58 protein-coding genes (2 of these 58 only partly in view) are annotated in these 57,671 nt (G+C 45.4%); 16 read left to right on the plus strand and 42 right to left on the minus strand.

The features are described 5' to 3' along the window. From GYO_RS42245 to GYO_RS42325, 17 genes are all read right to left on the minus strand, one after another. Positions 1-1,003 carry the 5' portion of a pyrimidine-nucleoside phosphorylase gene (locus GYO_RS42245; protein ID WP_014115742.1) on the minus strand. 299 nt of this gene lie to the left of the window's left edge, so 1,003 of the gene's 1,302 nt are visible here — the first part of the coding sequence; its start codon is at positions 1,001-1,003; its stop codon lies beyond the left edge, outside the window. Between the two features lie 29 nt (positions 1,004-1,032). Beyond that, entirely contained in the window at positions 1,033-2,214 is a 1,182-nt protein-coding gene (nupC, locus tag GYO_RS42250) for a nucleoside permease NupC (protein WP_014115743.1), read from the minus strand. Positions 2,215-2,308: 94 nt separating this feature from the next. Beyond that, on the minus strand, positions 2,309-2,980 hold the full coding sequence (gene deoC, locus GYO_RS42255) for a deoxyribose-phosphate aldolase (protein WP_014115744.1): 672 nt from the start codon (positions 2,978-2,980) through the stop codon (positions 2,309-2,311). A gap of 105 nt (positions 2,981-3,085) precedes the next feature. Continuing rightward, a complete protein-coding gene (gene deoR, locus GYO_RS42260) occupies positions 3,086-4,027 on the minus strand; it encodes a DNA-binding transcriptional repressor DeoR (protein WP_014115746.1) in 942 nt (313 codons plus the stop codon). Between the two features lie 134 nt (positions 4,028-4,161). After that, a complete protein-coding gene (locus GYO_RS42265; protein WP_014115747.1) occupies positions 4,162-4,989 on the minus strand; it encodes a DUF1206 domain-containing protein in 828 nt (275 codons plus the stop codon). 71 nt (positions 4,990-5,060) lie between these two features. Further along, a complete protein-coding gene (gene eutH / locus GYO_RS42270; RefSeq protein ID WP_014115748.1) occupies positions 5,061-6,173 on the minus strand; it encodes an ethanolamine utilization protein EutH in 1,113 nt (370 codons plus the stop codon). A gap of 69 nt (positions 6,174-6,242) precedes the next feature. Continuing rightward, complete coding sequence (locus GYO_RS42275) at positions 6,243-7,580, minus strand: MmgE/PrpD family protein (RefSeq protein WP_014115749.1); 1,338 nt, start codon at positions 7,578-7,580, stop codon at positions 6,243-6,245. After that, the gene (gene sndB / locus GYO_RS42280) at positions 7,577-8,719 is read right to left on the minus strand and encodes an N-acetyl-sulfur-metabolite deacetylase SndB (RefSeq protein WP_014115750.1); all 1,143 of its coding nucleotides are present in this window, start codon (positions 8,717-8,719) and stop codon (positions 7,577-7,579) included. Before sndB ends, GYO_RS42275 begins: the two co-directional genes overlap by 4 nt. A gap of 16 nt (positions 8,720-8,735) precedes the next feature. Next, the gene (locus tag GYO_RS42285) at positions 8,736-9,485 is read right to left on the minus strand and encodes an amino acid ABC transporter ATP-binding protein (protein ID WP_014115751.1); all 750 of its coding nucleotides are present in this window, start codon (positions 9,483-9,485) and stop codon (positions 8,736-8,738) included. A 12-nt stretch (positions 9,486-9,497) separates the two neighbouring features. Next, positions 9,498-10,172: an amino acid ABC transporter permease gene (locus tag GYO_RS42290; protein ID WP_014115752.1), complete on the minus strand. Its 675-nt coding sequence runs from the start codon at positions 10,170-10,172 to the stop codon at positions 9,498-9,500. 22 nt (positions 10,173-10,194) lie between these two features. Then, entirely contained in the window at positions 10,195-10,989 is a 795-nt protein-coding gene (locus GYO_RS42295) for an amino acid ABC transporter substrate-binding protein (RefSeq protein ID WP_041521108.1), read from the minus strand. Positions 10,990-11,011: 22 nt separating this feature from the next. Then, positions 11,012-11,509 (minus strand): GNAT family N-acetyltransferase, encoded by a 498-nt coding sequence (locus tag GYO_RS42300; protein WP_014115754.1) that lies wholly within the window; start codon positions 11,507-11,509, stop codon positions 11,012-11,014. Between the two features lie 13 nt (positions 11,510-11,522). Beyond that, positions 11,523-12,848, minus strand: a complete 1,326-nt coding sequence (locus GYO_RS42305; RefSeq protein WP_014115755.1) for an LLM class flavin-dependent oxidoreductase — start codon at positions 12,846-12,848, stop codon at positions 11,523-11,525. Positions 12,849-13,210: 362 nt separating this feature from the next. Further along, on the minus strand, positions 13,211-14,197 hold the full coding sequence (yxeI, locus tag GYO_RS42310; protein ID WP_014115756.1) for a penicillin V amidase: 987 nt from the start codon (positions 14,195-14,197) through the stop codon (positions 13,211-13,213). Between the two features lie 385 nt (positions 14,198-14,582). Then, a complete protein-coding gene (gene yidA, locus GYO_RS42315) occupies positions 14,583-15,395 on the minus strand; it encodes a sugar-phosphatase (RefSeq protein ID WP_014115757.1) in 813 nt (270 codons plus the stop codon). Between the two features lie 39 nt (positions 15,396-15,434). Further along, entirely contained in the window at positions 15,435-15,995 is a 561-nt protein-coding gene (locus GYO_RS42320; RefSeq protein WP_014115758.1) for a hypothetical protein, read from the minus strand. Beyond that, positions 15,985-16,407: a DUF3255 family protein gene (locus GYO_RS42325; protein WP_041521214.1), complete on the minus strand. Its 423-nt coding sequence runs from the start codon at positions 16,405-16,407 to the stop codon at positions 15,985-15,987. Before GYO_RS42325 ends, GYO_RS42320 begins: the two co-directional genes overlap by 11 nt. 105 nt (positions 16,408-16,512) lie before the next feature. Here GYO_RS42325 and cotNE point away from each other — a divergent pair, with 105 nt between their 5' ends. Both cotNE and GYO_RS42335 read left to right on the plus strand, forming a co-directional pair. Continuing rightward, entirely contained in the window at positions 16,513-16,881 is a 369-nt protein-coding gene (gene cotNE, locus GYO_RS42330) for an inner spore coat protein CotNE (protein WP_014115760.1), read from the plus strand. A gap of 249 nt (positions 16,882-17,130) precedes the next feature. Next, positions 17,131-17,484, plus strand: coding sequence for a hypothetical protein (locus GYO_RS42335; protein ID WP_014115761.1), 354 nt, complete (start codon positions 17,131-17,133; stop codon positions 17,482-17,484). Positions 17,485-17,526: 42 nt separating this feature from the next. Here the strand turns inward: GYO_RS42335 and GYO_RS42340 are convergent, their stop codons facing one another. Next, positions 17,527-17,925: a hypothetical protein gene (locus tag GYO_RS42340; protein WP_003243293.1), complete on the minus strand. Its 399-nt coding sequence runs from the start codon at positions 17,923-17,925 to the stop codon at positions 17,527-17,529. Between the two features lie 176 nt (positions 17,926-18,101). On the opposite strand from GYO_RS42340, the gene GYO_RS42345 reads away from it, so the two are divergent. After that, complete coding sequence (locus GYO_RS42345) at positions 18,102-19,067, plus strand: iron-hydroxamate ABC transporter substrate-binding protein (RefSeq protein WP_014115762.1); 966 nt, start codon at positions 18,102-18,104, stop codon at positions 19,065-19,067. A 41-nt stretch (positions 19,068-19,108) separates the two neighbouring features. Here the strand turns inward: GYO_RS42345 and GYO_RS42350 are convergent, their stop codons facing one another. The 15 genes from GYO_RS42350 to iolA form a co-directional block, all read right to left on the minus strand. Then, entirely contained in the window at positions 19,109-19,456 is a 348-nt protein-coding gene (locus GYO_RS42350) for a YxeA family protein (protein WP_014115763.1), read from the minus strand. Positions 19,457-19,469: 13 nt separating this feature from the next. Further along, positions 19,470-21,338: an ABC transporter permease YxdM gene (gene yxdM / locus GYO_RS42355; protein ID WP_014115764.1), complete on the minus strand. Its 1,869-nt coding sequence runs from the start codon at positions 21,336-21,338 to the stop codon at positions 19,470-19,472. After that, on the minus strand, positions 21,313-22,086 hold the full coding sequence (yxdL, locus tag GYO_RS42360; protein ID WP_014115765.1) for an ABC transporter ATP-binding protein YxdL: 774 nt from the start codon (positions 22,084-22,086) through the stop codon (positions 21,313-21,315). The genes yxdM and yxdL overlap by 26 nt, the downstream gene beginning before the upstream one ends. A gap of 143 nt (positions 22,087-22,229) precedes the next feature. Then, a complete protein-coding gene (gene yxdK / locus GYO_RS42365; protein WP_014115766.1) occupies positions 22,230-23,207 on the minus strand; it encodes a two-component system sensor histidine kinase YxdK in 978 nt (325 codons plus the stop codon). Then, positions 23,204-23,893, minus strand: a complete 690-nt coding sequence (gene yxdJ, locus GYO_RS42370; RefSeq protein ID WP_014115767.1) for a two-component system response regulator YxdJ — start codon at positions 23,891-23,893, stop codon at positions 23,204-23,206. The genes yxdK and yxdJ overlap by 4 nt, the downstream gene beginning before the upstream one ends. 107 nt (positions 23,894-24,000) lie before the next feature. Beyond that, on the minus strand, positions 24,001-24,873 hold the full coding sequence (gene iolJ / locus GYO_RS42375; protein WP_014115768.1) for a 6-phospho-5-dehydro-2-deoxy-D-gluconate aldolase: 873 nt from the start codon (positions 24,871-24,873) through the stop codon (positions 24,001-24,003). Positions 24,874-24,893: 20 nt separating this feature from the next. Continuing rightward, entirely contained in the window at positions 24,894-25,730 is an 837-nt protein-coding gene (gene iolI / locus GYO_RS42380; RefSeq protein ID WP_014115769.1) for a 2-keto-myo-inositol isomerase, read from the minus strand. Between the two features lie 86 nt (positions 25,731-25,816). Further along, positions 25,817-26,686 carry a sugar phosphate isomerase/epimerase family protein gene (locus GYO_RS42385; protein WP_014115770.1) on the minus strand — a complete coding sequence of 290 codons (870 nt, stop codon included), beginning with the start codon at positions 26,684-26,686 and terminating at the stop codon, positions 25,817-25,819. Between the two features lie 20 nt (positions 26,687-26,706). Further along, entirely contained in the window at positions 26,707-27,741 is a 1,035-nt protein-coding gene (gene iolG, locus GYO_RS42390) for a bifunctional inositol 2-dehydrogenase/D-chiro-inositol 1-dehydrogenase (protein WP_014115771.1), read from the minus strand. Between the two features lie 22 nt (positions 27,742-27,763). Then, positions 27,764-29,080, minus strand: a complete 1,317-nt coding sequence (gene iolF / locus GYO_RS42395) for a myo-inositol transporter IolF (protein WP_014115772.1) — start codon at positions 29,078-29,080, stop codon at positions 27,764-27,766. Positions 29,081-29,094: 14 nt separating this feature from the next. Further along, positions 29,095-29,988 (minus strand): myo-inosose-2 dehydratase, encoded by an 894-nt coding sequence (iolE, locus tag GYO_RS42400; RefSeq protein WP_014115773.1) that lies wholly within the window; start codon positions 29,986-29,988, stop codon positions 29,095-29,097. 16 nt (positions 29,989-30,004) lie between these two features. After that, entirely contained in the window at positions 30,005-31,918 is a 1,914-nt protein-coding gene (gene iolD, locus GYO_RS42405) for a 3D-(3,5/4)-trihydroxycyclohexane-1,2-dione acylhydrolase (decyclizing) (protein WP_014115774.1), read from the minus strand. Between the two features lie 32 nt (positions 31,919-31,950). Beyond that, positions 31,951-32,928, minus strand: coding sequence for a 5-dehydro-2-deoxygluconokinase (gene iolC, locus GYO_RS42410; protein WP_014115775.1), 978 nt, complete (start codon positions 32,926-32,928; stop codon positions 31,951-31,953). 23 nt (positions 32,929-32,951) lie between these two features. Continuing rightward, complete coding sequence (gene iolB / locus GYO_RS42415) at positions 32,952-33,767, minus strand: 5-deoxy-glucuronate isomerase (RefSeq protein WP_014115776.1); 816 nt, start codon at positions 33,765-33,767, stop codon at positions 32,952-32,954. A gap of 74 nt (positions 33,768-33,841) precedes the next feature. Next, complete coding sequence (gene iolA / locus GYO_RS42420) at positions 33,842-35,305, minus strand: methylmalonate-semialdehyde dehydrogenase (RefSeq protein WP_014115777.1); 1,464 nt, start codon at positions 35,303-35,305, stop codon at positions 33,842-33,844. 417 nt (positions 35,306-35,722) lie between these two features. On the opposite strand from iolA, the gene iolR reads away from it, so the two are divergent. The 5 genes from iolR (at position 35,723) to GYO_RS42445 (ending at position 40,355) form a co-directional block, all read left to right on the plus strand. Continuing rightward, a complete protein-coding gene (iolR, locus tag GYO_RS42425; protein ID WP_014115778.1) occupies positions 35,723-36,478 on the plus strand; it encodes a myo-inositol utilization transcriptional regulator IolR in 756 nt (251 codons plus the stop codon). Between the two features lie 53 nt (positions 36,479-36,531). Next, positions 36,532-37,464, plus strand: coding sequence for an aldo/keto reductase (locus GYO_RS42430; RefSeq protein WP_014115779.1), 933 nt, complete (start codon positions 36,532-36,534; stop codon positions 37,462-37,464). Between the two features lie 317 nt (positions 37,465-37,781). Beyond that, positions 37,782-38,432: a hypothetical protein gene (locus GYO_RS42435; protein WP_014115780.1), complete on the plus strand. Its 651-nt coding sequence runs from the start codon at positions 37,782-37,784 to the stop codon at positions 38,430-38,432. A gap of 3 nt (positions 38,433-38,435) precedes the next feature. Continuing rightward, positions 38,436-38,741 (plus strand): DUF2653 family protein, encoded by a 306-nt coding sequence (locus GYO_RS42440; RefSeq protein WP_014115781.1) that lies wholly within the window; start codon positions 38,436-38,438, stop codon positions 38,739-38,741. Positions 38,742-38,969: 228 nt separating this feature from the next. Next, entirely contained in the window at positions 38,970-40,355 is a 1,386-nt protein-coding gene (locus GYO_RS42445) for a sugar porter family MFS transporter (RefSeq protein ID WP_014115782.1), read from the plus strand. Between the two features lie 36 nt (positions 40,356-40,391). Here the strand turns inward: GYO_RS42445 and htpG are convergent, their stop codons facing one another. Both htpG and GYO_RS42455 read right to left on the minus strand, forming a co-directional pair. Then, positions 40,392-42,272, minus strand: coding sequence for a molecular chaperone HtpG (gene htpG, locus GYO_RS42450; RefSeq protein ID WP_014115783.1), 1,881 nt, complete (start codon positions 42,270-42,272; stop codon positions 40,392-40,394). Positions 42,273-42,452: 180 nt separating this feature from the next. Beyond that, positions 42,453-42,704, minus strand: coding sequence for a hypothetical protein (locus GYO_RS42455; RefSeq protein WP_014115784.1), 252 nt, complete (start codon positions 42,702-42,704; stop codon positions 42,453-42,455). A gap of 117 nt (positions 42,705-42,821) precedes the next feature. Here GYO_RS42455 and GYO_RS42460 point away from each other — a divergent pair, with 117 nt between their 5' ends. Further along, positions 42,822-43,643, plus strand: a complete 822-nt coding sequence (locus GYO_RS42460; protein ID WP_014115785.1) for an SDR family oxidoreductase — start codon at positions 42,822-42,824, stop codon at positions 43,641-43,643. 845 nt (positions 43,644-44,488) lie between these two features. Here the strand turns inward: GYO_RS42460 and GYO_RS42465 are convergent. Further along, positions 44,489-45,631, minus strand: coding sequence for a TetR/AcrR family transcriptional regulator (locus tag GYO_RS42465; RefSeq protein ID WP_014115786.1), 1,143 nt, complete (start codon positions 45,629-45,631; stop codon positions 44,489-44,491). A gap of 142 nt (positions 45,632-45,773) precedes the next feature. On the opposite strand from GYO_RS42465, the gene GYO_RS42470 reads away from it, so the two are divergent. Continuing rightward, the gene (locus GYO_RS42470) at positions 45,774-47,111 is read left to right on the plus strand and encodes an aldehyde dehydrogenase family protein (RefSeq protein WP_014115787.1); all 1,338 of its coding nucleotides are present in this window, start codon (positions 45,774-45,776) and stop codon (positions 47,109-47,111) included. A gap of 306 nt (positions 47,112-47,417) precedes the next feature. Beyond that, the gene (locus GYO_RS42475) at positions 47,418-47,783 is read left to right on the plus strand and encodes an RDD family protein (RefSeq protein ID WP_238528887.1); all 366 of its coding nucleotides are present in this window, start codon (positions 47,418-47,420) and stop codon (positions 47,781-47,783) included. Between the two features lie 161 nt (positions 47,784-47,944). Here the strand turns inward: GYO_RS42475 and GYO_RS42480 are convergent, their stop codons facing one another. Beyond that, positions 47,945-48,370 carry a DUF5391 family protein gene (locus GYO_RS42480; protein WP_014115789.1) on the minus strand — a complete coding sequence of 142 codons (426 nt, stop codon included), beginning with the start codon at positions 48,368-48,370 and terminating at the stop codon, positions 47,945-47,947. A 255-nt stretch (positions 48,371-48,625) separates the two neighbouring features. Here GYO_RS42480 and GYO_RS42485 point away from each other — a divergent pair, with 255 nt between their 5' ends. Further along, entirely contained in the window at positions 48,626-49,081 is a 456-nt protein-coding gene (locus GYO_RS42485; RefSeq protein WP_014115790.1) for an RDD family protein, read from the plus strand. Positions 49,082-49,110: 29 nt separating this feature from the next. Here GYO_RS42485 and GYO_RS42490 read toward each other — a convergent pair whose 3' ends face one another. From GYO_RS42490 to yxaF, 3 genes are all read right to left on the minus strand, one after another. Next, the gene (locus GYO_RS42490; RefSeq protein WP_014115791.1) at positions 49,111-50,319 is read right to left on the minus strand and encodes a DUF418 domain-containing protein; all 1,209 of its coding nucleotides are present in this window, start codon (positions 50,317-50,319) and stop codon (positions 49,111-49,113) included. Between the two features lie 107 nt (positions 50,320-50,426). Further along, positions 50,427-51,440 carry a quercetin 2,3-dioxygenase gene (gene qdoI / locus GYO_RS42495; protein WP_014115792.1) on the minus strand — a complete coding sequence of 338 codons (1,014 nt, stop codon included), beginning with the start codon at positions 51,438-51,440 and terminating at the stop codon, positions 50,427-50,429. Positions 51,441-51,531: 91 nt separating this feature from the next. Then, positions 51,532-52,107 (minus strand): transcriptional regulator YxaF, encoded by a 576-nt coding sequence (gene yxaF / locus GYO_RS42500; protein ID WP_014115793.1) that lies wholly within the window; start codon positions 52,105-52,107, stop codon positions 51,532-51,534. A 129-nt stretch (positions 52,108-52,236) separates the two neighbouring features. On the opposite strand from yxaF, the gene GYO_RS42505 reads away from it, so the two are divergent. Continuing rightward, the gene (locus GYO_RS42505) at positions 52,237-53,307 is read left to right on the plus strand and encodes an SDR family oxidoreductase (RefSeq protein ID WP_014115794.1); all 1,071 of its coding nucleotides are present in this window, start codon (positions 52,237-52,239) and stop codon (positions 53,305-53,307) included. A 56-nt stretch (positions 53,308-53,363) separates the two neighbouring features. Here the strand turns inward: GYO_RS42505 and GYO_RS42510 are convergent, their stop codons facing one another. Beyond that, complete coding sequence (locus tag GYO_RS42510; protein WP_014115795.1) at positions 53,364-53,795, minus strand: MarR family winged helix-turn-helix transcriptional regulator; 432 nt, start codon at positions 53,793-53,795, stop codon at positions 53,364-53,366. A gap of 227 nt (positions 53,796-54,022) precedes the next feature. Between GYO_RS42510 and GYO_RS42515 the strand changes: the two genes are divergently transcribed. From GYO_RS42515 to GYO_RS42525, 3 genes are all read left to right on the plus strand, one after another. Then, entirely contained in the window at positions 54,023-54,427 is a 405-nt protein-coding gene (locus GYO_RS42515; protein WP_041521109.1) for a CidA/LrgA family holin-like protein, read from the plus strand. Next, complete coding sequence (locus GYO_RS42520) at positions 54,397-55,089, plus strand: LrgB family protein (protein WP_014115797.1); 693 nt, start codon at positions 54,397-54,399, stop codon at positions 55,087-55,089. Before GYO_RS42515 ends, GYO_RS42520 begins: the two co-directional genes overlap by 31 nt. A 201-nt stretch (positions 55,090-55,290) precedes the next feature. Further along, entirely contained in the window at positions 55,291-56,868 is a 1,578-nt protein-coding gene (locus tag GYO_RS42525) for a Na+/H+ antiporter (RefSeq protein WP_014115798.1), read from the plus strand. 37 nt (positions 56,869-56,905) lie between these two features. Here GYO_RS42525 and GYO_RS42530 read toward each other — a convergent pair whose 3' ends face one another. After that, positions 56,906-57,671, minus strand: partial view of a polysaccharide pyruvyl transferase family protein gene (locus GYO_RS42530; protein WP_014115799.1) — the 3' portion only. It continues 266 nt past the right edge of the window; 766 of the gene's 1,032 nt are visible here — the last part of the coding sequence; its start codon lies beyond the right edge, outside the window; its stop codon occupies positions 56,906-56,908.

Below are 57,671 nucleotides of genomic sequence, written 5' to 3' on the forward strand. Positions count from 1 at the left end.
GGTATGCAGCTTGCGGAAGCTTAGATGGATCGTCAACAATCGAGCTGTCGCCGCCTTGGTTTTTGAGGAAGTCCTTGAATTTTTCAAGCGCTTTGCCGTTTTTCATGACTTCTTCCAGCTTCGTTCTCGCTTCGTCCAATGTATCAGCTTTTTTCGCAAGCACAACCATTTGGCTTCCGAGCGTTAAGACAAGCTCATGAAGATCCTCAGGGCCCTCGCCTTTGAGCGTGTCGATTGCTTCTTTGACTTCAAGCGCATTTCCGATCGCAAAGCCGAGCGGCTGGGACATGTCAGAAATGACAGCCATTGTTTGGCGGCCGACGTTATTGCCGATACGAACCATCGCTTTGGCAAGTTCAGCTGCGTCTTCTTCTGTTTTCATGAAGGCGCCCGCTCCCGTTTTTACGTCAAGCACGATAGCGTCCGCCCCGGCAGCGATTTTTTTGCTCATAATCGAGCTTGCGATCAGCGGAATGGAATTGACCGTTCCCGTTACATCACGAAGCGCGTACAGTTTTTTATCAGCCGGCGTTAAATTGCCGCTTTGGCCGATGACGGCGACCTTGTCGCGGTTCACAAGCTTAATAAATTCGTCCTTCGACAGTTCCACATGAAAGCCGTCGATTGCCTCTAATTTATCAATCGTACCGCCCGTATGGCCGAGGCCGCGGCCGGACATTTTAGCAACCGGCACATCAAGAGCCGCAACTAGCGGGGCGAGAACGAGTGTTGTCGTGTCGCCGACGCCGCCGGTGGAGTGTTTATCCACTTTAATTCCTTCAATGGCAGAAAGATCAATCGTTTCACCGGAGTTCACCATAGCCATCGTCAAGTCCGCACGTTCACGGTCACTCATATCCTGGAAGAAAATCGCCATAGCAAGCGCGCTTGCTTGATAATCAGGAATGCTTCCATCTGTATAACCTTTCACGAAAAATTGAATTTCTTCAGTGGTGAGTTCTTTTCCGTTTTGTTTTTTGATGATGATATCTACCATTCTCATGTTTGGTCACCGATCCTTTTCGATTAAGTTCAGTAAATTAAGCCCACAATTGCTGCTGATAAAAAGCTGACAAGCGTAGCGCCGTATAATAATTTCAGGCCAAAACGAGCGACAACATTTCCTTGCTTTTCATTCAGTCCTTTTACGGCACCGGCAATGATACCGATCGAGGAGAAGTTCGCAAATGACACAAGGAATACCGATACGATCGCTGTTGTACGGCCGCTGAAATGGAAGCCGTTTTGCGTTAGCGACGTCATGGCAACAAATTCATTCGATACCATTTTTGTTGCCATAATGCTTCCCGCATTAACTGCTTCGTTCCATGGGATACCCACAAGAAAAGCGAATGGAGCAAACACATATCCAAGAATGCCTTGGAAGGAAATACCGAATACTGCATTAAAAATGCCGTTAATTAAGGCAATAATCGCAACAAATCCGATCAGCATCGCAGCGACGACCACCGCTACTTTGAAGCCGTCAAGGATGTATTCTCCGAGTACCTCGAAGAAGGATTGTTTTTCTTCTTCTTCGACACGAAGCATATCCTCTTCTTTTTTTACATCATAAGGATTAATAATTGAAGCGATGATGAAACCGCCAAATAAGTTCAAGACCAGTGCCGTTACGACATATTCCGGTTTCAGCATCGTCATATACGCGCCGACGATTGACATTGATACGGTTGACATCGCAGAAGCGCAAAGCGTGTACAAGCGCTGCTGGTTTAAAAGACCGAGTTCTTTCTTCAAGGAGATAAATACTTCTGACTGCCCTAAAATGGCTGAAGCAACTGCGTTATACGATTCCAGTCTTCCCATACCGTTTACCTTGCTGAGGGCAAGGCCGATATATTTAATAATAAACGGGAGGATCTTCCATTTTTGCAGAATCCCAATCAAGGCGGAAATAAACACGATTGGCAAGAGAACGTTCATAAAGAATGTCGTTTGATCCGCATTCACCAAGCCGCCAAACACAAAGTTGATTCCTTCTGCCGCGTATTCAAGCAGGTAACCGAATCCTTTTGCAAATCCTCCTACGAGGAAATTCCCTACCCCGGTATTGAGGAGAATGTAGCCGAGAATAAATTGCAGAATGAGCATAACAACAATTGGGCGGATCTTAATTCTTTTTTTCCCGCTGCTTGCGATCCACGCAAGGCCTAAAAACACGATCAAACCGATTATCCCAATCAAATACTTCATATGTGTTTCTCCTTTGTTTGTATTCGCTTACAATAACTACTTCCCCAGAAAAGATAGAAGAGTAACGGAAAGCAATGTGCCTTCCGTCTACTTCTTAATAGTTGTCTCCGCCTGATGCGTTTTCGCCTTTTACAATGGAAACGCCTGCACTTGCGCCGATTCGGCTCGCTCCCGCCTCGACCATTGTGTCTACATCTTCTTTCGTTCTGACGCCGCCGGATGCTTTCACGCCGATATCAGGGCCTACTGTTTTGCGCATTAAGGCGATATCTTCCTTCGTTGCGCCGCCTGTAGAGAATCCCGTTGATGTTTTCACGAAATCCGCTCCCGCAGAAACCGCTAAACGGCACGCGCGTTCTTTTTCTTCATCAGTCAGAAGGCACGTTTCGATAATGACTTTGACAAGCGCTTTTCCGGCTGCAGCTTCCACCACACCGCGGATATCCGCTTCAACTATATCGTCTTCTTTGTCTTTCAACGCCGCAATGTTAATAACCATGTCCACTTCAGTGGCGCCTTTTGAAATCGCGTCTTTTGTTTCGAACGCTTTTGTTTCAGTTGTGTTGGCACCGAGCGGGAAGCCGATGACCGTACAGACGTCAACTCCAGTTCCCTCAAGCTCTTTTGCAGCAAGCTCCACCCATGTCGGATTGACACATACTGAAGCAAATTTGTATGTTTTTGCTTCTTGAATTAATGTTAGAATCTCCGCTTTTTGTGTATGCGGTTTCAAAGCTGTATGATCAATTATGTTAGCTAATGACATCCTTCGCACACTTCCTTTTTTGTTAAGATATTTTTTAGCATAACCGACTTTTGAACATATGTAAATTGGTAATTGAAATTTTGTTCAACGATCGGTTTGCAGGTGTCACAAATCATTAACAAGCGCCCTTGCAGTATGCTGGTCAATGATCAAAACGTTGGCATATTTTCCGGTTAATGCACCGTGTATGGAGGACACTTTTCTGCTCCCGCCGGCCACTAAAATCGAGCGTTCCTTCAGCCTAAGGTCTTCAAGCTCAACGCCGATGGTCCGGTCATTGATGGCTCTGCTGCAAATATTTCCTTTCGCATCAAAAAAGCGTGAACAGATATCCCCGACGGCCTGTTTTTTCAGCAGGGCTTTCTCTTCTTCGTTAAAGTATCCGAGCCGGAACAACAGCGCTTCGTCACGGACAGTTCCCACCGTGAAGAGAGCAATATTCGCCTGCTTGCCCATCTCGATGATCCGCTCAATATGACGGTCTTTCTCCACCATTTTCTTCACATCAGCATTATCAAACACGACGGGAAGCGGGAGATAGCGCGGCATCGTTTGAAATGCCTCTGCAAACAGCTGAATTGTTTCAGCGGAATACGTGTTTACCCGGGAATGGCTGATGCCGCCTTTCAGCTGGACGACCTCGACGCCTTTTACCTGCTTCGGCTGCATGTTTTGCGCAATTTGATACATCGTGGTTCCCCAGCTGACACCGACAATGTCGCCGTCTTTCACCGTTTCATGCATATATTCTGCACCATAGCGGCTTAGGTCATGTGTAATTCCTGCATAATCAGGTGTCGGAGAAAATACAACATGCGCCTCGAGAAGCCCGTATTTCTCTTCAAGCATGGAACCGAGCGCATCCAAATCCTCAAAAGGGTCCAAGACGCGAATCTGGACAAACCCTTTTGCTTTTGCATATTGCAGCAGCCGTGAAACGGTCGGCCTTGAAATGTTGAGCTGCTCAGCAATTTGCTGCTGACTGTAGTCTGACTGATAATAAAGCCTAGCCGCTTCTATGCTTAATTGCTGTTTTTCCCGATCCATTCTGCACCTCCCTTTGGATCAGTTCATGATGAAACTGCTTTCGATTTGCTTTTATTATACAGGCTGGCCCCAGCTTTCATCCACCTGATTTCTGAGAAACTGAAAAACGCTCTAAACACGGACCTGTCCAGAGCTTACTTCTCCCATGTCATATGCTGATAAATCCCTTTCATAATGGCGTAAAGTCCATATAGGATCAGCCCGCACGCTAATATAGACAGAATCATTTTGCCATGCGGCTGCTGCGCGAGTTCGGCGAGCGCACCGTCAAAGCCTCTTGTATCCTCTGGTTCAGCGGTCATGGCTGTCTTGATGAGAAAATAGCCGATAGCTGAGAAAATAATGGCCCGGGCGATATTGCCTGCGCGCCCGGTGTTTTTCGCGATGCATATCATGTGTTTGTTCATTTTCGACGTATCGAATTCTTTCATAAAAGCAGCCCGGACACCCTTCACAAATTGAACGATCGCAAATAGGATAAAACCCGCACCCGTAAGCCCTGTGAGCCATTGGCCGAACGGCTGGGCCAATACATAAGCGGACCACGTCTGTTCTGAAGTGCCGCCGTCTCCTTGGCCAAACACAAAGCGCAAGGCATTCCAAGCAATGGATGCATAAACGGCGGCGCTGAAAAAGTTTCCTGTTCTCCGCGTCAGGCCGCGCCTGCTTGTTCCGTGGCCTTCCGTGTCCTTGAGCGCGCTCAGCACCATCCAGATCACATAACCGACGAGACCGACGCCAATGAAAAAAAGCAAGAATGACCCGTACGGCATGCGTGATAACGTTTGGAGCGCTCCGCTCGAATCTTTTGCGCCACCCGCCCCAGCTGCCGTCATACATGCTAAAATCCCGAGCAGGATAAACACGCCGCCGAATGCAAAATAACCAAGCCTCCCGAATCGCTTGACCCAAGGCTTGGTTTCCTGTTTGATTTTTGACATGTACTGGTCTTTCACGGCCATGTGTCCAACCCTCTTTCACAGAATCCTTACTGTAACATTCCCGATTGGACAAAATTGAAACAGCTGCTGCCTTAGCTATGGCTGGCTGAGACATGTTTTTGCTGGTCAGCTGACTGTGCAGGCGTCATCCAAGCAGCCGCTGCGGCTGCTGTGATTCCGCCCGCTAATTTTCCAATGATCATAGCAGCCGCCATTTCTTTTTTCATTCCGGCTACAAAACCGAGATGGCTGCCAAGCACAAAGGCTGCGCTAACCGCAAACGCGACATTGATGACCTTTCCTCTCGGCGTCATATCTTTTAATGAAGCCAGCATGGGAATATGATGAGCCAAAGAAGTCACCAAGCCTGCTGTTGCTGTCTCATCTAAATGAAAGCATCTCCCCAGTGCCTGAAGAGGCTTTTTAAAGACTTTTGTGATAAAGGCGGTCATCGGAAACGCCCCTGCCAACGCAATGGCGATGGTCCCTGTCGTTTGTATCCCTGTTTCGACGTTTTCCATCCCTGGAATCAGCACAATGCCAGTCATCGTTTCAACGGAGACAGCTGCAAGCCCGATAATTGCAACCATACTGACAGCCTTCCCGAAGAGATGAAATAACCGAATGATGATATCGGTGTACCGCCATAATCCAAAAGCGATCACAGCAGATAAAAGACTCGGAATCAGGAGGTTTTGACCTATCATGATGATGTTAAGGCCTGCGCATAATCCGCCGGTTAAGCACCCGATCGGCACTGTACACAGCCCGATTAAAATGCCTTTTGCAAAGTACGGGTGATCCTCTTTTTCGATGATGCCTAGAGCGACGGGAATTGTGAAGACAATAGCCGGTCCCATCATCGTTCCTAAAAACACCCATGAAAACAATCCGGCCTGTGGATCTTTCGCCATTTCTCCAGCGAGCGCATATCCTCCCATATCAATGGCCAAGATAGTGTTCGCAAAGGATGAAGGATCGGCGCCAATCGCTGTATAAACCGGAGAGACGATGGGAATCAGGATAGCTGCTAGCACGGGTGCCAGCGACACAATTCCGATCATGGACAGCGCCAGCGGCCCCATGGCCTTGAAGCCGTCAGCAAACCGCTCGCCAAGCCCCCACCTGTTTCCCAAACAATAATCCGCCGCTCCCAATAGTAAAAAGGCAGCCAAAATGAATACAACCGCGTCATTCACCGTCATGGTTTCTCCTTTTTCAAACGTATGATTGGTTTTATCATATCATCTGAAATCGGTTAGTAGAGCTGAATCTTATCCAATATGCGCTAAAAATTCTTTTATATCGGCTTTCTCAACGGCTGTTATGATGTGCCGTGCTTTTTCATGTGGAACCGTTAATGTCAATTTTTCTTTTATGTCTTCTTCAGACAGCTCGTTTCCTGGGGCTCCTTTTGGACAGTCCACACGTGCTTCGCAAATCCGGCCGTCTGATAAATAGGCCCGGACAATCGTGAAACGGCCTTTTGGAACGGCATGAGGAGCCGCCTGAATGGCATTGTCATATACTCGCTGAATATGCCCTATTGTCGTTTGAATGACGCTTGGGATCGGCTGGCTGTTGAAATGCTCAGCGTTCAGCTCATGTCCGTGCAAAGCAAGAGCAATCACATATTCAACGCTGAAACGGCCTTCCTCTCCAGTCTTCGGCGATCTTTCCGTCAATGCAGCATCTCCGCCTGGCGGAAAAATCACTTCAATCCGCTCGGTATTGGCAGCAGAAATAGCTTCTTCAGAGACAAGCTTTCGTACCGCATCTGCAGCATGGTGTGCCGCAGAGCAAAATGGGTAAATCTTAAACCATAGGCCAGGCTTCACGATTCTCCATGGTGCGCCCCAACGGTTTAGCAACGTGTTTTGTGCTTTTTCTAAATCGCCGTACAGGCCGAAGAAACCTGTATCTCCATCAAGTGCCGTACGGGACCCGCCGAATTCTGAATGGGCCAGCTTAACGGCAAGCAAGCCAGCCTGAGCCGCCAGCCCGGCGTGCAGCGGTTTCATTTCTGTCCCAAATTGCACCCTCATCCCGGCAGATTGCGTTGCTGCAAAACCAATGGCTTTTTCCAGCTCTTCCTGAGTCAGTTCCTCTGCGTAACCTGCGGCGCAGGCAGCAGCGATCGCGCCAAGCGTTCCTGTATTATGCCAGCCCTTTTCATAGTGGCGGCCGCCAATCGATTCTCCCAGCCTTGCCATCACTTCAACACCAACAATATAAGCGCCAAGAAGCCGCTCGTCATATCCGCGAGCGGCAGAAGCCATAAGAGCCGGCACGATGACAGCACTGGGGTGTCCTCTTACATCGGAGTGGACATCATCAAAATCCAATGCATGGGCGATAAATCCATTGAGCATCGCGGATTGTAATGGCGCGGCCTTTTTTCCTTGCCCGATAATAGGAACAAGGGACGCGCCTCCTTCATCCTCTATCAGGCGGAGGAGCTTTTGAATTCCTTTATCTTCTCTTCCTGCGAATGAAGCGGCTGTAAAATCGAGTAACCCTTTTTTTGCTTCACGCATCGCGGCAATTGCACGCTCAGGCTGTGACGTTCTCACAGCCTCCGCGAGACCTGCTGTCAGCCCTTGTCTGCTCATTTGATGGTCTCCAGTACGATAACAGCCAGCTCAGCGAAATATTGAGATGCAACCGTCAAGGCTTCTTCATCCAATGTAAAGGCCGGGTGATGCCACTCCTCCGTACCGTTCGTTCCCATCCACACAAAAAATCCCGGGATCTTCTCTTGATACAGAGCGAAGTCTTCTCCGCCCGGAGACTGCTCAGCGTGAACAGTTTGATAGCCAAGCCGTTCCGCAGCTTCGGATGCCGCATTCAAAAATGTGCCGTCATTCTGAACGGAAGGCAAATAAGGAAACCACTTGAATTCTGCTTGTGCCCCATAGCCCGCGGCAATTCCTTCAGCCACTCGTTTCATATGTTCCGGAACAGCCTGTCTCGCTTCTTTTTGAAAGGTTCGAACCGTCCCCTCCATTTCAGCCTGGTCCGGAATCACGTTCCACGAAGTGCCCGCCTGTACTCTTGTAATACTGACGACCGCGTTTTGCAATGAGCTGATGTTGCGGCTGACCACAGATTGCAGGCCGCTGACGATTTGTCCGGCTGCAGCGATTGGATCAATACTGTTATTCGGGATGCCGGCGTGTCCGCCTTTCCCTTTGACGACGATCTCAAATCGGTCAACACTTGCCATGAGCGGACCTTCTCTTACACCTATGGTCCCGACAGGCAGATCCGGCTTATTGTGCATGCCGAAAATCGCGGAAACGTCATCAAGTACGCCAGCTTCTATAACCTTTCTTGCTCCTGCGGCAATTTCTTCAGCTGGCTGAAAAATAAAGCGGACAGTACCTTTCAGCTCGGCTCTTCTTTGATTCAGCAAAATGGCCGTGCCGATAATGGAAGCTGTATGAAAATCGTGTCCGCACGCATGCATCGTGCCGTCAACCTTAGATGCAAACGGCAGATTCGTCTGTTCTTGGATCGGGAGTGCATCAATGTCCGCACGTATCGCGATGACGGGTCCATCTTCCTGCCCTTTGATTTCTGCAATTACGCCTGTTTCCAATAGAGGAACGTCAAGAATCTCAATATGCTCTGCCTCAAGCCAGCGGCGGATTTTTTTTGTCGTTTCAACCTCTTGAAATGACAGTTCAGGATGTTCATGAAGATCACGCCGCATATTGATTAAACGGGTATGAAACGTTTTGTCGGCCATTGTTCTTCTCCCTTTCTTATATAAGCTCTGCAGGCTCTCCCACCTGCTTGATAAATCTTTTCGTCCGTTCGTTTTTCGGATGATCAAACAGTTCTTCTGGCGTTCCCTGCTCGATAATATGGCCGTCTGCCATAAAAATCACTTTATCAGCGACCTCTTTCGCAAACGCCATTTCGTGTGTAACAATGATCATCGTTGTTTGTTTTTCCGCAATGGACTTGATGACCTGAAGCACCCCTGCGACGAGCTCAGGGTCAAGCGCCGAAGTTGGTTCATCCAGCAAGATCGCATGCGGATTGACCGCAAGTGCCCGCGCGATGCCGATTCGCTGCTGCTGGCCGCCGGACATTGTGATCGGATAGCTGTCAGCCTTATGCTCTAAACCAACTTGTTTCAGAATATCCATTCCAATGCGCTTCGCTTCGTCGCGTGATTTGTGTTGAGCCACGATTAAAGCTTCTGTAATGTTTTGCAGAGCCGTTTTATTTTTAAACAGATTGTAGTTTTGAAAGACCATGGCCGTTTGCTGGCGAAGCCGGTGTGCTTCCTTGCGTGTGAACTTTTCCGCGTTCAGTTTGGCTTCTCCGATTTCAATGTGGCCTTGATCCGGACGTTCTAATAGATTTAAGCACCGGAGAAGCGTTGATTTTCCAGAACCGGACGGACCGATGATCGCCACTACTTCTCCGCGTTTCACTTCTAGATCGATTCCGTCGAGCACGACGAGATCTTTAAACGCTTTGCGAATATTTTTTACTGTTATCAACTGATTTCACCTCTAAGTCCGGTATGGCTTGCTCATGGCGCGTTCAAACATGTCCTGCAAAATGCTGTAGATAATGGTAAGAACCCAATAGACAATCGCAACCGCTAAGTACGTCTCAAAATATTTGAGGTTTCCTGAAGCGTACATCTTCCCTTGGGCGAACATCTCCATGACCCCTAATGTAAAGGCCAGTGAGGTTTCTTTGAGTAGTCCGATAAATGTATTTCCCGTTGCCGGGATCGCATTTCGGACGGCTTGCGGCAAAATAATCCGTCTGTATGCCTGAAGTTTTGTCATGCCGACAGACAGGCACGCCTCCAGCTGCCCTTCATCAACAGAATTGAGGGCGGCACGGAAGATTTCTGCCAAATAAGCGGCGTTTTTTAAGCTTAACCCGATGATGGCAGCTGTGAGAGCTGTCATTTTGCTCATCTCCGGAAACAGCTGCGGCAGTCCGTAGTAGATTAAGAACAGCTGCACAAGTGTCGGCACGCCCCGGAAAAAGGATATATACAGCTTTGACAGCTGATGAAGAACTGGAATTTTGTTCTTTGTGATGAGTGCGAGAATAAGTCCTCCGATAATGGCAAAAATCATAGCCGCTATGGCCATAAACAAGGTGATCGGAAGGGCCTGAATTAAAGTCGGGAATGCTGATATCATGAATTCCCAATCAATTGTGTTCATTCTGGTGATTCACCGCCGTTTCTTAATGCTTCTGTTCTACTGTGATATCTTCATTAAAATATTTTTCGGAAAGCTTTTTCAGTGTCCCGTCTTTACGCAATTCATCAAGCGCTTTATTAACTTTTTTGCGGAGCTTATCGTGTGCGTCGTCCTTGGCAAATGGGAATGCAACTTGTTCGTACACAATCGGATCTCCTGCAAGCTTTAACGGCAAGCCTGTTTTCTTCATTTGCGCGATCAGCACAGTTCGGCTGTTGACATAAGCGTCTACACGGCCGTAAGCGACATCCTTTAGCGTGCCTTCTTGTGTTTCGTATGTTTTGATATTGATTTTTTTATCAGGATCTTTGCTTTCAAGATTTTTTGCGTGATTTGAACCGAGAACGGCAGCGACTGTCTTCCCTTTTAAATCGTCTACTGACTTGATGTCATGATTGTCTTTTTTGACGACAATCTGTGTTCCCGCATAAGCGTATGGTTCAGTAAAGTGATACGTTTCCTTACGTTCATCAGTCACAGCTACCTGGTTGGAAATGGTATCAAGCTTGCCTGTTTGAAGCTCTCCCATCAGCCCGCTGAATTCAAGCAGCTTCCAGTCCAGTTTCATGTCAATTTTCTTCGCGACCGCTTCCATCACTTCCACATCAAAACCTGTCAGCTTTCCGTTTTCTTTATAAGCAAATGGGTAACTTTGTCCTGTCGCACCGACATGAAGCACATTGTCATCCTCTTTACTGCTGCTGTTTCCATTGCCACAAGCTGAGAGCACCGCTAATAATGCAGCAACGAACAGCACAGTCCATTTTTTCATTTTCATTTGATTTCCCGCCTTTTCTATTTTATAGGTCATTTCGCAATTGTTTTTTCATATAGATTGTCATATGCCCTTTGCCAAGGTCTTGTTCACCTGAGCGGACATACCCTTTTCGTTCATACATCTCAATCAGCCACGGATGCTTATCCGCTGTTCCGAGTGAGACAAACGGAACCTTTAACGTATCGCGGAGGATTGTTTCCTCCAGCCATTGAAGCAGCTTTGTTCCGACTCCTTTTTGACCGGTGTCAGGGTCCACAGCGAACCACCAGATATGCGGAACGCCATACGGTCCCGGCTGCTGTCCCCAAGGCATTCTTAAGGTAATGGTCGCGATGATCCGCCCGTCCTCTTCCATGACGTAGCAGGCGTTTTTCCGGATATTATTTAATACCAAATCCAGATCCGCATGAGCGGCAGCAAAACGAATACCGAGCTTTCGAATCGGTTCATAAGCCCGCAGTGTCAGCTCTAGAAGCTGTTCGACATCACGTTCAACTGCAAGACGATATTGTGCCTTCATCTAGCGTTCCTCCTTACTTTGCATAACGGTTTACCGGCTTTTCCAAACCGAAGTGGTCTCTCAATGTAGTGCCTTCATATTCTTTTCTGAACACGCCGCGCTCCTGTAAAATCGGAACCACTTTCTCAACAAACACTTCAATTCCTTCCGGAAGAAGCGGAGGCATGATGTTAAACCCGTCACACGCTTTCTTATCCACCCATTCCTGCATCTTGTCAGCGAGCTGTTCCGGCGTGCCGACGAAGATATGGTGGCCTCTGGAGCCTGCAACGTATTTGTAAAGCTCGCGTATCGTCATATTGTCACGTTCAGCCATTTCCTGAACAAGCTTGAAGCGGCTCTTCACCGCATTGGAAGCATCTGCGTCAAGCTTCGGCAGCGGCCCGTCAAGCGGATATGCTGACAAATCAATTCCGCCTAAATAATTTTGGAGAATTTGCAGACCGACAGATGGAATAATCAGATCTTGAAGCTCCTTGTATTTGGCTTGCGCTGCTTCTTCGGTATCAGCAATGATCGGGAAAATACCCGGCATGATTGCAATTTTTTCTGGATCACGTCCGAATTCCGCAGCCTGCTCTTTAATCGATTGATAAAAATCTTGAGCTGATTCCAGGTGGTTTTGCGCTGTGAAGATCACTTCTGCTGTTCTGGCAGCCAGTGCTTTTCCGTCTCCTGATGATCCTGCCTGGATAATGACCGGCTGGCCCTGCGGCGTTCTTGAAACGTTCAGAGGCCCGCGAACCGAGAAATATTCTCCTTTGTGGTTCAGCTCGTGCATTTTTTCCTTCTCAAAGAATTCACCTGTTTCTTTATTGCGGATAAAAGCGTCCTCTTCCCATGAATCCCAAAGTCCCTTTACAACCTCGACAAATTCCTCTGCCCGCTGATAGCGCAAATGGTGTTCAAGATGCTTTTCACCACTGAAATTCAGCGCTGTTGATTCAATAGACGAAGTGACGACATTCCATCCGGCACGGCCGTTAGACAGATGATCCAATGACGCAAACTGTCTGGCAATGTGAAACGGCTCGCTGTATGTAGTGGAAGCTGTTGCTGTCAGTCCGATTCTTGATGTTACCTGCGCCAAAGCAGAGAGCAAGGTGAATGGCTCAAACCTTGTTAACACATTTGGATGAGACTTGCTGTCAATTGATAGGCTATCCGCTAAAAACAGCATATCCAGCTTGCCCCGCTCCGCTGTTTTCGCAAGCTCTTTAAAATAATCCAAATTCATGCTCGCATCGGCAGGCGCGTCCGGATGCCGCCAAGACGCCACATGATGTCCTGTACCCGCTAGAAAAACCCCTAATTTGATTTGTTTCTTTTTGCTTGTCATGACGTTACTCCTTTTATCATGTTTTAGGCTGAAAAATCCGAAAAATAAACACCTATATTCCTAGTCGTTTAATATGAATAAATCAAAATGTACCCTTGTCTTAGGCGTTTGTCAATGAGTTAAGATCAAATTTTTCATATCTCGTGGAATCATGGGGCGGCATTTGTGCAACCTGTGTACTCGTAAAACTAGTCTGATGATGCTGAGACTCAGTTTTGATCCAAAGTTTATATAAATATAGCTTGCGCGTGATCGGCGTTGTAGATTTAGCACGGTCCATTTTGCCAATGATTCAGAAGCTGTGACATCGTACAAAAAAATAAGCTGATCCCGGATTCATACCGGAATCAGCTTATTGAATCTTAATTAAGCTCTAGAATATTTTCTTCTGCTTTAGCAGAAAACACTTTAGGCTCCAGACAGTCAAGGTCTTCATGAAATAAACTTACTTTTTGGATTTGCCGATTGTCGTAGTGGTGAAAGTAGTAGTTTCCCGTGTCGTTGCACATCACAGAAGTATATTGCGTATAATCAATCTCGTCTTCTTCCGTTATCACAGCACCCTTGGGTATCGCCATGTTTGCCAAAAGCTGAAAAGCAGCTGATACACCTCTCGTTTCATCTGCTGCTGGCTCTAGATGTTCTTTCAGAAAAACAGCTCTGACAAACCGTGAAGGCGGTGTATAATCTCCCGGCAGACCCACTGTACCCGAGCCTTGGCCAAAAGCGGATAGCATCAAGCCGCCCATCTCCTTGCTCTCGAATTGTTTCGGCCTTATTCCTATATATTGCCGAAGATTGGTCACATGCCATAAAAAGTCGGGACTGTTCGTCATGACACCTGGTTGATTGTCATAGATTTTGATGCCGTCTGCTCTCGGTTCTATCGTCAGGCTGCGTCCCGTCCGGTCTGACAATATCCAGTGTAGCGGTAAAACGGTATCCAATAGCTCTAATTTCTTCTCCACAATCGTTAAAGAGCGGATCTTTTCTTTTACGTCTTCCAAAGACTTACAAACTGACAGCGCCCATGTTACAAACTCATGCGGGGCAATTTGAACGCCGTCTTCCCGTCTCGTTTTTTCGTACTCCGCATATCCCATAAAATAAAGCGCCGCACAAGATAAACCGCTTTCATTAACACCGTCGGCAAATAATATATTTCCAAGTTTTCTCCCCATACCGATAAACGCGTACTGTGTTTGATGCACCTTTCCGTCAGCTTCACTCGTCCAGCTGTAACGGCGCGGATAGAGAATGACCTCCGTCCCCAGCTGAAATGCAAAATCCATTGTTCTCGCTAATAAATGATTCCGGTCAGCAGTTTCCAATGTAAGACTTGTGCACATCTGATTCAGTCCCCTTTCCAATCAGGCTAAAATCATACATTTTGTGAACAACTTGTTTTATCAGCATAACGAAAGTCAAATAGATTCGTCAAAAGATTAACATTAATCAAAACGAGGAATCCACCCCAAAGCAAAGAATGACAAGAAGATCAAAAATGTACGATGCTGATGTTTATGGTGATTGCTTCCTTTTTATTTCTACAGCAGCAGAGCCAATAAGAAATTATGCAGGTTCATAATTCATCGCTGATGTTCTAAAAGGGCAGCAGGAAAAAGAAATCTTAGCGTCCATTACGCAAAAAGGGCTGATGATGATTACAGACCAGACAGGCACAATAAAGCCGCCATAACAAAAAAATCCAGCCTCCTAAAAGGCTGGATTTCATTATTTCGCCAAAACAAGCTCGTGAATCGCATGTGCAACACCATGTTCATTGTTGGAGCGTGTTTGAAAGTTTGCGGCTTCCAATACTTCTGGGATGGCGTTTGCCATGGCAACGCCGCAGCCCGCCCATTCAATCATTGTCAGGTCGTTCCCGTTGTCCCCTATGCTCATGACTTCCGCTTGTTCAATTCCAAGCAGCTGTGCCAGCTGGCGTACGGCATTTCCTTTGCTGGCTTCCGGATGCAGAATTTCATAAAAGAAAGGCGCGCTTCTGACCATTGTATATTTTTCTCTCACGTCTTTTGGAATCGATGTAATGACGTGGCTTAAGTTCTCCGGTTTATCAATAAACATCACTTTCGGGATGAGGATATCTTTTGGCACCTCGTCAATCTCGCGGAAATGAAGCGGCACTTGCGTCACATAGGATTCGTATACGGTAAATTCGCTAATATCCCGGTTAGGCGTATACAAATTAGATGAGTCAAAGAAATGCATCGGCGTCTTCAGCTCTAAGCTCAGATCATATAATGAAGTCAAATCATCATAACCGAGAGAGAGCTCCGTGACCACTTCGTTTGTATAGGTATTTTGAACAAGCGCTCCATTATACGCAATAACATAGTCGCCTTCTTCAATTAAATTCAGTTCATCTAAATATCTCCGCACACCTCCGATCGGCCGGCCGGTGCAAAGCACAATTTTGACGCCTTCCGCTTTAGCCGCGTGAAGAGCGTTGCGGACTTCCTCTGTTACTTCATGATGATCATTTAAAAGTGTTCCGTCCATATCAATTGCAATTAGTTTGTACATCCTGCATCTCCTTCGTGTCGTTTTCAGGCTATAGTCCCATCATATCGTTTTTTCTTTTTGATATTCAACTGGAAGAGATGATTTTCTCCGGATTCTGTTTAGACGTCGGCCTTGTCTTCGAGTACGCGTGCGCGGTTTCCGCTTTCTTTTTGTCTCCATGCCGCCGTTTTCTGTTTTTTCCTGTTTCATCAGCAGGATGCCGGCAGCTAAAAAAGGAATGCCGGTTATATTCAAGATGGCAAGCTTCACACCCGCCGCCGTCAAAAAGAATCCCCATGAAGATGCAGGATTCCGCCTGATCATGACGTAAGCCGTCATTTCCAGAACAATCAAGATGGCATGAAGAACTACACAATACATAAGCCATACAAGCGCAAAAAACAATACATAATTCACGATTGCCCCTGAGTACATCATAGCGCGCATCATTTGTATAAACGATAAGGACTGCATGGATCCGCTGATAACATTAGGGTTATAGATCGTATAATCACTAAATAAGTCTTTGATCTTGAGAAAAGCCCATAATATAAATATCCACTGAATGATATGTAAAATAAGTCCTGTTAACACCAGTCTTTCAGCTTTCTTATTTCTCATATTTCTCCTCCTTGCCGGTCTTTGATGTGATTCTTGTCATCGTTTTTGTCTGGCCATTTTGCTCCCATATCAGCGTCCCATTTTCTCCTCTTTTCAGCGTGCTTTTGAGCGGATAATAAGGTCCGAGATACTGAATCCCGATAGACCCGTCAGTGCTTTGGGAAATCACCTTGTATGCCATAAAAGGCAGCTGTACCTCTCCTCTTCCTTCAATCACTTCCGTCTCCATCACCTCGTCTTTGGTAAAGGTGACTGTTGCTGATTTCACGCCATCCATGGGTCCCTGGGCAATTCCCTTATCCCACGTTCCGTAATAAAACGGCGTTTCCTCTTTTTGTTGTTGGCAGCCCGATATCATGACGCTTACAGCGGCCAGCAGCAAAGCGATAAGACCTTTGCTGCGCAACTTCATCACCGCCCTTTCTCACCTTTTTAGGCAAATGCCGTGGCACTGTGCCAATGACTACATAAGTTATAAGGAATTCACCCACATTTTATTTTTAAGGAGATTGATTACATGAATCCATATCAATATTACAGCCCGCAGCTGCCTCAGCAGGAACCTTACTATAGCCAACATGAATACAATCCTTATCCGCAGCAGGATTATTATGATCCTTACCAGACGGACAGACAGCCGCCGGCGTTAGAAAGAAGAGTTGCGGCACTTGAACGGCAAAACGAACAGCAATCAAGAGAGTTAACACGCCTTACGAATGAAGACCGCCGTCAAAATCGGGAAATTGCACGGATTGCCGAACAGGTCAATCAGTTAAGCCAGGCTGTTGAACGCCATACACGCCGTTTAAACCGGCTCAATCAGCGCCTCCGCACAGTAGAAAACAGGCTGAATATCCCATTTACTGCTGGGGAAGGCGGTTTCTGAAGCAGGCAAAGAAAAAAAGCGGAATACGATTCTCCCGATTTCAGGGTTTCGTTTTCCGCAATTCTTATATTATAAAACGGAACATTTACATAAAAAGGGTTTGTACCCAGTATACAATCTTTACCGTTTTCATTCAAAGATAGAGGAGCTGAGGAAAATAATTGTAGTTCCACTTTTACAGAATTTCTTTTCATTCAAGTTGCATGATAATACCGACTCACATCAATCGATCACATGGAGGAATGATTCATGCATCATACACAACACGGCTTGCAGCAGCTGAACCAATGCCGCCAGACTGCTCAGCAGCTCATTCAGCAAACACAGCAAAGCAGCCAGCAATATCGCCAAATGCTTCATCAGGAGCAGCAAAACATCCAAATGCTGCAGCAGATTCTAAACCACGAACAACAAGCGGCACATACCATTCAGCAAGCGCTGCACGGACATGACATGGCCATTCAAAAATGCCAGCAGGTTGTCAACATGTGCAACCAAATGCAGCAGGAATTCACTGGACAATCCAGCGTGATGAATACGAATGTGTCTACACTTCCATTCGGCCAAAATACGCCATTCCAGCAGCAATCCTACCAGCAGTAACATATAAAAAGCTCAACACAATGCTAGTGTTGAGCTTTTTTCTTACTGTTCTTTGCGAATATGTATATCTTGAATTGACTGTTTCGGGGCATGAAATCTGCTCTCGGCTTCACTTCTTGCCTCGGCAAAAGCCCGCGCCTCCACATGATCTTTGTAGACATCCAGCTGAATCAAATACAGCGGGCGTACTTTAAATCCATGAATAATGGTCACCGCCCATAACGGGACCACAATAAAAACACCGGGCAGATCGGGCAAAACAAAACCAAACGCAAAAATGAAAAAATAAATGATTCCGTACATGATCCACTTTCTATTTCTAACCTTGATGCCAATAAATAAAAAGGCAAAAAAACTGGTAATGGCAAAAGGCATGAAAATAAACAGCATCCACCAGCTATGCAGCCATTCCCAAGCGGCACCTCTTTTTGTAATTCCCATATTTTTCTCCTCCTATTTACCTATAATAATCGATTAGGCATACCGCGTCACCCATAAACGGGAAAAACTTTCTCCCTTTAAAATTGTGATAGACGGCGAACAGGTTTCTTGCTATATTATTAATTGATAATGATAATCATTACTAATCAATTAAAATACATATTGGAGGGTTCTTGATGAAAAAGAACACATTGCTCGTGGGCATGCTTGTGCTGCTTCTCATGTTTGCCAGCGCTTGCAGCGGCACGGCTTCGAAAGGAAGCTCAAGTGATTCAGCTTCCGAAAAGACAGAAATGAGAACATACAAATCAACAAAAGGGAACGTCAACATTCCTGCACATCCGAAACGCATTGTCACTGATTTTTATGCCGGTGAATTGCTGTCTGTCGGGGCCAATGTGGTCGGCTCAGGCTCATGGTCATTTGATAATCCGTTTTTAAAATCAAAGCTGAAAGATGTGAAGGATGTTGGTGATCCGATCAGCGTTGAAAAAGTGATGGAGCTTCAGCCTGACTTAATTGTTGTCATGAATGAAGAGAATGTCGATAAATTAAAGAAAATCGCTCCAACTGTTGTCGTTCCTTATAACACAGCGAAAAACGTAGAAGACACAGTCAGCATGTTCGGAGATATCGCCGGAGCGAAAGACAAAGCAAAATCATTTATGGCTGACTTTAACAAAAAAGCGGAAGCTGCTAAAAAGAGAATTGCCGGCGTCATCGACAAAGATGCGACCTTCGGCATTTATGAAAACACGGACAAGGGCGAATTCTGGGTGTTCAATGACAATGGCGGACGCGGCGGCCAAGCTGTATACAATGCACTCGGGTTAAAAGCGCCTGAAAAAATTGAACAAGATGTTATTAAAAAAGGAGAAATGAAACAGCTCTCCCAAGAGGTTATACCTGAGTATGCCGCAGATTATATGTTCATTACGGACTACAACCCGAAAGGCGAAAGCAAAACACTCGACAAGCTGGAGAATTCCTCTATTTGGAAGAACCTGGACGCTGTCAAACATAATCGCGTGTTTATCAATGACTTTGACACATTTTATCCGTACGATCCGATTTCTGTCAGCAAACAGGTGGATATCATCACCGACATGCTGATCAAACGGGCCGAAGAAAATAAAAAGTAAAGAAAACGGCACAGTCATGACGCTGTGCCGTTTTTTATGATTCACTTTAATGTTGACTGTACGGAGTCCGGCATATCTTCAAACCTGACTTCTTCCCAAGTCTCGACATACTTTCCTTTCGCCTTCACCTTCAAATACGCGTTCTTCCGAAGCTCTTTGCCGGCGAAAAAGGTCACTTCTTCTTTTTTCCCGTATGCATTATATCCGTCTAATGTATATTCAGTACCGCCCGGGCTAAGATGTCTGCCATCTCGATCAATCTGAACATAGACATCTTGCTGGTGAATAAACGGATTAAATCTGTCTGTAACATCGTTATGAAAAAAGAGAAGCCCGCATATTACGGCAGCAGCCGCCAAGACGGCCAGGATTGCCATTGCTTTTTTCATCTTTGCACTCCCCTTACTTGTTCATTTTTTTCAAATAGCTTGACCGCACCGCGAGGAAGAATAGAAGCTGAAAAATGAAAAACCCTCCGATGGTGAGACTGAGCGGCCCCGCTACATCGGAATAGCCTTCCACAGCCAATGTTCTCAAGGCAAACAGCGTATGCATGACGGCAATGACAAATGGAAAGAAGAAAAGAATTGCCAATTGTATCGTTACGCTTTGTGCCATTTCACGCTCACTCAGGCCGATTTTGGCCAGTGAACGGTAGCGCTCCCGGTCTTCATCTAAATCAGTGAACAGCCTGAAATATAAGAAACTTGCTGCCGCGACAAAGAATACAATTGCGATAAACAGGCCGATAAATAAACTCAGGCTCGGCAGCTGCACCGTATCATAGTAGGTGCCGGCTTTTGACATAAAATCAGAATGCACGTCGATATAGTTGCCGTAGATCTCATCTTTCAGAGATTGGCTGAACCCAAGACTGTCTTTCCAATGATCGTAGCTGTAGCCGTATAATGACGCTTTATCACCGAGTGATTTGAGTTGATCAAAGGTTTTATCGTTCACCGCGATGATGGCATTCAATGAGATCAGCGGTTTTTTGACTTCTTTTACTGACAGTTTTTGTCCGGACAGCTTGCCTTTTTGGTTCAGCAGCTTCAGCTGATCCGGCGCTTTGTTTTTGAAATTGCGGTCATACGTGCCCGGGAAATAGACAGCCTCGTCTTCTTTCAGGCCGTTCACTTTGACATGGAAGTATTTTACCGCATCCGATTCACTGATCATGTAAACAGGCGGAACAGTATCCCCTGCCTGATAGCGAATATTGGAAACATCTATTTTGTCTTTCTTATACGTAAAGCCGTGTGTTTTCAGTTCATGGTCAATTTTTTTCAAATGAGTCTGTTCTTTTAGATTGTTGCTGTAAGATAAATACTCCATTTCATAAGCGGACTCTTCCGCCCCGACGGTCGATTTGTACATCGCGAGCACACCCGTAGCCGTAAACGCAACCGCGGAAATAATGCTGACAATAAAGAACAGGCGGGCGTTGTCTTTTAAACGATAGACAAGGTCAGAAACCCAAATGACATTTTTCCCGCGCAGATAAAAGGTTTTCCACTTCTTCAGAGCGCGCAGAATCCATATGCTGCTTTGGCTGAAAAAGAAATACGTTCCGATGACGGTGAGCAGTAAAATGATAAACGGTTCGGTCCCGTGGACATTGCCTTTAAGGACCATGCCGTACCCGCCGCACAGACAGGCGATGCCGAATAAGGACAGAAGCACGGACGGCTTAGGCTCCGGCTTAATCTTGTCAGTGCCCTTTATTAATTTGATAACCGTATTTGATCTGACAAAAAGGATCGTAAACTGCGATAAAAGGAAAAATAAGAGCAGAAATCCGCCGGCCGTAATACCGAGCGCTTTCCAAGGCATATACAAAGGCAGCGCGTCCATTTCTAAAATATAAGCGCCAACCGTAAAGAACGTCTTTGAAAAAATGAATCCTCCGATTATGCCGGCTGCAATTGACATGACGCCGATGATCATATTTTCCGCAGTAATGAGCTTTCTCAGCTGCCCCGGCGTGATGCCCTGCATGAGCAGGATGCCGAATTCTTTATTTCTCGATTTCAAAAACGCATTAACCGAATACAGAACAAATAAGAAAGAAAAAACAAAGATCATCCATTCCGCGGCGGTTAAGCCTTTTTTGGCGATGTTATTCAGGTAGCCTTCCTTTAATGCCGGATGAAACAGGAACATCGCAAAGGTAAAGAAAATCAAAACGGAAAAGGCGCTGCTTAAAAAGAATGCAAGATAGGCCCTTTTGTTTCTCGTGACGTTTTTATAAGCGAACTGAAGAAAGGTCATTTGCGTTTCCCCCCAGCATAGACAGCACATCGAGAATTTGTTCATAAAATACTTGGCGGTTTTCCCCGCGGTAAATCTCATTAAACAGTTCGCCGTCTTTTATAAAGATGACGCGGCGGCAGTAGCTTGCCGCAACAGGATCGTGGGTCACCATCAAAGCCGTGACATGATCATCCTGATTCAAGCTCTGCATCGTTTCCATGACGTCTTTTGACGCTTTGGAATCAAGGTTTCCCGTCGGTTCATCGGCCAGAATGAGTGACGGCTTATGAATGACCGCTCTTGCAATGGCGGCACGCTGGCGCTGTCCTCCGGATACTTCAAACGTCCGTTTGTTGAGCAGGTTTTCGATACCGAGCTTTGCCGCGATGCCTTGCAGTTTTTCTTCCATTACAGACGGCGCTTCTTTTTCAAGCGTTAACGGCAGCATGATATTTTCACCGATTGTCAGCGTGTCCAGAAGGTTGAAATCCTGAAACACAAATCCGAGCTGCTTGCGGCGGAAATGAGCGAGCTTTGTCCGCTTCAGGCGATGCGGGTTTTCTCCATGAATCAGGATATCACCTGAATCCGGACGGTCGATCGTTGAAATGATATTCAAAAGCGTTGTTTTTCCGGACCCGGACGGCCCCATCACCGCCGTGAACTCGCCTTCTTCTATTGAAAATGAAATTTGCTTTAAGGCTTGATAGGACACTTGTCCTTTATAGGTTTTATTTATATGTTTAACTTCAAGCATATTCGCCATGAGAATCCTCCTTATGGTTTTATTCTTGTTGATCTGGGCTGCTTTCATGTAGTGCCGGGACGTTCAACATAAAAATCCCCTTGACATAAATCCATGTTATCAAGGGGAAACAAAGCGAGCTATGTTGTTTTCTTAACGCAGCCTTACATTTTTGTAAGAAATGAAAATCGAACTGATGTCCCTTCACCGGGAGACGAGCTGATGTCTACCGTATGATTGAGCTTACCTGTAATTTCTTTGACGAGATGGAGGCCGATTCCCGTAGATTCTTGGTAACGCCGCCCGTTTTCACCGGTGTAATAAGGGTCAAACACCCGCTTGATGTCTTGGGAGGGAATCCCGACGCCGTAATCTTTGACTTCAAGCACCGTCCTGTCTTCATCGCGGAAGACATTCAGCTCAAGTCTGTCACTCTTGCCCGCTGAATACTTGACCGCATTTGTGACCACTTGGCCGATCGCAAATTTGAGCCATTTTGCATCGGTGTAAATCTGATGATCATCGCAAATGTCCATTTTCGGATAAACGCGGTATTGAATAAAAAATCGTTTATAGCTTTGAATAACTGATTGGAGAAGCTCAGACAGGGAAACCGCTTCGATTTTAAAATCCCGTTCAAACAGGTCGAGCCTTGAAGAATAAAGAAGCGTCTCCAGCCCGAATTCAATCTGCCGGACTTCTTTTTTGATTTGTTCAAAAACGGGCTCATCCTCTTCTTGAATGATTAAATTAATAACCGACAGCGGCGTCTTTACTTGGTGCACCCATTGATTCATATACGTCACCCGCGCGTCAAGCTTGGCTTCGGTCTCATGGAGCTTTTGGTGCTGCAGCCGGATCAGCTCCATCTGCTTTTCATACAGCTCTGAACAGAACACTGAAGAACCGAGATACGGGATATCCGTCCCTTCCTGCCCCGAGCTGAGCCATTGATACACGCCGCGGTCTTTGTACCAGCGGTAGGCAAGATAGCCCGCCAAAATGAGAAGCTGCACGCCCAATATGTAAAACAAGTGAGAAAAAGAATGAAGACCCGCAAACCAGTAATAAAAGAAGACAAACAGCCCTTGAAGGAGAAATAGCAGAATCAGGACTGTATGAAACCGGAGAAACAGCTTCATGACTGCGCCCTCAGCTGGTAGCCTTCGCCCCGCACCGGTTCAATAGAAACAGGCGCATTCAGCTCCCGCAGTTTTTTTCTGAGCCGCGTGATATACACGTTAAGTGTATTATCATCGACGAAAATGTCGGTGTCCCACGTCTTTTCCATGAGACGGTCCCGACCCGTCACCTTTTCTCCCCGCTCCAGCAACACTTCCAAAAGCTTACTTTCTTTTTTAGAAAGCTCGCTTTTTTCATCCTGAAAACGCAGTTCAAACCGTTCTACAAAGAGCTGAACGCCGGCATATTCAACCACTTTCTCCCCCTGCTTTGCGGCGTACTCCCCGTACGCCCTGCGGATCTGGCTTTTGATTTTCGCCAGCACAATATCATAAGAAAACGGTTTTTCGATATAATCGTCTCCCCCGTTTTCAATCGCCATCACCTGATCCATTTCCCCGCTTCTGGCTGAAATAAAAATGATCGGGCTGGTGGAATGCTGGCGGATCTGGCGGCACCAATAATATCCGTCATATGCCGGCAAATTGATATCAAGCAGCACTACATCAGGCTTTTCCTGCAAAAAAACATCAAGAACAGCCGTGAAATCCGCGGTGACCACTGTTTGATATCCGTATTTTTCAAGGTAATTCTGCAACAGTCCACGAATGTCTTCACTGTCTTCCACAATCATGATCTTATTCAAACTGAACCACTCCCGTTTCTTACACTGCTGCCATCATCATAATCGTTTTGGGCGTATGGACGCAACACCGCACAAAAAAACCGCCATCTCGGCGGTTTTTGGTCTCTTCAGCCGACCTGCTGCTTAGCTGCTTTACCGGCTGATCCGAACTCTCTCATTTTGCTTCGCACTGTCTCTTCCACGGCTTCAATGCCTGGTGTCATATAGCCGCGCGGTTCGTACAGATCGCTGTTTTCCTGAAACATGCGGCGTGTTTCGTCTGTCCAGGCTACCATACATTCCGTATTGATATTGATCTTCGCGTGGCCGAGCGTGATGGCTTTTTTGATCTGATCCTGCGGAATCCCGGATGCCCCGTGAAGAACGAGGGGAATATCAGTCATGCGGGAGATAGCCTCCATTTCCTTAAATCCGAGATTCGGCTCACCCTGATATTTGCCGTGTACAGAGCCGAGGGCGGCGGCCAGCGCGTCGATATTGGTTTCTTTGACGATCCGCTCACATTCCGTGATATCGGCATAGCGTACCCCGCCGACCAGTCCGTCTTCCATTCCGCCGACCGTGCCGACTTCGGCTTCTACTGACACGCCGTGCTTTGCGGCATAATCGGTGACTTCTTTTGTCATCGCGATATTCTCGTCAATCGGCTGATGGGAGCCGTCAATCATCACTGAGCTGAATCCGGCATCAATGGCCTGTCTGCAGCGTTCCGCACTGCTTCCGTGATCAAGATGAAGCACCACGGGAACGGTAATCGCCATGTCCTCCATTAACGCGCCGACCATGGCGGCAATCGTTTTAAATCCGCCTAAATAGTCGACCAGGCGATCGGAAGCCGCGGCGATGACCGGTGATTGCTCCTTTTGCGCAGCCTGCAAAATCGCCTTCGTCCACTGCAGGCCGTTGATATTAAACTGGCCGACTGCGTATTGCTCCCGCTTTGCATCTTCAAGAAGCTCTTTCATCGATACAAAAGCCATGTCCACCCCTCCTTTATCCATTACATGTTGAAGTATTTTGATACGATATCAACCGTTGTTTTTTTCGCTGTTTGAATGGCTTCCTCAGCACTCAGCTTATAGTATTCAGGCCGGAAGAGCTCAACTGATACAACATCAGAGAAGCCAATTTCCTTTAGTGCTGATAAGTGGGCATCTAAGTCAATCGCCCCTTGGCCCGGCCATACACGATCCTCATCCGTTAAAAAGCCGATTGGGAAATCTTCGGTATCGTCGATATGATAGATGAAAATTTTCTTTCCGTCCGCCTGCTTTAAGCTTTCAATATTTGACCCCATTGCATGGAAGTGGAAACTGTCAAGGACAAGCCCGACATTGTCACGGTCGACTGTGTTTACGATGTCGTACGCCTGTTCAAACGTATTAACTGTACACTGCGGATGGCCGACAAATTCGAGCGCGATTTTTACGCCATACGGCTCCGCGATATCTGAAAGCTCAGTCAGCACCTCAACACTGCTCTTTTTGATCTCTTCTTTTACAATCTTCTGCTCAGTCACAAGCGGGACGGCCACGACATATTTCACACCGAGGGTTTTGCACGTTTCCATCATGTCTTTAAATTCAGCGATGATCTCATTGTGGCCCTTTTCATCACGGTTGTTGAAAAAAACGAGTGCGTTTAAGGCAAGCGGCTTGATGTGATGGGTTTGAAAATATTCCGCAAGATCAGCCAATGAATGGTCTTTTAAGTACTCTGGCAGCTTATCCATTGTGCGGATTTCAATATAATCATAGCCATGCTTTTCGCATAGTTCTAAATCCTGTTTAAGGTTTGAGTTTTCCAATGTTGTTGCTTCATTGAAACAAAGTTTCATGTCAGACTCCCCCATCTGCGTTTTAGATATGAAGGGAGTTCGGCAGGAAGGCTGTTCGCCATATCCCGCCGAACTCCATGCTCAGCTTATGCCAGACCTAATTCTTCTTTCATTTTTTTAAGCATAAATCGGCTTGATTCATCTGCTCTTTCGTCGACCCAAGCAAATACTGCATTCGTCGCAATTCCGTCGAACTTCATCTCTCTCAGCTTTCTGAAAATCGTATCAAAATCAACCTCGCCTTGACCAATGTCCAAATGCTGGTGAACCGTTACTTTCGCGTCAGGCGGATTGACGATGTAGCGCAAGCCATGAGCCGCTTTATGATTAAAAGTATCTGCAAATAAAACATGTGTGAGGCGGTCGCCGGCTTCGTCAAACATTGTCTCAATGTCGCCTTTGCCGTCATCATAGAAGAACGTATGCGCAGTCGAGTAGACAAGATTGATCCAATCCTTGTCAAGCGCGCGGATCATATCCATCGCACCTTTGTGCGTTTCGATAAAATCGTATGGATGGGCTTGAAGATTGAGTTTAATGCCTTCTTTTTCAAAGACTGGCAGAAGCTCATCCATGGATTTGATAAATTTTTCTTCACTTGTTAAAGGATCATATTTTGAACCGCTGAATTCGCTGTTCATCAAATCCACTTCAAGTTCAACTGCAATTTCGATCGCCCTTTTCCAGTTGCGCACCGCAGCCTGGCGGCGGTCTTCATCAGGACCCGCCCAGTGGTAAAGAGGAAGGAGCGATGATAGCTTAACACCTGTATCCTTTAATAGACGCTTTAATTGTTTGATCTTTGCTGAATCGACTTTCGGATATTTATAGAATGGACAAAAATCCTCGCGCGGCGATAGCTCAATATATTCATAGCCAAGCTCCGCTGTTTTATAAACCATTTCCTCCAAAGTTAAATCATCACGATACATCGATGGATCCAATGCTAATTTCATATTTTCACTCCTCTATTTTTTTAATTTTTAACTGTTGTAAACGATTGATAGAATTCCGGTTTTTCCTTCAATTCAACCTTTTCTTTTTGTCCAGATTCCTGGGCTTTTACACACGCGTCAGTCGTAACAGCAGCAATATAGCCGTCCCATGCCGTCGGCCCGCTGACCTCGCCTTTCTTTTGAATCGAATCAATGAAGTCTTGGATTTCCACATCGTACGCAGCCACAAAGCGTCTCTGCCAATCCATCAGAATATCTGTGCTGAATTTGCCTTCTTTTCTCATGCTGATGCTTGATGGTTCAGGAAGCTTGATGACGCCGTCTTCTCCTACAATTTCACATTGAATGTCATAGCCGTATTTACAGTTCACATAGATTTCAGCATTGATGACGATGCCGCCTTTCGTTTCAATCAATACGATTTGCGGATCTTTCAAATGCGGAAGTGCATTTTTCGATTTTTTTGGATAGATGACTTGAACGGACTCGTAGTCATCATTGACGAGCCAGTGCAGTACATCAATTTCATGAACAAGCGTGTCGACTACGGCCATATCCGTTGTGTAGTTATCTCCCACAGTCGGGTTGCGGTGCGCGCAGTGAATCATAAGCGGCTCGCCAATAACATGATTATCGAGTGCTTCCTTTAGCTGTACGTAACCGCTGTCATAACGGCGCATGAAGCCAACTTGAACTAGGCGTTTGCCCACTTTGATTTCCTCTTCGACGATGCGCATGCATCCTTCAGCCGTTGTCGCGAGCGGTTTTTCACAGAACACATATTTCTGGGCTTTAATCGCTTTCAGCACACTCGATTCATGCGCAGGACCCCAGCTTGTCACTAAGACAGCATCTACATTTTCGTCTGCAAGCAGGCTGTCATCATTCGGATAAACCGTCGCGTTTAATTGGTATTGCTCAACGACCTTTTGTGCAGCTTCTTGATTGACATCCGTTACAGCAACGATTTCTGCGCCGGACAGCTTGTTCGTAATACGGTTAATATGTTCTTTTCCAATTGCTCCAGTTCCAATTACGCCAATACGTAAACTCATTGACAGCCACTCCTTCTGTTGGTTACATCATTTTGCTTTCTGTTCCTTGCTTTACTTGGCTCTGAGGAGATCCGTAGAGTTCCTCCTGAATTTGTTCAAGCGACTTGCCAGACGTATTCGGCGCGAAGAGAAGCCCGATGATCATACTGGCCGTCACACATCCGAGGAGAATTGCAGCCATCGTTCCAATGCCGAAATTGGTCATAATCATTGGGACAAACAGACTCCAAATCCCTATTGAAATACGGACGAGGAAAAACATCAGTCCTTGTGCAGAAGCACGATATTGCGTAGGAAAGATTTCACTGGCCCATAACTGATAGTTGGCTTGCTGCCCGGCTCCGTTATTGATGCCGATCACGACAATAAACAGAAGCAGAACAGGCAGGCCTTCAACCGGCAGCAGAAACAGCGTCCATCCGATCACTGCCATAAAAGCGGCGATTCCAAATACGGTTTTTCTATATTTGTCGGCAAAGGGCATGAAGATTAAAGCGACCCCCAACCCTGTGAAGATAAACAGTCCCATTTGCAAAAGGTTTGCCATGTTGGCAGATACACCGCCGACCTGCTGATAAATGTATGGCATGAAGAAGCCCATCACCCCGGCGGCTAAATTCCAAACCAGGTACACACCCATCAAAAACAGTATGCTTTTTAGATACATAGGCTTGAGCAAATCAAAATACGATGTTTTGTTCAGTACGGCCGGCTTCTCTTCCTGAGCATCTCCCGGCTGATTTTTTGCCTGCCAGGCGTCTGACTCCGGAAGCCTGATTCTCAGGATGTACGTAATCAGCGCAATGACAAGCAGATGGGCAAATACGATTTTATTCCCCAAGAGGCCTAAATCACCGACCAGTACGGAGAGAAGCAGCACAACGACTGCCCCTGCTGCCCAAGCGACTTGTGCCACGCCGCAATGACGGGCCCGATTTTTCTTTGGCGCATTTTCTGCAATAATGGTCCATGATGCGGTAATATCAGCTCCTACTGATAAACCGATGATCATGTAACCGCTTAACAACATGGGGAAATTAACCCCAAACAGAACCAAACAAATCCCTATTGCATAAACCAGCATGCTATTGGTATAAACAGCCTTCCGCCCGACTTTATCAGCTAGATACCCGCCAAGCAGTGCGCCGACAGCGGCAGAAATTGCGTTTGCGCTTAGCGCGCCGAGCAGCCCGATTTGCGTATCAGATAGCTTTAGGTAACTGACCCATAATGATAAACCAGCAGAGCCCGCCACAATGGAACCTGCATCAATATAGTTGGCCAATGCTGCTGCGATTGTCCGTTTATTGAAGGCCGAATCTCCATTGGTATTACCCATATATTCAGTCCCCATTAAGCCAGATCCAACAACTGCTCATCAATATAGTTTCTCGCGATCAATGCATACTCAAGCGGGTTTGCAACATCGGGGTCCTGTTCAGCTTCAACGACAATCCATCCGGAATAATCGTGCTTCAACAGCTGCTGATATACTTCTCTAAAATCAATGCATCCATCACCGGGAACCGTAAACATGCCTTTTAAAAACGATTGCTGAAACGATTTCCCTTCAAGCCTGCATTGTTCCATGACATTCAGGCGGGCATCTTTAAAGTGCACATGCTTAATGCGGTTGATATGCTTCTCAAGCATCCCCAAGTAGTCACCGTCAGAAATATACGCATGGCCTGTATCATAAAGGAGGTGTACATGCGCAGGGTCTGTTCCTGCCATCAGGCGGTCGACTTCTTCTGCCGTTTGGACGCCAGTACCGAGATGGTGATGATAGACGAGCTTCAGGCCATGCTGGTCAGCAATTTTGCCAAGGTGATTCAGCCCTTCGCAAAGCCGTTCCCATTCATCATCCGTAAAGTGCGGCTTCTCTGTGAACACGTTTTTCTCCAAGCTTTGCACGCTGTAGGTTTGTTCAGAGACAACTGCGACATCCGCGTTTACTTGCTGCAAATACTCACAATGCAGGGTAAATGCTTTTGCCGCTTCACCAAGTCCGTCACGCAAAATAAAACTGCTGAACCATTTTCCCGCAATGCGTAAATTCCGAAGCTTCAGCTCTTTGTTCAGGATGGCAGGTTCGGGGAAAAAGCCCCCGACCTCCGTGCCTTGAAAACGTGCGACAACAATATCACTTAACAAATGCTGAAGTGTATTTCCCGCTCCAATTTCAGGCATATCATCATTCCGCCATCCAATGGGAGCGATCCCCCACAGGATTTCATTTTTGCCCATCTATGGTGCCTCCCCTCTAATACTGCTTCGCAGATTCCAGCATTTTCTCTTTTGCTTCGTATGCTTTCTGAACGCTTTCTTGTTCAGACACCTCTGCTACGCCGACATGCCACCAGCTGTCATAGCCGTCAGTCATTGTTTTTGGCAGAACCTTCATTTCAATTAACGTTGATACGTCTTGTTTCTTCGCATCCTCTAACGCCGCTTTTAATTCTTCTACTGTGTTTGCACGGTAGGTTTTCGCGCCGTATCCCTCAGCAACTTTCGCATAATCGACATTTAAAATCTGGTTGTCATCTGTGCGGAACTCACAATAGTAGCTGCCGCTGCCATGATCCATTTGCAAGTTGTTGATACATCCAAAACCAGAGTTATCAAAGAGCAGCACATTGATTTTCTTGTTGTACTGAATCGCCGTAATCAGCTCGGAGTGAAGCATCAGAAAGCTGCCGTCTCCGACAATGGAATACACTTCTCTGTCAGGGTGGGCCAGTTTCAGACCCAGTGTCCCGGACACTTCATAGCCCATGCAGGAATACCCGTATTCCAGGTGATACGTATTCGGAACATTTGAATGCCACAGACGCTGCAAATCTCCTGGAAGGGAGCCTGCTGAGCAGATGATCACACTGTCTTCAGGGATCGTCTCGTTGATTGTCAGCAATGCCGTTGTTTGCGGAAGCTCAGTATTCAACGCGTCAGCGTATTCATTTAGAACCTCTTGAGAGAAATGATTTTTGATTTCCGGATCAAATGCTTCCCGTTTAAACGTCACTTTGCTGAGGCGTTCGCGTTCAGCGAGCCATTCGTCCTTCAGCTCCTTAATCGTTGAGCCGAATTCACTCTTATAGCCTTCAAGCAGGCCGTGCAGTTTGCCAAGCGTCACTTTCGCATCCGCTACCACTTGGAACGCATCGAGTTTATACGCCTGCATTCGGCTGACATTGATGTTTAGAAACTTCGCTTTATCAAAATCAAAAGCAGTCTTAGAGGATGTCGCAAAATCCGTATATCTTGTGCCGATACCAATAATCAAATCAGCTTGGCGGGCCGCTTTATTTGCCGCGAGTGTACCTGTGATGCCCATTCCGCCAAGGTTGTTCGCAAAATCAGCTTCAACTGTCGACTTTCCTGCCTGCGTTTCAACTAACGGAATGTTATACGCTTCAGAAATGGCAACCAATTCATCGCGCGCACCGGAGTATTTTGCGCCTCCGCCGACGAGGATTACAGGATTTTTGCTGGCTTTAATCAGCTCCGCCGCACCTTGAAGCTCGCGCTCGCTCGGCTGCATGCGATCAATATAGTGAACCCGTTTGACGAAGAAACTTTCATCAAAATCGTATGCTTCTCCTTCGACATCCTGAGAAATACAAATCGTTGCCGGACCTGCTTTTGCCGGATCAGTCATGACTTCAAACGCGCGCAGCAAACTGCTCATAAGCTGCTCAGGGCGCGTAATGCGGTCCCAGTATCTCGATACAGGTTTCAATGCATCGTTTGTTGTAATCGCCGCACTGTATTCTTGCTCCATTTGCTGCAGTACAGGGTCTGGCTGTCTTGTCGCAAATGTATCTGCCGGAATCAAGAGAACCGGGATATTGTTTGCCAATGCAGTACCGGCTGCCGCCACTAAGTTGGCCGCTCCCGGTCCGACGGATGTAGAGACCGCATATATTTTTCTTCTCAGCATTTGTTTGCTGTACGCCATTGCGGCATGCGCCATTCCTTGTTCATTCTTCCCTTGATAGACTTTCAAATGGCCTGCATCCTGCTCAAGCGCCTGGCCAATCCCTAACACGTTTCCATGACCGAAAATTGTGAAAATCCCTTCTACAAAAGGCTCTTCCTTTCCATCTACATGGATGTACTGCTGGTTTAAGAATTTAATCAGCGCTTGTGCTGTTGTTAAGCGAATTTTCTTACCCACAAACGATCCCACCTTTACTCGATCTTTTTCAATTATGACTGTGCTTCAATAAGCTGTACGATTTCATCCGCAGTCGGCATCGCTTCTGACGAACTGTGCTTGCTCACCACAATGGAGGCTGAAGCGCTGCCGTATTTCAATGCCGTTTCGATGTCTTTTCCGCGGACAAGGCCATAGATAAAGGCTGACGCATAGGAATCACCGGCTCCAAAGGTTTTCAGCACTTTTGTCTTGTACGCTTGGGCGCGGAATACCTCGCCTGATTTGCTGTATGCATAAGAGCCTTCGACGCCGTGTTTGATGACAACGAGGTCGGCTGAATGGTCAAATAAATGATTGACGGATTCTTCATTGCTTCCGCCTGTGCGGTTTTCCATCACATCAAATTCATCGCGTGTGCCGATGACGATATCAGACTGCTCGGCAACCAAAGAATAGTAAACGGCTGTTTCATCTGCTGACTGCCACGTATACGGGCGGTAATCCAGTTCGAACACCACTTTGACCTGATGCTTTTTCGCATATTGAACAGCTTTTAACACCGCTTCCCGTGACGGGCTTTTGGCGAGCGCTGTCCCGGAAACAAGCAGCATTTTCGCATTTGCGATATAGTCCTCGCTTACCTCTGAAGGCTCAAGATAAAGATCCGCCACATCATCGCGATACATTAAGATGCTGCATTCTTCAGGACTGAGGATTTCTGTAAATGCAAGACCTGCTTTGTGTCCATCTTGATCAACAATCATCTGCGTTGTATCAACGCCGGTATTTCTCATATAAGACTCTATGAATCTTCCATGCTGGTCATCTGGAATTTTGCCGATAAAGCCCGCTTTTAAGCCAAGCTTCGCGCTTCCGATCGCGATATTCGCAGGTGAACCGCCGACATATTTCGAAAATGTCATCGTTTCTTCCATTGGGCGGTTGTATTCGACTGCGTTCAGATCAATACATGCCCGGCCGATGGCAACAATATCAAAAGCCTTCTCTTCATTGAATGTATACTTCATCGTAAACAGCCACTCCTCACTTGTTAGCGTTCTAAAATCCACTCATGCGCCAGGTCATTATGAAACTTCCATTTCCGCGTCGGCCCTGCCATGACATTTAAATAGTAGGATGTGTATCCGTCCGGCACGCCTACCGGGTGGTATCCAGCAGGAACAATGACAACGTTTTCATTTTCTACAGTCATTGTCTCGTCAATAGAGCGGTCATCTGTGTATACACGCTGAAACACAAAGCCCTGTCCCGGGTCTAATTCATGGTAGTACGTTTCTTCTAAGAAAGATTCCTCCGGCAAGTTGTCTTGATCGTGTTTATGAGGCGGGTAGCTGGACCAGTTGCCGCTGTCTGTATAGACTTCAACTACTAATAGGCTGTTAGCTGAAGGGTCTGAATCCGGAAGAATGTTGTGAACAGTACGTTTGTTTGAAAACTTCCCGCGATGCTCAATTCCGTTGTCTTCCGCTTTGATCAGCTTTGTCGGAAGCTGTTTTTCCGATGGAGAATAGCAAAGCGCCACTCTTGCGTCGCTGACCGCTGTGATCTCAAATGCACGATCATTTGAAATATAGACGCTGTCTGTCGGTTTTCGTTCGAATACGCTTTCACGCGTGCCGATATTCTCAAAAGTTGACTCATGATCGGTGACTGTAATTTTTCCTGTGACCGCAACAATACAGATTTCTTGTTTTTTCAATTCTTCTGCATAGCTGGAACCGGAAGCGAGATCTAACACTTTAAACTCTACATAGGTGAGATCAGAGTTGGATTTTGTTACTTCGTGCACCAGTTTGACCCCATTAGATACTTCATTCGACTGCGGCTTACGCAACAAATAACTCATAGTGAAGCCCTCCTCTTTCTATTGTAAGAATGAGTCCGAACAGCGCACATGGACGCCGTTCGGATGTTCGTCGTTTAGTTGAAATCAGGTGCCGGATATCTTGCCGTAACCACTTTTTTACGTGTATAGAAGTCGACGCTGTCTTTTCCGTTCGCATGCAGCGTTCCAAAGAATGATGACTTCCAGCCTGAGAATGGGAAGAACGCCATCGGAGCCGGAACACCCAAGTTGATGCCGAGCATACCCGCATCAATGTTTTCACGGAAGTAGCGGATTGCGTTTGAGTTGGATGTGAACAGGCAAGCACCGTTCGCAAACTCAGACTTATTGGCAATCTCAATTGCTTCTTTTAGGTGTTTCACGCGGATGACAGATAAGACCGGAGCAAAAATTTCATCTTTCCAGATCGTCATCTCTGTCGTGACATTATCAAAGATCGTCGGGCCGACAAAGTAGCCGTCGTCAGACACATTTTCACGTCCGTCACATACGAGTCTCGCGCCTTCTTCAAGCCCTTTTTCGATATAGCTGAGCGTGCGCTGCTTGTTGTCTTCGCGAATAACCGGTCCTAAGAACACGCCGTCATCAAGGCCGTTACCGATTTTAATGTCAGCCACTTTTTCCTGCAGCTTCGCCATAAACTCATCAGCGATTCCTTCTTCAACCGTCACAACCGCACAAGCCATGCAGCGTTCACCGGCAGAACCGAAGGCTGCTCCAATAATGTTTGTGATTGTGTCTTCGAGATTCGCATCGTTCAGGACAATCGTATGGTTTTTCGCGCCAGTCAGAGATTGAACGCGTTTTAAGTTTTCGCTTCCTTTTTTGTAGACATATTCGCCGACCGGCTTGGAGCCTACGAATGAAATCGCTTTAATTTCAGGATGCTCGAGGATGCCGTTCACAACGTCATGCGCACCGTATACGACGTTGAATACCCCTTTCGGAAGGCCCGCTTTTTCAAAAAGTTCAACCAATTTCTCTGTTAACAGCGGTGTCCGCTCAGATGGTTTTAAAATAAATGTGTTGCCGAGCGCGATTGCCATCGGGAACATCCAGCAAGGAACCATCATCGGGAAGTTGAATGGCGCGATTCCGCCGACAACTCCGATTGGGTAGCGGTAGTTGGCCGCTTCAACATCTGTTGCAATGGAAGCAAGTGAGTCACCCATCATCAGGGAAGGTGCTCCAGCCGCGAATTCTACGTTTTCAATTCCGCGTCCCACTTCTCCAAGAGCTTCTTTTGTGTTTTTTCCATTTTCAATGGTAATCAGATGAGCAAGTTCTTCTCTATGCTGAGACAGCAGCTGCTGGAAGTTAAATAGGATTCTGGCACGGCGCGGAACCGCCACTTTTGACCAAGTTTTAAACGCCTCAGACGCTGTTTGCGCTGCGTAATCGATATCCTCTTTTGTTGAAATCGGCACTTGGCACAGCACTTCTTTCGTCGCCGGATTCACAACGTCTTCGTATTTATCTGTTTTGCTTTCAACCCATTCACCGTTGATGTAGTTTTTTAATTTTCTGATTTCTGCCATTCTTATTGCCTCCTTCATTAGTAAACACATACACTTGTATGGATGGTTCAGGATAGATTCATATCAATATCCACTGTTTCAGTAAGCCAAGAATTAAACGCTTTCAAAAAAACCAAAAAAATAAAAGGCGATGCAATTTTAGATACAAGCAACCAATTCATGCACAACAGGTTACTTTTTGGTCATTTCTTGGTTATATTCTAATCGCATAATACCCATAAGTCAATCATAAACACTAAATTTTTTCATTATTTTTATTATACTAATCTTTTAACTCATTAAGAGAGTAACGAGAAGTCCATCGAATCTTGCAAAAGATATACACCGATGTTATCATTTTTTAAGCAACTATTGATCAACTCTTGGGTTTTATTATATATTTATGTTACGTAAAGATTCAAGAAGGAGTTTATTTATATGAAACTGATGCGGATTCAGGAAATGGAGGAGTACATTTTATCGCATGGCACTGTTTCCTTAGATGAGCTGTGCCAGGTGTTCAATGTCTCTAAAAACACAGTCAGACGTGATATCAACAAGCTAACAGAAAAGGGTGCGATTGAAAAAGTATACGGCGGCGTAACATCTATTGAGAAAACCGCATTAGTTCCTTTTGAGAATCGCACCATTCAGCACCAAGATGAAAAAACAAAGATTGCTCACTATGCTTCCCGTTTTATTGACGATCACGATTTGATTTTCATTGATTCAGGAACAACAACAAAGTCTATTCTCGATACGCTTGATCCTGCCAAAAATGTCACCATTTTAACCAACAGTTTAGACATTATCAATGCAGCATCAGCTTTGAAGCATATCAACTTAATCATTATCGGAAACAATTATAAGAGAAAAACGCGCTCCTTTGTCGGCATGGACGACCCGGCTATGCTTGATAAGTACAATATCAACAAAGCCTTTATGTCTGCTACCGGAACGACGCTGACACACGGATTGACCAATTCGGATCTGCTCGAGTACGAAATTAAAAAAAGGATTTCGGAAAAAGCAAAAGAAGTGTATTTATTGGCTGACCATTCTAAATTCGGAAAATCAACGCTACTGACGTATGCGCCGTTTGACAGGCTGCATTGCATTGTGACATCCCAGCCATTAGATGACGAGTACACGCAGTATTGCAATGAGCACCAAATCGGCATTCATCTGGCCTAGCGGTTACAATAGTGTTGAGAGTCTTTCATCCATTTTATTCTAGGAGGCAGATCATGAAAAAAGCTACGCTCGGAAAATCAGACTTGCAGGTATTCCCTATCGGGTTAGGAACAAATGCTGTCGGAGGACATAACCTCTACCCGAACCTGAATGAAGAAACCGGAAAAGAATTGGTTCGCGAGGCGATCCGTAATGGCGTGACGATGTTAGATACCGCTTATATTTACGGGATCGGCCGTTCCGAAGAATTAATTGGTGAAGTGCTGCGCGAATTCAACCGTGAAGATGTTGTCATCGCGACGAAAGCCGCGCACAGAAAACAAGGAAATGACTTTGTCTTTGATAATTCACCAGAATTCCTTAAGAAATCAGTTGATGAAAGCCTGAAGCGTTTGAATACGGATTATATCGATTTGTTCTACATTCACTTCCCGGACGAACATACGCCTAAGGATGAAGCTGTCAACGCGCTGAATGAGATGAAGCAAGCCGGAAAAATCCGCTCCATCGGTGTATCCAACTTCTCTTTAGAGCAATTGAAAGAAGCAAACAAAGACGGATTGGTAGATGTATTGCAAGGCGAATACAACCTGTTAAACCGTGAAGCGGAAAAGACATTCTTCCCGTATACGAAGGAGCATAATATTTCATTTATCCCTTACTTCCCGCTCGTATCAGGATTATTGGCCGGAAAGTATACAGAAGATACAACGTTCCCTGAAGGAGACCTGCGAAACGAACAGGAACACTTCAAGGGCGAGCGTTTCAAAGAAAATATCAGAAAGGTCAACAAGCTTGCGCCGATTGCTGAAAAGCACAACGTAGACATCCCACACATCGTATTGGCTTGGTATTTGACAAGACCGGAAATTGATATTTTAATCCCTGGAGCAAAACGTGCCGATCAGTTGATTGATAACATCAAAACAGCTGACGTGACGCTTTCTCAAGAGGATATTTCGTTTATTGATAAGCTGTTCTCATAAGAAGCAGAAAACAGCCTTCCCCACTGGGAAGGCTGTTTTTATTTGTGCAAAATTGATCTATCATCCTATGATGCTTGATGAATTAGCAGCTTCAGTGAATAACTGATTTTGAAGCAAAAACTTACAAAAAGAGCCATAAATCCGATAAAATAAAGGTAGGTTATCTCAGAAAGAAAGTGATTGAAAAAGCAAAACAAGATATGAAACGTTAGTATCATCTAGAAATAAGAGACTCATGTGTTAAAAAAATCTGACCAGCTATTTTTATTTGCTGCTTAGAATAACGGGCCGTTTCGGCGGTCTATGGAGGAAACAGAATGAAACTTACATATGTAAAAGCTTTTGTTGCAGTAATCGTTGCTTTAGGTGTACTGCTGCCATCAACCATTTCTCATGCAAAAAGTTTTAGCGGCCGCTCATCATCTAGTTACAGCAGCCGAAGTTCAAGCTCATCATACAGCGGAAGCTATAAATCCAGCCCAAAATCAAACTATAGTTCAGGAGCAAGCTCTTCAAGCAAAAATCCCAAGACGTCTGACGATTCATCATCATCGATTTCTCTAAAAAAGAAACCTTCGGAAAAGTCTAGCTCATCAAGCGCTAAAAAATCGTCAGGCACATTTTCCGGCGCCACCTCAAAAGTAAGCGGAAAGACATACAGCGGAAAAACGTCTAAAGCTTATGTTGGCGGACGTTATGTTTCAGTCAATCATTACTACAATGCAGGATTCTCGCCATCGGGATGGTTTGGATATTATAGCGGATTTACAATGGGCATGTTCATGATCAGCATGATGCACCCTTGGGGTTACACCTATCATCCAGTCGGGGGCCCAGGCTATGTTTCTTATGGCGCTTCACCAATTGCCTGGATCGTTGACGTCATTGCTCTGATCATTATTTTACTCATTGTCATCGCATTGATCCGCGCATTCAAAACACCGAAGACGTACAGAAGGAGCTTTTAGGTAATGAAATTAGTATTAAATGAGCAAGAAGTTGTAGACGGGATTTGTGTGTATATTTCTAATGAAGAAGAGATTTACCCTGAGGACGTTGAAGTAAAAGAGCTGTCTTACAACAAGCGGACAGGATTCTTCGCTGAAGCCAAATATGGCCTGCACCACAAGCAGCTTGTGTCAGATGACATTTCAGAAGGCATTATTCAGTTCTTAGAGGAATACCACAACTTCAATCCAGACGTTACAGCAGTTGAATTGCAATTTGATAAGAAAAAAGGATTCTCCGCCTTGGTTTTCGTCAACGAGGGAGAATAAAAATCAAAACCTTACTCCGTGCGAGTAAGGTTTTTTATGATGATTTGTCCTGGGCATATGCTTTGAGATGCTTAGCATTCCCGTACTCACTGGATCTGTCACCTTACGTAAAAATCGCTAACTTTTTTAAAACAAATGTTTCAAATCAGATAGGAAAAGGGTACTACTCTATTAACTTTGTTAAACATAAGAGATACTCATTGGCCTAACAACTGAGGGGGAACATTTGTGAAGACAAACACAAGGAAATATTTGATCTACTTTTTTGGCGCTTTAGGAGGGCTGCTTTACGGTTATGATACGGGCGTCATCTCTGGAGCGCTGCTGTTTATCAACAATGATATTCCTTTAACGACATTGACAGAAGGATTGGTTGTCAGCATGCTGCTCCTTGGCGCGATTTTCGGTTCTGCCTTAAGCGGCACATGCTCCGATCGCTGGGGCAGGAGAAAAGTTGTATTTGTGCTTTCCATCATTTTTATTATTGGTGCGCTCGCTTGCGCGTTTTCTCAAACGGTCGGCATGCTGATTGCATCTCGGGTGATACTCGGGTTGGCCGTCGGCGGTTCAACGGCGCTTGTGCCCGTGTACCTGTCAGAAATGGCACCGACGAAAATCCGCGGGACACTCGGCACAATGAACAACTTAATGGTTGTTACCGGTATTTTATTAGCATATATCGTAAACTATCTGTTCACGCCGTTTGAAGCGTGGCGCTGGATGGTGGGACTGGCTGCGGTGCCTGCAGTGCTTTTATTAATCGGGATCGCATTTATGCCTGAATCACCAAGATGGCTCGTAAAGCGCGGGCGTGAAGATGAAGCGAAAGACATTATGAAAATCACTCATGACCAAGAAAATATTGAGCAGGAACTAGCAGATATGAAAGAAGCGGAAGCTGGGAAAAAAGAAACAACACTTGGTTTGCTAAAAGCAAAATGGATTCGTCCTATGCTTCTCATTGGCATCGGCCTTGCCGTTTTTCAGCAGGCGGTCGGCATTAACACGGTCATCTACTATGCGCCAACCATTTTTACAAAGGCCGGTCTCGGCACATCGGCGTCAGTGCTCGGCACAATGGGTATCGGTGTACTCAACGTGATGATGTGTATTACAGCTATGATTTTGATCGACCGCATCGGCCGCAAAAAGCTGCTGATTTGGGGAAGCGTCGGCATTACACTGAGCTTGGCTGCATTAGCAGCTGTGCTCCTGACACTGGGTCTCTCTACATCAACAGCATGGCTGACTGTCGTTTTTCTCGGAGTCTATATCGTATTTTACCAGGCAACATGGGGTCCGGTTGTATGGGTTCTGATGCCTGAGCTCTTCCCATCCAAAGTACGCGGAGCCGCAACAGGCTTTACTACTTTAGTGTTATCAGCAACCAACCTGATCGTGTCGCTCGTCTTCCCGCTGATGCTCAGCGCCATGGGCATCGCATGGGTCTTTACAATTTTTTCAGTCATCTGCCTGCTTTCATTTTTCTTCGCCCTCTACATGGTTCCGGAAACCAAAGGGAAAAGCTTGGAGGAAATTGAAGCAAGCCTGAAAAAACGGTTTAAAAAGAAGAAAAGCAGCCAAAACCAAGTGCTGAGTGAGCGTACATTATAAAAAAAGGAATCGTCTCAAGGGACGATTCCTTTTTTATTACACCATAACCTTGCAAATATTGTTCGTGAATTCCACAGGGTCCTGAATCGGTAAGCCTTCGATGAGAAGCGCCTGATTGTACAGAAGATTTGTGTAGAGGCTCAGCTTCTCTTTATCCTGTTCAAATGCGTCCTGCAGCGTTTGGAATACCTCATGATTCGGGTTGATTTCAAGCACTTTTTCCGCCTTTACATTTTGGCTGTCCGGCATCGCGTTTAAGATTTTTTCCATCTCGATTGTCACTTCGCCGTCAGCAGCAAGGCAGACCGGATGTGATTTGAGTCGTTTTGAGATTCTGACGTTTTTCACTTTATCTGACAGAATGTTTTTCATTTCCTCAAACAGATCCTTGTACTTGCTTTCTTCTTCCTCGGACTGCTTTTGGTCCTCATCCGTGTCTATGCCTAGGTCTCCGCTTGATACGGATTTAAACTCTTTTTCCTGATAAGATGGCAGCATTTTAATCGCAAACTCATCAATGTCCTCAGTGAAGTAGAGAATTTCATAGCCTTTGTCCGCTACCATTTCCGTTTGCGGCAGTTTTTCTATGCGATCGTATGAATCACCGGTCGCATAATAAATGTATTTCTGCTCCTCGGGCATTCTGGATACGTACTCATCTAAGCTGACCAGTTTTTTCTCTTTGGAAGAGTAGAATAATAAGAGGTCCTTCAATTGATCCTTATTCGCGCCAAAATCATTGTACACGCCGAATTTCAGCTGTCTGCCGAATGATTTGTAGAACGTCTCGTATTTCTCTCGGTCTTTTTTCAGCAGGCTTTGCAGCTCGCTTTTGATTTTTTTGCTGATATTTTTCGCGATCAGCTTCAGCTGGCGGTCATGCTGGAGCATTTCTCTGGAAATGTTCAGAGACAGATCCTCAGAATCGACCATGCCTTTCACGAAGCTGAAGTGGTCCGGAAGCAGATCCGCGCATTTGTTCATGATCAGAACGCCATTAGAATACAGCTCCAAGCCTTTCTCATATTCCTTAGAATAATAGTCAAACGGCATGTTTTCAGGAATAAATAAAATCGCGTTGTAGCGAACGGCGCCATCCACACTGATATGAACGTGTGTCAGCGGTTTATCAAACCCGTAATGCTTTTCAGCATAAAACTTTTCATAGTCCTCATCTGTCAGCTCGCTTTTGTTTTTTCTCCAGATCGGCACCATGCTGTTGACTGTCTGTTCTTCCTGTACCTCTTCAAATTCATTTTCGCTGCCTTCCTTCGGCTTATTAATGGTTGTATCCATTTTGATCGGGTAGCGAATGAAGTCGGAGTACTTTTTAATGATTGCTTTTAAACGATATTCTTCTAAGAACTCGTCATAGCTGTCATCTTCTGTATTCTCTTTGATTTTCAGGATAATGTCTGTACCGACAGAATCCTTTTCACACGGCTCAATCGTATAGCCGTCTGCACCCGCAGACTCCCATTTATACGCCTCTTCGCTGCCGAGCGCCTTACTGATGACAGTCACGACATCAGCAACCATAAACGCCGCGTAAAAGCCGACACCGAATTGCCCGATGATGTCATGGCCGTCTTTCAGCTCGTTTTCCTTTTTAAACGCAAGGGAACCGCTTTTTGCAATGGTGCCGAGATGCTGCTCAAGCTCATCCTTTGTCATCCCGATCCCCGTATCAGAGATCGTTAATGTTCTCGCACTTTTATCAGCTGCGACCTTTATGTAGTAACTGTCTTTATCAAACGTAAGCGCATCGTCCGTCAGCGCTTTGTAATAGATCTTGTCAATCGCGTCACTCGAATTGGAGATTAACTCGCGCAGGAAAATTTCTTTTTGGGTATAAATGGAGTTAATCATCATATCCAGCAGTCGTTTGGACTCTGCTTTAAACTCTTTTTTAGCCACTCTAGATCGCTCCTTTTTGATATGTTGTTACGCTATGTAAACTCTTTTCAGCATCTATTTATCATATGCTGTGACAATTGTCAATTAGATTGATAGATGCATATATATGTAAATTTAACACTATTTAGGTTTGCTTTCACTATTTTTTCTCAGTCATTCTCATAAAAAAGAGAGGCTTCATCATCCTCTCTTTTTTTCTGCATCATTCCAGCGGCCAAACTCCCGCTTCATCCATATATGCACCGGGTAGAAAAACAAACCGAACGGGATCAAAAACAATAGATTATGCCATGAGGCATTGAGAAATGCACTTGCTGCAATCGGAAACGTAATCTCTTTAAATAAAAAAGAGATGACAGTCAGCACAACAAACGCGGACGGAATCGTGGCGAAGCAATAAAACTTGAGCTCCTTCTTATGCTGTACCTTCAAAACACACAAACCTCCCAACAATTTCTAGTCCATCTTAACATATGCTGGCATTTCTTTTCTCGCATGTTTATCACTGCACGTAGCGGGAAGACAAATAGAAAAAGGAGGACTCGTGTAATGGGAAAACTTGAAAACAAAACCGCAGTCATCACAGGCGCCGCGACAGGCATTGGACAAGCGACGGCAGAGGTTTTTGCCAATGAAGGCGCGCGTGTGATGATCGGAGACATCAATGAAGACCAAATGAAAGAAACCGTTGAAGCGATCAGAAAAAACGGAGGAGAGGCGGACGCTTTTCACCTCGATGTGTCAGATGAAAACAGTGTGAAAGCATTTGCTGATCAAATCAAGGATGCTTGCGGAACGATTGATATTCTGTTTAATAACGCCGGGGTTGATCAGGAAGGCGGAAAAGTGCACGAATATCCGGTTGACCTGTTTGACCGCATTATCGCCGTCGACCTGCGCGGCACGTTCCTTTGCAGCAAATACTTGATTCCGCTCATGCTCGAAAATGGAGGCTCCATCATCAACACCTCCTCCATGTCAGGCCGGGCCGCGGACCTCGACCGCTCCGGCTACAACGCTGCAAAAGGCGGAATCACCAACCTGACAAGAGCGATGGCGATCGACTACGCAAGAAACGGCATCCGCGTCAATTCTATTTCTCCGGGAACGATTGAAACCCCGCTGATTGATAAACTGGCTGGCACCAAAGAACAGGAAATGGGCGAAAAATTCCGCGAAGCCAACAAATGGATCACGCCTCTCGGCCGCCTCGGCCAGCCGAAGGAAATGGCGACAGTGGCCCTGTTCCTCGCCTCAGACGACAGCTCATACGTCACAGGAGAAGACATCACCGCAGACGGCGGCATCATGGCGTACACATGGCCTGGGAAGATGTTGATTGATGAGAAGTGGAAGGAAGAAACGAAATAGACATGGTCTGCGCAATTTTATGCGTTAATGATCAAATATGAATCAGCCATAGATATAGCTAAATAAAAGGGAGCTCAACCTGAATCATTAGGTTAAGCTCCCTCTTCATTTACTCTATTTCTTTTTTCCGCTGTCTGGCAGGAAAAAGAAATGAAAACTACATATTGCACTTATCCATATATATTTTACATATTGTTTATTATATCTTACAATAAATTTAGCATTTATTAGGAGTTGATAGAATGAAATTGCTATATACCTATATCATTTTAGGAGGTTTCATTAGCATATTTCTTTCTTGTTTTTTTGAGTTAGGTATTTTTAATCTTGCTTTATATCTTATCTATTTTAACTATGCACTTTTTTTATATAAACGAGCTAAAGCGCCAAAAGTTCAATGAAATACTTAGTATATCCCTTAATAGGTTATAGTCGTATTTATTCGTTCATTTTTCAGTATAATTATTTTAGTTTTTAGTATAATTCTAGTATTTGACAGAAAGGCACGCAATTTATGTCATAAAACAAACTACTATTTTTACTCTTTTCATTTTCTTCTATCGTTCACCTGCTCTTCAATACGCTTTTAGACCCTACTTCAAGCTGGAAATCTTGGTCGGTGAACATTGCTCGAATTCTTTTGGCCCTTCTATTTTTAAATCTCACCTTGAAAGAAAAGAAAGAAACTCAAAAGAACAAGTGACATAACGACACAGAGCCCGGACTGAGTGTATCCGGGCAAATTTATATCCGTTGTAAACGTTACCTCTCTCAGGTTTTCATTTCAAAAGATACTGAAGGTACTCCCCAGCCTCCCATTTCAACCGCAGGCTGATTTCTCTCGTTTATAGCAATACAACCTTATACTTCTTCACATCCAAAAACTGCAAAAACTCCCTTGCCAGCACTTCTGGCGCATGCGTCTTCCCTTCATCCAGCCGATACAAAATCAGCCCGATAATCATCGCGGATACATAATAGGCATAAAGCTTTTTCTCCGCATGAATCTCAGTCTGCTGATGCAGATAAAACGATTCCAGCGCTTTGAACATATCAGGTATCACATGAGGAACACCCCATTCCCGATTGAGAAAATGCACAATGGGCATGTTTGATAAAGCAGAAAGCAGACTGGCGAGCGCCTCCTCCGCATCCTCTAAAGAAAGCTCATTCGGACTTGGGGCAATCGTCAGGTGATCTATGATCTCCGCACATGATTGCTGAATCATGGTTTGCAGCAATTCCTCTTTACTGGCATAGTGATCATAAAAGGTTGCTCGGCGGATATTGCTTTTACGGGTAATATCCGAAATCGTGATGGCCGCGTAGTCTTGTTTCTCCGCCAATACGTCCAGCAAAGCCTTCTGCAGCGCCTCTCTCGTTCGAACCACACGCCTGTCGATTTGCTTGTCCTCTTGCCGCTCCCCTGACGCAGCCTGTCCAAACAGCCAATAAAACCTCTTTCGAGAAACAAGCTCCCATACCTTTTGGCTGATGGCTTCCGGAGAAGCCGCGGCATCCTCATTCAGCCAATACAGGATAATCGCGTACGTGTACAAAGCCCGGTAATGTCCGTAGATTTCCCGTTCGATCGGCGTCAAGTTCACATGGATTGGAGCCAGCAGGACATCCTGCTGAAACACATCCTTAAAAAAACGATGAACATTTTCTCTGTTCATCATCGTACCAAAAAAGGATCGATGCTCGTGAACAAAGGACAGAGTCGGATGCACAGTTTGCCGTTTTTTGTTCAAATGGAGGGTATCCATATGCCTGAAGGCCTCATAGAGCGCTTTGCCCAGCTCCTCCTTCATGTCTTCGATCACATCCTCAATGATTGAAAACTTGTCTTCATAATAAAGGTAGAGCGTCCCGCGGCTCACTTTGGCCTTCTCAGCAATTTCTTTCATTGTGATATGTTGAATATCCCTTTCTTCCAATAAGGCCAGCAGCGCCTGTTTCACTTGAGCTTCAGCAGATTCCGGCACAAAAGACACCCCCAATCATTAGACAGATGTTCGATATATGTACGGTAACGTATAGATGGTTCACCGTTGTCTTTCTTACAGAAAAGGTACCACTTTATAATAGGTCTGAGAAAAGAAGAAAGCAAATGAGGGGGATTTTACAATGGAACAGCAAGTAAAAGACGACATTCAGCGTGTCTTTCAGCTTCAGAAAAAACAGCAAAAAGCACTGCGCGCTTCAACAGCGGAACAGCGCATAGAGAAGCTTCAGCGCTTTTTAGATTCCGTCATTGCCCATGAAGAAGAAATCATCGAAGCGATTCGAAAAGACGTCCGTAAACCATATCACGAGGTCAAAAAAGCGGAAATCGAAGGAACGAAAAAAGCGATCAGAGATAATATGAACAATCTGGAACAATGGATGGCGCCTAAAGAAGTCGGTTCATCTTTAAGCCCTGACGCAAACGGAATTCTCATGTACGAGCCTAAAGGCGTAACGCTCATCCTCGGTCCGTGGAACTATCCGTTTATGCTGACGATGGCGCCGCTTGCCGCTTCTCTCGCAGCCGGAAACAGCGCGATTGTGAAGCTGTCTGATTTTACGATGAACACAAGCAACATTGCCGCAAAAGTGATTCGAGACGCTTTTGACGAAAAAGAAGTCGCGATTTTTGAAGGAGAGGTTGAGGTGGCAACCGAGCTTCTAGATCAGCCGTTTGACCACATTTTCTTCACTGGAAGCACAAATGTCGGAAAAATCGTCATGACAGCAGCGGCCAAACACTTGGCATCTGTCACACTTGAGCTTGGCGGCAAGAGCCCAACGATCATTGACAGTGAATACGATCTCACGGACGCAGCGAAAAAGATCGCCGTTGGGAAATTCGTAAACGCCGGCCAAACCTGCATCGCACCTGATTATCTGTTCATTAAAAAAGACGTTCAGGACAGGTTCGCGGGGATTTTACAAACAATCGTCAACGCAGGATTTATGGAGGATGATTACAACCCAGACCGCAGCAAATTTACGCAGATCGTCAATGACCGCAACTTCAACCGCGTCAAAGACCTGTTCGACGACGCCATCGAAAAAGGGGCGGAAGTCGTATTCGGAGGCGTGTTTGATGCCAGCGACCGCACGGTCTCGCCAACCGTTTTGAAAAACGTCACGCCTGACATGAAAATCATGCAGGAGGAAATCTTCGCACCGATCCTGCCGATGATGAACTATGAAGACATCGACGAGGTCATTGATTACGTAAATGATCGTGATAAACCGCTTGCGCTTTATGTATTCAGCCACAACCAAGACCTGATTGACAACGTCCTTCAGCATACGACATCAGGAAATGCCGCCATCAATGATGTTGTCGTCCATTTCAGTGACGTCAACCTGCCATTCGGCGGTGTCAACACAAGCGGAATCGGCTCCTATCATGGGGTATACGGATTTAAAGAGTTTTCTCATGAGAAAGGTGTATTTATTCAAGCCGCTAAATAATCACAATAAAGAGAATCTGCATCATTTTGCAGATTCTCTTTTATTTTTCACCAAACTCTTCTATTTTCCTATTAATCTACAATACAAATAGGAAAATAAAGCAATATACAACAGCAACAAAACACTATTGTTGTTAAAAGACAAAGTTCCTCTAGTATATTTCATTGAAACCCTATAGGCTCTAACATATAATATCCCAGAAAACTTCAAAGGAGTGAAATTCATACATGGAAAACCAGCAGGGTTTTGGATTCGGGCAATCGCTCTATAATTGATGATTTGATTATCTATTTTTTTGCTTTTATTATGATTCTCATTAACACTTTAATTGTCCTGCCTCTCATTGATTCAGCAAGCCTTTATATGACAGAAGAACAATATACATTTTCTATATTGATATTCGGGACAATCCCTGTTATTGCCATCATATATATCTTCGGTATTCTTTATTATAGCCTACTGACGTCTTCAAAAATGCAAGCAACACTGGGCAAAAAACTCATGGGAATAATCGTTGTCAATCAGTATGGCGAGCGAATTTCATTTTGGCACAGCTTCGGCCGTTTCTTCGCTTACACACTATCAGGAATTTTGTATATCGGTTATATCATGGCCGCCTTTCCCTCTAAACTGGCATTGCATGATTATATTTGCGGGACAGGTTATCTATAAAAATAAATATTTGGATTGACTAACCAAAAAAGGCTGCCGAGACCTTCTCGCCAGCCTTTTCTCACATTCGATTATTTCCCAAAAGCCACTATTTTTTGATAGATTCTGATCGCAATAGGTACAGCATATTATCCATTTTATGAACAGGAAAATATAGGGGATTACGTAAAACTTCTTGTAACGGGTTTTTTTGATGCTGAACGAAAAGCTGCAAAAAACCAAATGATGTTTACAACAGCCGCAGCGAGACAAACCCCAATCACAAGGATCACCTCAGAAAGCAGATGGTCACTGAACAAACTAAACATCAAGATAAAACCGGCCGAAGATAAATGAATCAGCAGCCCAAAGCCGCAAAGCACCGCCATTACATACCTCATCGCATCAACTCCAAGCATGTAAATGAGAAAAGGAATGAGATACAACACAAGGATCATACCGATAGCTGACCACATGCCGACTGAGTTAAACTGATTGGCCGCCCCTCCCGTTTCGGCCAGTGGCGAAAGTGAAGCAGCGGCAATCATGGCGCAAAAAAGGAACGCAGAAATGATTGTTACGATTGCCACGCTGTTTTTTCTAGACATCAAACCCCTCCTTTAAATAGAAATATTAACCTTTTCATTATAAATAAGCCGAATAGAAAATTCATTACATTTAAAAAAAATTCCAGAACACATGCGCAAACGTATGGTTCTTCCTAGTATATTTATATAGTAAAAAACAAAGGATAAAAGACTCATTTTTCAGGTATATCAGGATTTTATCACCATATCATATTGCACATGCTTTTTTTTCAAAGTATACTATTCCAGATTAATTCAAAGGAGAGAAAAAAATACATGGAAAAACCAGCAGGATTTTGGATTCGTTTTTTAGCTTATTTTATTGATGGCATTATTGTATCTGTTCCTAGTTATATTATTCTATTTATTATCAATACTGTTTTTGTAGCTGGATCCGTGGCAGCAGACCCTTACATGACGCAAGAGGAGTATATGGTGACATACATGACGCTTGCATTTTTGCCTACTATGCTGATCACGCTCGTCATCAGTGTATTATATTACGGTCTGCTCACTGCTTCTAAAATGCAGGGCACACTCGGCAAAAAAATCCTTGGCCTTAAAGTGGTCAATGAACAAGGCGAACGGGTCTCTGTCGGACAGGGAATCGGCCGTTACTTTGCATACATCTTATCTGGAATCATCTTTTATATTGGTTTTATCATGATCGCCTTTGGAGAGAAAAAAGGCCTGCATGACATCATTTGCAAAACACGTGTTGTGTATAAATAATAGAAAAAAGTCTAGACGCCAATAAGCATCTAGACTTTTGTTTTCTTTACAATAGGCTGCCACGCCAGATACGTAGCGCTCCTCCACAGCCACTCAAACGGCCCCATCCGAAATACCCGAAGCCAAAGATGGCTGAAGACCATTTGAACGGCACAAATAGCAATCGTGATGAGCACGCCGGCAGCAGGATACACTTTCCCGTACAACCCCAAGCCGTAATGATAGAAAATCCACGTACACACGATAGACTGCATCAGATAATTGGTAAATGCCATCCGTCCAACAGCGGAGAAAGATTGCAGCACTGTTTTCACTCTTGTTTTATGATAAAGATAGACAACCGTTGTGACATAGAAAAACATGAGAAAAGGCGCACCAATCAGCAAAAATACTTCCCTATCCGTTACACTGTACAGCACTTGGGCGCTGATGCCGATGACTAGCCCAGCCATCCACACCCTTTTTAATCCTTTGCGATGCTTTCCGGGTTCGTGCAAATATCGTGACTTCGCCGCCGCAGCTCCCAGCAAAAACATGCTGAAATAAGGAATGGATGCAAAGAAGAAGTTGAGCGGGTTATACGTAAGCATGCCATTTGAAGACATGTAAACAAGACGATCGTGGATCCGCTGTTCCGCAATGTCCTTCAAGCTGCCGCTTCCGTAAACATGGAGCGCTTGTTTTGCCTGCTGAGTTACCGCTTGTGCCCATTCCTGTCCGTTTGATGGATAAAAGCTGGTCAAAATAAACGGAATGCAAAACAAAAGATACAAAGAAACCGCCCATATCAACAGTGTTTTCGGCTTTGCTTTTCGAAATAAAAGCAGAACAAAGCCGAGCAGGGCGTATTCCGTTAAAATATCCCCGTCCCAAATCAAAAAGGCATGAATCGTTCCAAACAAGAGAAGCGCCGCTAACCTTCTCGCATATAGCGGAACAAACCGTTTCCCTTTGCTTACTGTTCTCTCCATCATGACAACCATGCCAAATCCAAATAAAAAGGAAAACAATAAAATACATTTTGTTTGGATGAAGAATTTCAGTATGGCTGCTGCTGCAAAATCTGCTTCAGACCACTTTTCTGTAAAAAAGTTCTCTTTTCCAAGCATAGACAAATACATATCCGGATAACTGAAATGTGCCAGATTGACAAATAAAATGCCGAAAATCGCCATTCCCCTTAGCACATCAAGCACGCCGATCCGCTCATTTGCCAAAGTCGGCTGTAATGAAGACATAGCCATCACGCTCCTTTTTTCTGTACTTTAAGGGTATGAAAAAAAGGAGCGCAGAAACATCGATTTAGGTGTCATGCAGACATGGAAACCTTACAATCTTGTCATTTTTATGGTTTCATCACCTTTAAATCTAATGCTTCGATATTCTGCAAAACGCGATCAAAGCGCAGCGCCTGAGGCTCACTTGGGAAGATGTGGCCTTCATACGGCTCACCTAGCGTCCGGAAAAACGGTTCAAATAAGCCGGGAACCAATACGCCCACCATTTTTGTATAATGGGAATCCAGGCGATAGGAGTGAACAGTATTCGCAGGAACATGCAGAAAATCTCCAGGATTCAGCTGGATTTCTTTGCCATCCGCCCACATGGTCATCTGCCCTTCAAGGCAATAAAATGTTTCTGTATGATGTTCATGGTAGTGATCAACGATTCGGTCGCCTTTAGGGCCGTCCGATACTACGACGATAAACTGGCCGTCTGTATTTTTTTGCGCAGCCACAATGCGGTGAAGCTGATCTCCCGTCAATAGACGGTCGCCTTCTCCAGACTCAAGCACGTATGGAACCGATCCATCCGGAAGCTCTGCAAGTTCCGCTAATTTTGCCGCACCGGCAGCCTTTTCTTCATCCAGAAATGTAATGTCCGCTACTGTAGCTGCTTCTGCAAATTGCCCGTTTGACACCTCTTCGCTTGCGTGCGGCGGATGTTCAGCGTGATCATATGGATTCCCAATAACGGAATACATGTGTGCCACATGTCCATTCATCGTGTAAGACACCAGTCTTGTTCTGTGGCTTTGCATTCGGTAGCTGTGCGGTGTTCCGGCTGGAATGTTCGCATAATCGCCTGACACTAATAAATAGCGTTCTCCGGCAAGCGTCAACTCAAGCTTCCCGTCCAAAACGAGAATCCCTTCATGTGTGTCCTTGTGGACGTGAAGCGGAAAGGCATCTCCTTTCCCCCCGGAAAGCAGCACGATCTCAAACAGATCGCCGGTGCTCTTCCCATTCGCCATCACCGTGGCAACCTGTCTGCCGAACAAATAGCGCTCACCTTCTCCGCTGCGGAGCAAATAAGGCATTTTTTCTTTAGGCAATGAATTTTCACATAATGATTTCATATATTGTTCCTCCAATTTAGACCAGTCTATATACTTTCATCTATCTGACTAGACCGTTCTATATAATTGTAGGAAAAAGGATAACAAAATGCTACCCTTTTTTTCTCACCAGCACTGGAATTTGTTCGGCAATGAGAAGAAGAGGCGTTTTGTCTTTATTCGTTAACGAAAGCATGATCCCGCCCTCAATCATCGAATTGATCAGCATTCCAAGCTGATTTGCTTCTTCTTCTGCAAATCCGTTTTCCACTAATTTTCTGGCAAAAACCGCTTCCCAGCTTTTAAACACCTTCATACAAACCGTCCGCAGCGGTTCACTGATTAACGCTGTCTCACTCGCCAGCAAACCGACTGGAATCCCTTTAATGCTTTCTGTGTTGTCAAATTGGCTGGCTGTTTTTTTGATAAATTGCTGAATCGCTTCTATTGGATCAGAGGATTCATCCATGCTTTGCTGTATCAGATGTTCAATCAATTTCCCTGTATATGTAACCGCTTCAATTGCTAATTCTTCTTTGCCATTCGGAAAAAAGTGATAAAGCGATCCCTTAGGAGCACCGCTTTCTTTCACAATCTGGTTCAAACCTGTCGCGTGATATCCTTGCAGCTGGAACAGACGTGACGCCGTGTGAAGGATTTTTTCACGTGAATCTCCTCTGCTAGTCATTAAAACATTCCCTCCTAGGTATGGTAGAGCGACTTATATAATATAAAAAAGAACCCTGTGATTGTCAAAAAGGGTAAGACCCTCCCGGATGGGGTAAATGTAGAAAAACAGCGTCTAGGAGGGATCTCAATGACAAACGATTATTCAGTCACGAATACAGAAAAGCTTGAACAACAGAACCCGGGCATGAAAATGAAGATCAAACTGAAAAAACTCAAGGATCAAGTGATTGTCATTACCGGCGCTTCAAGCGGAATCGGACTTGTCACTGCACGAATGGCAGCTGAAAAAGGCGCAAAGGTCGTCGCAGCAGCGCGAAATGAAGATGCGCTGAAGGAGCTCGCTGATGAACTAAAGGAAAAAGGGCACGACGCCATATGGGTGAAAGCGGATGTCGGAAAAGAAGAAGACGTCAACCGCATCGCAGAAACCGCAATCAGCACATTTGGCCGCTTTGACACATGGGTCAACAATGCCGGCGTCTCGATCTTCGGACATGCCATGGACGTCACCGTCGAAGACATGAAGCGCATGTTCGACGCAAACTTTTGGGGACCTGTTTACGGAACAAGAGCGGCCGTCAAACACTACACCAGCAGAGGCGTGCCGGGCGCACTCATCAATGTAGGAAGCCTGTTCGGCGACAGGGGAACGGTCATTCAATCCACATACGCCTCAGCCAAATTTGCGCTTCACGGCTGGACGGAAAGCATCCGAATGGAGCTCGAAAAAGAACAGGCGCCCGTCTCGGTTACGCTCATTCATCCAGGCAGAATTGACACACCTTACAACGAACACGCGCACAGCTACCTGGACAAACAGCCGGCTCATTACCGCTCGCTGATCTACCCTCCGGAAGCGGCCGCCGAAGCCATCCTTTTTGCCGCCGAACACCCGAAGCGCGACGTGTACATCGGCTCACAGGCAAAAGCCATTGCCATGCTGGGTGCTCTTTTCCCCCGGCTGACCGACAGACTGATGGAAAAAATCATGTACCACAGCCAGCATGCTGAAAGACCGTCCAAACAGCGGGAAGAAAGCGTGCTTTATGAAGCGGGCTACGGCATGCATGACAGGGGCACGAATAAAGGCTGGAAGCGGTCAAGAAGCTACTACACAAAGGCTACGAAGCGCCCGATTGTATCAGCGGCTGTTGTTGCCGGACTGGTCGCTTTAGCTGCCGTCAAACGATGCAGATAATCTCTGACCATAAGAAAAACCCATGCTGTTCCATCGAACACATGGGTTTTTAAATGTTAGTCGATAAAGGCCTTGTTCATACGCTGCAGTAGCTCGCCGAACATCTCTTTTTCCTTTGTTGACCATTCTTTCAGCATCTGTTCATAACGTTCAAGACGCTTTTGCTGATCGGCTTTTAATGTTTGTTTGCCGAGTTTTGTAATGGTAAATAGGCTGACTCTCCCATCGGAAGGGTCTGAGAAGCGATAGATGAGCTCCTTCGCCTCTAATGCAGCTGCTTGTCTTGAAAGAGTAGATATATCAAGCTTAAACGATTCTGCTAATTCCTTTACGCGGGCAGGCCCAAACTCATCCAATTGTCTCAGCAATAAGTACGAAGATCTCTCCAAATTACCTGTTCTTTTCTCAGATTGATCCAGATAAACAGCTCTCCTGATAAAAGTCGTCAGCTCATATTCAATTAATTCAACTGGATTTTGTTTTTGCAATCGCTCTCGCTCCCTATTCCAATCTCCGGCATTGACAACATCATATATACTTGTATAATACAAATGTATATTAATTGAATGAATACAAGTCGTTATATGACTAAATCAATCATTATACTTGTATAGTACAATCATATAAAAAGAAAGTAAAGCGATTCCTCAGAACCATCCTAGAAGCAAGTCACCTGAAAGGAGGAAGCTGTTCTCATTGGAGAGCGGCACTTGATGTGAAAGTCATTCGAATTATGTTGCAAGTGTTGATATTATATGTATTTTTTATGATCGGGGAAGCCATTCAGCATCTGTTTCATTTACCGGTGTCAGGTAGCATAGTCGGATTGGTATTGCTGCTGATCTGTTTAGGTCTCCGTATTGTTCCCGTCTCCTTTATTCAAGACGGAGCAGGGTTTTTATTGTCCTTTCTTCCATTGTTGTTCATCCCGGCTATGACAGGTGTAATGAAATACCCGTCGCTCATTTCATTCAATGGTTTGATGCTGCTGATTACAGTCGTTCTGAGCACCATCGTCACGATCATTGCGGCTGGATTCGCCAGCCAGCTATTAGAGAAAAAAGCAAAAAAACGTGAGGAGAAAGAGAAATGCAGCAAGCAAGTATCGCAATCATTATAATTCTTTTAACAGTTGCCGCTTACTTAGCGATGGTGAAACTCTATAAGCGATTCCCGCTTCCATTTCTTATCCCTGTTCTGACAACGACAATTTTGATTGTCGCGGTTTTGATGATGTTCCATGTCTCGTATGAAGGCTATATGATCGGGGGGAAATGGATCAATTCTTTGCTTGGGCCTGCTGTTGTGGCGCTGGCCTATCCGCTTTATAAACAATGGCATATCATTGTAAAACATTGTGTTCCCATCCTAGGCGGCGTCCTGGTCGGATTATGCATGGGAATGATCAGCGGTCTGATCTTCGCAGAAGCATTCGGGATTGATCATGATCTCTTATTATCTATTCTGCCAAAGTCGATCACAACCCCTGTCGCTATTCAGATCGCCGCCGGTCTTGGCGGTGTTCCTTCCATGACGGTCGTATTTGTCATGATTGCCGGCTTCTCAGGCGTCATCCTCGGGCCGCTTGTCTTAAAATGGCTTCGCATACGCAGCTCACTTGGCCAAGGCATCGCATTAGGCAGCGCCTCCCATGCACTGGGCACCTCCAAAGCATTGGAATATGGGGAACTGGCCGTATCCATGAGTTCCGTCTCAATGACGCTTTGTGCGGTGCTTGGCTCATTCTTTGGGCCGCTAATCGTCTGGCTGTTTCATATTTAACAAAGAAAGACTGCCCCGGAGGAGGGCGGTCTTTTCTTATCTGTTTTGCGCTGTTCTTGCCGGGCTGGTTTGGGGGATGGCCGAAGAGGAGGAAATAAGCTGAAAAAACAGACTGACAAAGGGCTGTCTTACATAAGATATGTTTATCATTCACAAACTGAGGGTAATTCTTCGTTGCACGATGAACAAAAGGAGGTCTCAATGGAACACTTAGACTTGCATCATATATTCGAACTAGGTTTTTTGTTAGTCATGATTGCAGCCGGGATCACCGCGATTGCCAAGAAGTGCAGGCAGCCTTATCCCATCGCGCTTGTGATTGTCGGAACGATCATTGGACTTGTACATATTCCGCTCTTTGAACCGCTGAAAGATTTTATTACTGAAGGAGAAGTCTTTAACTTCGTCATCATTACGTTGTTCTTGCCGGCTTTATTAGGAGAAGCGGCGCTGAAGCTTCCTTTTTCACACTTGAGAGAAAACAAACGGCCCGTTCTGGCATTGGCCTTCGGCGGTACGCTCATCTCTTTTCTGATCGTCGGCTTTTCTTCCATGTGGCTTATGCATTTGGCCATTCCGGCAGCGTTTGTCTTTGCCGCTCTGATGAGTGCGACAGATCCTGTTAGTGTGCTGTCCATTTTTAAAAGTGTCGGCGCACCGAAAAAGCTTTCGATCGTCGTTGAAGGAGAAAGCCTGTTCAATGACGGACTGGCGGTTGTGCTGTTCAACATTTCCGCTTTTTACTTGATGACCTATTTGGATCTCGGCATCCAAGGCGCCGGTTTAGGCTTGTGGGAGTTTGTCAAAGTCATTTCTCTCGGCCTTATCATCGGAGGCGCTCTTGGATATGTCTTTTCCCAGCTCACCAAGTATTTTGATGATTATCCTTTAGAAATTATTTTTAGTATCATTCTGTTTTACAGTTCATTTCTTTTGGCAGAAATGGCAGGTGCCTCCGGGGTAATCGCCGTCGTTGTCGCCGCGCTTATTTTCGGCAATTATGGCGCCAAAATCGGCATGAGCCCGACGACAAAGCTGAATATCAATAACTTTTGGGATGTCGCCGCCTTGCTCGCGAACTCCCTTGTCTTTTTAATGGTCGGGCTCGAGATCACGAGAATTGACCTGACTGATAAATGGGGATTGGCCATTATGGCGATTGTGATTGTGCTCATCGCCCGAAGTGCCGCCGTCTACATCAGTTTGGCCTTTATCAAAAAATTCCCGGTTACATGGCAGCATACCATCAATTGGGGCGGACTGAAGGGCTCTCTGTCCATTGCACTCGTGCTGAGCCTGCCTCGAGACTTCCCGGGACGTGAAGACATTCTGGTTTTCGCCTTCAGTGTCGTTTTGTTTTCCCTTGTTGTTCAGGGCCTCACCATCAAGCCGCTTCTGGAACGGTTAGGCGTGAATCAAAAAGAAGAAGGTAATCAGGAATACGAGGAATTGCTCGCAAAAGGACATCGCTTAGAAACCGCCATCCAAGAAGTCCAGCAAGTTAAACACAATTTGCTTATACACGAAGCTGTCTCCAGCGAACTGACAGACCAGTATAAAAAAGAGGTCAGCCAGCTGCATCAACAAACAAACAAATTATTCGAAACTTACCCGGAACTCAAAAACAAACAGCAAACCATCTTGAAAAAACACTCGTTATACGCCCAATACCAAGCGATCGAAAACTTATCAAAGGAAGATATCATCTCAAACGAAGTAGCTGAGCAAGAGCAAGCACAGATCATTGATGAAATCGTTCGTTTGGAAAACGATCATTAACACAAAAAAGCAGACTGTCATTAGTCTGCTTTATCTTTTATGATTTAAAAAAATCAACCAGCGGCTGAAAATCCTTTGATAAATCAACGTCATTCGGCTCTGCTTGAAGCAGGCGGTCAATCATGCGCTCCAGTTCCTTCATATCATTTTGATCTGTGTATTCAATGAAGTTTAAGCTTTCGAGCCAATCCCGATACGAATGTTTAGCTTTGCCGTAGCTGTTTCCAAAGACGAGGCAAGGCGTTTTGGTGATAATCGAGAAAATCATCGCGTGAAGGCGGTCGGTAATGACCAATTTACTTGAACCGATGCGGTCAAGCATCTCCATAAAATGCTTTTCACGATCGGCGTAATCAATCATGTCTACCGTATCCAGCACCGTATCAGTACGCTCCGTATAAGTTGTTTTTTCTGCCCATTTCCTCATGTGTGAAATAAAATCTTCGTCAGTCACTTTCTCCTTATCCGCTCTTAAAATAAAGAGAACGCCGTCCCGTTCGAGCTCTCGCGGCACAATATCCAAGGAAAGCACCATGTCCGGTGTAAAGATTACATTGGAGTTGAAGGTCTTTTTTACAACATCCTGTGTCTGCGTCTCACGCGCAGCAATCGTTAAGCTTGGATTTTGATGGTACGCATCCTGTGTTTTTTTCTTTTCTTTATTTCCGTCCTCTGTATCTTCAAAATAAACGGATTGCGGCAGAGAAATCGATTTGTAGTCTTTAAACGCCGAGAAGACCTTTCTTCTGTCTTCCTCAATATCGAGATAGAGGTTTCCTAAATTCCCTCCGCCTGTAAAGCAG

Origin of the sequence: Bacillus spizizenii TU-B-10 (genome assembly GCF_000227465.1) — a bacterium.
GTDB lineage: Bacteria > Bacillota > Bacilli > Bacillales > Bacillaceae > Bacillus > Bacillus spizizenii.

Bases quoted from the DNA above. Each gene is read 5' to 3' on its own strand.
- nupC (WP_014115743.1), bottom strand. From the start codon at position 2,214: ATGAAGTATTTGATTGGGATAATCGGTTTGATCGTGTTTTTAGGCCTT.
- deoC (WP_014115744.1), bottom strand. From the start codon at position 2,980: ATGTCATTAGCTAACATAATTGATCATACAGCTTTGAAACCGCATACA.
- deoR (WP_014115746.1), bottom strand. From the start codon at position 4,027: ATGGATCGGGAAAAACAGCAATTAAGCATAGAAGCGGCTAGGCTTTAT.
- GYO_RS42265 (WP_014115747.1), bottom strand. From the start codon at position 4,989: ATGGCCGTGAAAGACCAGTACATGTCAAAAATCAAACAGGAAACCAAG.
- eutH (WP_014115748.1), bottom strand. From the start codon at position 6,173: ATGACGGTGAATGACGCGGTTGTATTCATTTTGGCTGCCTTTTTACTA.
- GYO_RS42275 (WP_014115749.1), bottom strand. From the start codon at position 7,580: ATGAGCAGACAAGGGCTGACAGCAGGTCTCGCGGAGGCTGTGAGAACG.
- sndB (WP_014115750.1), bottom strand. From the start codon at position 8,719: ATGGCCGACAAAACGTTTCATACCCGTTTAATCAATATGCGGCGTGAT.
- GYO_RS42290 (WP_014115752.1), bottom strand. From the start codon at position 10,172: ATGAACACAATTGATTGGGAATTCATGATATCAGCATTCCCGACTTTA.
- GYO_RS42295 (WP_041521108.1), bottom strand. From the start codon at position 10,989: ATGAAAATGAAAAAATGGACTGTGCTGTTCGTTGCTGCATTATTAGCG.
- GYO_RS42300 (WP_014115754.1), bottom strand. From the start codon at position 11,509: ATGAAGGCACAATATCGTCTTGCAGTTGAACGTGATGTCGAACAGCTT.
- GYO_RS42305 (WP_014115755.1), bottom strand. From the start codon at position 12,848: ATGACAAGCAAAAAGAAACAAATCAAATTAGGGGTTTTTCTAGCGGGT.
- yxeI (WP_014115756.1), bottom strand. From the start codon at position 14,197: ATGTGCACAAGTCTTACATTGGAAACTGCTGACCGGAATCATTTATTA.
- yidA (WP_014115757.1), bottom strand. From the start codon at position 15,395: ATGTACAAACTAATTGCAATTGATATGGACGGAACACTTTTAAATGAT.
- GYO_RS42320 (WP_014115758.1), bottom strand. From the start codon at position 15,995: ATGAGAAATAAGAAAGCTGAAAGACTGGTGTTAACAGGACTTATTTTA.
- GYO_RS42325 (WP_041521214.1), bottom strand. From the start codon at position 16,407: ATGAAGTTGCGCAGCAAAGGTCTTATCGCTTTGCTGCTGGCCGCTGTA.
- cotNE (WP_014115760.1), top strand. From the start codon at position 16,513: ATGAATCCATATCAATATTACAGCCCGCAGCTGCCTCAGCAGGAACCT.
- GYO_RS42335 (WP_014115761.1), top strand. From the start codon at position 17,131: ATGCATCATACACAACACGGCTTGCAGCAGCTGAACCAATGCCGCCAG.
- GYO_RS42340 (WP_003243293.1), bottom strand. From the start codon at position 17,925: ATGGGAATTACAAAAAGAGGTGCCGCTTGGGAATGGCTGCATAGCTGG.
- GYO_RS42345 (WP_014115762.1), top strand. From the start codon at position 18,102: ATGAAAAAGAACACATTGCTCGTGGGCATGCTTGTGCTGCTTCTCATG.
- GYO_RS42350 (WP_014115763.1), bottom strand. From the start codon at position 19,456: ATGAAAAAAGCAATGGCAATCCTGGCCGTCTTGGCGGCTGCTGCCGTA.
- yxdM (WP_014115764.1), bottom strand. From the start codon at position 21,338: ATGACCTTTCTTCAGTTCGCTTATAAAAACGTCACGAGAAACAAAAGG.
- yxdL (WP_014115765.1), bottom strand. From the start codon at position 22,086: ATGGCGAATATGCTTGAAGTTAAACATATAAATAAAACCTATAAAGGA.
- yxdK (WP_014115766.1), bottom strand. From the start codon at position 23,207: ATGAAGCTGTTTCTCCGGTTTCATACAGTCCTGATTCTGCTATTTCTC.
- iolJ (WP_014115768.1), bottom strand. From the start codon at position 24,873: ATGGCTTTTGTATCGATGAAAGAGCTTCTTGAAGATGCAAAGCGGGAG.
- iolI (WP_014115769.1), bottom strand. From the start codon at position 25,730: ATGAAACTTTGTTTCAATGAAGCAACAACATTGGAAAACTCAAACCTT.
- GYO_RS42385 (WP_014115770.1), bottom strand. From the start codon at position 26,686: ATGAAATTAGCATTGGATCCATCGATGTATCGTGATGATTTAACTTTG.
- iolG (WP_014115771.1), bottom strand. From the start codon at position 27,741: ATGAGTTTACGTATTGGCGTAATTGGAACTGGAGCAATTGGAAAAGAA.
- iolF (WP_014115772.1), bottom strand. From the start codon at position 29,080: ATGGGTAATACCAATGGAGATTCGGCCTTCAATAAACGGACAATCGCA.
- iolE (WP_014115773.1), bottom strand. From the start codon at position 29,988: ATGGGCAAAAATGAAATCCTGTGGGGGATCGCTCCCATTGGATGGCGG.
- iolC (WP_014115775.1), bottom strand. From the start codon at position 32,928: ATGAAGTATACATTCAATGAAGAGAAGGCTTTTGATATTGTTGCCATC.
- iolB (WP_014115776.1), bottom strand. From the start codon at position 33,767: ATGAGTTATTTGTTGCGTAAGCCGCAGTCGAATGAAGTATCTAATGGG.
- iolA (WP_014115777.1), bottom strand. From the start codon at position 35,305: ATGGCAGAAATCAGAAAATTAAAAAACTACATCAACGGTGAATGGGTT.
- iolR (WP_014115778.1), top strand. From the start codon at position 35,723: ATGAAACTGATGCGGATTCAGGAAATGGAGGAGTACATTTTATCGCAT.
- GYO_RS42430 (WP_014115779.1), top strand. From the start codon at position 36,532: ATGAAAAAAGCTACGCTCGGAAAATCAGACTTGCAGGTATTCCCTATC.
- GYO_RS42435 (WP_014115780.1), top strand. From the start codon at position 37,782: ATGAAACTTACATATGTAAAAGCTTTTGTTGCAGTAATCGTTGCTTTA.
- GYO_RS42440 (WP_014115781.1), top strand. From the start codon at position 38,436: ATGAAATTAGTATTAAATGAGCAAGAAGTTGTAGACGGGATTTGTGTG.
- GYO_RS42460 (WP_014115785.1), top strand. From the start codon at position 42,822: ATGGGAAAACTTGAAAACAAAACCGCAGTCATCACAGGCGCCGCGACA.
- GYO_RS42470 (WP_014115787.1), top strand. From the start codon at position 45,774: ATGGAACAGCAAGTAAAAGACGACATTCAGCGTGTCTTTCAGCTTCAG.
- GYO_RS42475 (WP_238528887.1), top strand. From the start codon at position 47,418: ATGATTCTCATTAACACTTTAATTGTCCTGCCTCTCATTGATTCAGCA.
- GYO_RS42480 (WP_014115789.1), bottom strand. From the start codon at position 48,370: ATGTCTAGAAAAAACAGCGTGGCAATCGTAACAATCATTTCTGCGTTC.
- GYO_RS42485 (WP_014115790.1), top strand. From the start codon at position 48,626: ATGGAAAAACCAGCAGGATTTTGGATTCGTTTTTTAGCTTATTTTATT.
- GYO_RS42490 (WP_014115791.1), bottom strand. From the start codon at position 50,319: ATGTCTTCATTACAGCCGACTTTGGCAAATGAGCGGATCGGCGTGCTT.
- qdoI (WP_014115792.1), bottom strand. From the start codon at position 51,440: ATGAAATCATTATGTGAAAATTCATTGCCTAAAGAAAAAATGCCTTAT.
- yxaF (WP_014115793.1), bottom strand. From the start codon at position 52,107: ATGACTAGCAGAGGAGATTCACGTGAAAAAATCCTTCACACGGCGTCA.
- GYO_RS42505 (WP_014115794.1), top strand. From the start codon at position 52,237: ATGACAAACGATTATTCAGTCACGAATACAGAAAAGCTTGAACAACAG.
- GYO_RS42520 (WP_014115797.1), top strand. From the start codon at position 54,397: ATGCAGCAAGCAAGTATCGCAATCATTATAATTCTTTTAACAGTTGCC.
- GYO_RS42525 (WP_014115798.1), top strand. From the start codon at position 55,291: ATGGAACACTTAGACTTGCATCATATATTCGAACTAGGTTTTTTGTTA.